This is a genomic window from Pseudomonas sp., assembly GCF_046581935.1.
Classification (GTDB): domain Bacteria; phylum Pseudomonadota; class Gammaproteobacteria; order Pseudomonadales; family Pseudomonadaceae; genus Aquipseudomonas.
In genome coordinates, this window is record NZ_JAYGFK010000012.1 from 57672 (window position 1) to 115342 (window position 57671).

Here is a 57671-nt window from a genome sequence, read left to right on the forward strand (position 1 = left end):
GCCGGCCGGACAATGTCCGGGGCCGGACTCTGTGCTGGCAAGTCGCGCCAAGTCAGACGCTCGCCATCCAACCAGGGTTCGCGGGTATAGGCATGCAAGCCATGTCCGGCAGCGGTGGCCACATTGTCATGCAGCAAGCCAGCACCAAGCAGCTCACGTAATAGCCAGGCCGGCCCGCCGGCAGCCTGGAACTGATTCACATCCGCCGCGCCATTGGGGTATACCCGCGCCAGTAGCGGTACCACCCGGGACAGCGCGGCAAAATCATCCCAGTTCAGCTCATAGCCCGCCGCTCGGGCAATTGCGGGTAGGTGTAGGGTGTGATTAGTCGAACCACCACTGGCGAGCAAGGCCACCACGGCGTTGATCAACGCCCGCGCATCAATCTGCTGACCAACTGGCAGATAGCGCTCACCCTGACGACTGTTGTGCGCCACCAGACGCGCCGCCTCATCGGTCAGCGCATCACGCAGCGGTGTATAGGGATGAATAAAAGCACTGCCCGGCACATGCAAACCCATGGCCTCCATTAGCAGCTGGTTGGTATTGGCCGTGCCGTAAAAAGTGCAGGTACCAGCCTGATGATAAGCCGCCAGCTCGGCAGCCAGCAGCTCATCACGGCTGGCTTCGCCACGGGCATAACGTTGACGCACGGCGGCTTTTTCTTTATTCGGCAAGCCTGATTGCATGGGACCGGCGGGCACGAACACAGCCGGAAGATGGCCAAAATGCAGCGCGCCGATCAAGAGCCCAGGGACAATCTTGTCGCACACCCCAAGGTACAGCGCACCGTCGAAAATCCCATGGGTCAGGCCAATGCCGGCGGCCTGGGCAATCAAATCGCGCGAGAACAGCGACAACTGCATACCGCCCTCGCCCTGGGTGATGCCATCGCACATGGCCGGTACCCCGGCAGCAAACTGCGAAGTCGCGCCGGCCTTGGCCAGCGCCACCTTGAGGCGCTCGGGATAATCCCTGAGCGGGGCATGGGCCGAGAGCAGGTCGTTATAGCTGGAGATAATCGCAACATGCGGCGAGCCGCCCTGCTTCATGATCAATCGTGCATCAGCGGGTTGCGCGGCCAATGCGTGAGCCAGATTGGAACAGCCCAGCGCGCGGTGTGGATCACGGGCAGCAGCTTGCGCCAAACGCTGTAAATAACGCTCGCGGCGCTTAGTCGAACGCTGCTCAAGGGCGGCGGTAACCTGCTCAACAACCGGATGCAACATAACGGTTCCCTTTATCTGCGAGGTACAGACTCGCAGTGTAACGGCTTAGTGCCTATGCAAGGGCTTGTGAGCGAGATGCATGCAGACAAAACAGGTGAGAAGCATTGCGCGGCGTGTCAGCAGCGTTAACGACTAGTAAATGAGGATTTTGATAGACCGCGTTACCGCCTGTTTAACACAGCAAACCTTAGCAGCCTCTCAAGGTGCCCAGTAAATACGTACCGGCAAGGGGCTGCGCTGTAACCAAGCGTACAAGGGCAAGTCATGCACAGAGGGTTGGTCAGCTAACACAGCATCGATCAACTCGCGCTTACGCGCACCGAATGCCAGCAACCCCAGCCATTGCCCTCGCTGCAACATGGCCAGATTCAACGACAGCCGTTCACGAGGCTCTTGGGGGGCCTGCGCGGCAAGCGCGCCCGGCACTGCGTGCGGGTCCAATGCCGCCGTCAATCCAGGCATATGCGGAAATAGTGAGGCGATGTGCCCGTCTTCTCCCATCCCCAGCAACACAGCACTGAATGGCAACCAACCACGTAGCTGCTCAGCCCAGGCCGCTGCGGCTTGCTCGCGGCTTGCGCCCTGGCGCGGGTCTAGACAGTTGGCGCGCGGCAGCCCCTGACGTAACAACTGCCAATTGCTCTCAGCTGCCTGCGCCGGCACCCAGCGCTCATCACTTGGGCTAAGGTCGACACAATTGCCATCCAGTTGCTGAGCCAGCAACGGCAACAAGGCCTGCGGGCTGCTACCACCGGGCAGTAACAGCCCTGCGCGGGCTTGCTGCGTCAACGTGAGCTGAATTTGTGCCAACAAATCAGCGGCCAACACCTGCAGGCATTCATCGCGACGGGCATGGCAGTGCAGCAAATTTTGGTTCATAGCAACCCTGGTTAAGCTATCGGTATGTCATAAGGCCGCGCAATAATGCACCCTTGCGGCACCCGCCAACACCCTCGTCATGAGAAACCCGTTTTGACTGTACTGCTGCGCGTCCTTCTATTGCTGTTGCTACCCGCACTGGGACAAGCCGCCAGCCTGCCTCTGACGGAGCGAGACTCAGCCATATTGCCAGGCCCGGACATGCAGTTTTGGGCGGACCCGACAGGCCTGGCGGATATAAACAGCGTTCGCCAGCTACCAGAATCAGCCTGGCAAGCAGTAGCTCGCCGTGACGCCAGCTTCGGCTACAGCAAGCAGGCTTACTGGCTTCGAGTTACCCTGCACAACCCCACTGACAGAACCATCAACTGGGTGCTACTGATCGGCAACCCACTCCTAGACTCACTGGATGCCTACGGCCTGGAGGGTGACCGGGTGTATCAGGCAGGTGATCAGCGGCCCTTTCATCAGCGCTGGATTGACCACCGGCAACTGGTTTTGCCGTTCAGCCTGGCAGCCAACGAAGAGCGCGAACTGATCCTGCGCATGCAGACCGATGGCTCAGCCAACCTCAGCGCCAGCCTGATGAGCGCCCAAGCATTCAACCATCACGAGCAGCGCATGCTACTGCTGCAGGGGCTGTTCTTCGGCGCACTGCTGGTGATGATGATTTATAACCTGTCGATTTTCCTCATCACCCGCGACCGTAACTACCTGTGGTACAGCCTATTTGTCGCCAGCTTTAGCCTCTACCAATTTATCCAATTGGGTTTTGCTCTGCAGTGGCTGTGGCCTAACTCACTGACATGGCAGCAAATGAGCTTCCCATTCAGCTCGGCACTGGCGACCCTATTCGGCACACTCTTCGCCTATGGCGTACTGGACCTCAAGACCCGGCACCCCGCCTACACGTGGATTACTCGAATATTGCTTGGCTGCAGCCTACTGGTAATGGCCGCAGCGTTGACAGCGCCTTACACGCTAGCGCTGATCGGTAGCTTTATTTTGTTGATTGCCTGCGCAATCGTTGGCGTCTTCTTCACCGCCCTGCGCTGGCGTGATGGTTATCCTCCGGCCAAGTTGTTTGCCCTGGGCTGGTCCGCCTTGATAACCGCCAGCCTGTTCAGCGTACTCAGCGGCACCGGTCTGATTGCCAATTCGCTCCTGACCCTACACGCCCAGCAGATCGGTAGCCTTATTGAGCTGGTGATTTTCTCGATAGCCCTCGGTTCGCGCATCCGCTTAGCACAAAGCGCACAGCAACTGGCTCAGGCTCAGTTACTTGCCAACGAACAGCAGCTGCGCGTGGAACAGGCAAAAAGACTGGAGCTACAACGCCAGATCAACGAGGGACTGGAAACCCGCGTAGAAGAGCGCACCGCCTCACTGCAACAGACCCTGCAGGAGCTTTCCACAGCCAACCAGCAACTGGCCGAACTGAGCCGTCGGGACAACCTGACCGGTCTATTCAACCGCCAGGTACTAAACGATGAGTTGGAACGCATGCTGGCGCAAGCCAAACGCAGCCAGCGGCCTATTGCCGTGTTGATGATGGACCTCGACCATTTCAAGAAGGTCAACGACGAACACGGCCACCTAATCGGTGACGCATGCTTGCAGCACGCCGCCCGACGCATGCAACAACGCATGCGCCGCAATGATCTACTAGTGCGCTTTGGTGGCGAAGAGTTCGCTGCCGTGCTCTGTGATACCGACCTATATGGCGCACTGGATCTGGCTGAGCAAGTACGTGAAGACCTGGCCAATCATCCCTGCGTACAGCAAAACACAAGCATCAGATTAAGCCTGAGCATTGGCGTCTACGCGCTGATTCCCGATACAAGTAGCGACCGCGAGCAATTGCTGCGCCATGCCGACCAGGCGCTCTATCAGGCCAAAGCGGCCGGACGTAACAGGGTGGCCAGTTATGAAGTCAGCACCTTGGACGACGCCTGACTTATTGATGCCAGCAGCACTAGCGTCTCTTTCTAGCTGCCGGACAAGGCGTCTGCGCCCTGCCCGCACCGCGCACATACGCAACGGCAGCGCCCATAAAAAATCAACCAAACGACAGCGGCAGTCTTGGTTCAATATTTTTGGGGAGGTAGAAAAACAAAAGGGCCATTCAATAAAGAATGACCCTTCAAAATCCCGCAAGGCGGGCAAAAATGGCGTCCCCTAGGGGACTCGAACCCCTGTTACCGCCGTGAAAGGGCGGTGTCCTAGGCCACTAGACGAAGGGGACGAAACCTTCGAAAAACAAGGCCAGCTTACGCTGGCCCGTGGCAGTTACTACTGCAAAATTGGTGGAGATAAACGGGATCGAACCGTTGACCTCTTGCATGCCATGCAAGCGCTCTCCCAGCTGAGCTATACCCCCATCGCAAGGACGGGGCGCATGTTAAGAGCGTGCCCCGCAGCTGTCAACATTATTTTTACCTTGAAGCCTATTTTTTATGCTGACAGAACAACCACTTACCCAACTCCGGCAGGCCGCCACAAGGCGACCAGCGGTCGCCCCAGGGATCAGGCGATGTTGGCTAGCAGTTTTTCCCACTCTTTGTTTTCTTTCTTCGACACACCACCGAGCAGCTCAAGGGCCTGACGCAGACGGAAGCGGGTGAGGTCCGGACCGAGGATTTCCATGGCATCCAGCACCGACACGGAGCTGGCCTGGCCGGTAATCGCTGCAAACATCAGCGGCATGGCATCACGTAGCTTCAGCTCCAGGTGTTCAACCACAGCCTGGATGCTGGCGGTAATCTGGTCTTTTTCCCACTGCCGCAGCGCTTCAAGCTTCCACAGAATCAGCTGCATGACCTGGCGCACCTGATTAGCCGACAGCTTCTTATGTTCAAACAGCTTGGCATCCAGGGTCAGTCCGCCAGCAAAGAAGAAGCTGGCCAGCGGTGCAATCTGACTGAACGTCTCCACCCTACCCTGCACGTGCGGCGCAATTTGCATCAGGTAATTGCTGTTGAAAGCCCACTTCTGCGCACCGGCAGCAAACTCTTCGACACTCAGATCACGCATCCACTGCCCATTGAGCCAGGACAGTTTCTCCAGATCAAAGATAGGTCCACCCAAGGAGACCCGATTGATATCAAAGTGCTCAACCATCTCATCGAGGCTGAACTTCTCGCGCTCATCAGGCATCGACCAGCCCATTCGGCCGAGGTAGTTGAGCATTGCCTGCGGTAGAAAGCCCATACGCTCGTAGAAGGTGATTGAGGTCGGGTTCTTGCGCTTCGATAGCTTGCTCTTATCTGGGTTACGCAGCAGCGGCATGTAACACAGCTGCGGCTGCTCCCAGCCGAAGTATTCGTAGAGCAGGATCAGTTTCGGCGCAGACGGTAGCCACTCTTCGCCGCGCAGCACGTGGGTAATGCCCATCAAATGATCGTCGACCACGTTGGCCAGAAAGTAGGTCGGCAGGCCATCGGTCTTCATCAACACCTGCATGTCCATGCGATCCCACGGGATCTCCACTTCGCCACGCAGCATATCCGGCACAACACAAACACCCTCGGTCGGCACCTTCATGCGCACTACGTTCGGCTCACCCGCCGCCAGGCGCTGACTTACTTCATCAGCAGCAAGGTGCATGCAGTGGCCGTCGTAACGCGGCGTCTGCTTGGCTTCCATTTGTTCAGCACGCACTTTATCCAAGCGCTCTGGGCTGCAAAAACAGTGGAAGGCATGGCCTTTCTCGACCAATTCAGCACTGTACTTCTGGTAGATATGGCCGCGCTCGCTCTGCCGATACGGGCCATGCGGACCGCCAACATCCGGCCCCTCGCTCCACTCGATGCCCAGCCAGCGCAGCGCGTCATAAATTTGCTGCTCCGACTCACGCGTGGAGCGCAGTTGGTCAGTGTCTTCGATACGCAGGATGAACTCGCCACCGTGCTGACGGGCAAAGCACAGGTTGAACAGAGCAATATAGGCAGTACCTACGTGCGGATCGCCGGTAGGAGATGGCGCGATACGGGTGCGAACGGGGGTCATGGTGAGTCTCGAAGAAGTGAAACGAAGACAATTAAGGCGGCAATATTACCAGCCCAGACGCGGCAGTCTCCAGCAAACGACCATCTGACAGCGGCAAACGGCTCATCAGGAAGTCCAGAAAGGTTTTCACCTTCATCGCCTGAAAGCGCCGCGACGGGTAGACCGCATACAACTCGCCGACCGGCAAAGAAGCCTCTGGCAACAGCTCAACCAGTCGCCCTTCAGCCACTGCCAGGGTACTGATCATTATCGGCAAACCTGCAATTCCCGCACCCGCTAATACAGCCTCACGGGCAAAGGTGATGTTGTTGCACGACAACACGCGCTGGCAAATGATGCTTTCGCCAAGTAACGGCCAATAACGTGAAGAGTCACTGGGCAGCAAAACCGCCCGATGCGCCAGCAACTCGCCAACCGTTTGCGGTGTGCCATGCAAAGCCAGGTAATCGGGGCTTGCATACAGCCGCCGGCTGGTCTCAAACATCTTGCGTGCAATCAGCGTGGAGTCCTGTGGCTGCCCGACCAAAATGGCAATATCCACCCCTTCCTCAACCGGATCAACGTGCCGCGACGTCAGCTCAACTTCAGCATTAATCTGCGGATACAAACGCATAAAGTCGCCGAGCACACGACCAAGAAATAGCTGACCGAACTCAATTGGCGCGGTAATTCGCAATAAACCTGACGGCTCTTGCTGCAGCTGCATTACCGCCTGCTCGGCCTCAGCAAAATCAAGCATGATTTGCCGACAACGCTCGTAATAAGCCTGCCCCACCTCGGTCAAGCGCAGCTTGCGCGTGGTGCGATTGAGCAAGCGCACACCCAAGCGCTCTTCAAGCAATGCAATACGCCGGCTAACCGTCGATTTCTGCATGCCCAACCCCTGCGCTGCCAGGGTAAAACTGTGGCACTCGACCACCCGAGTAAAGATCAGCGCATCATCCAGCCCCATCATTGTTCCCTATAAGCAACAAAGTTTATGAAGTCTAACGACTACTGACACATAAGGAACACTGTTAAATTTACTGACATTTTTTGCCCGAACTTCGAGCTACAGCCATGCCCGCCCAACTGAAACGCCGTCTTTTTGTCTTCCTGATCATCCTCGCCCTTATTGCCGCAAGCCTGTTTGGCCATTGGCTGCTAATCGGCCGCCACCTCGAAAGTACTGACAACGCCTACGTGCAAGGTGAAATCACTCGAGTATCAAGCCAGCTTGGCGCACGCGTTGAGCAGGTATTGGTACAGGACAACCAACACGTCGAAAAAGGCGAGCTGCTTCTGGTACTCGAGCGTGCCGACTTTGAGCTAGCCAAGCAACGTGCCGAGGCCGCCCTGGCCACCCGTGAGGCCGAGTTAAGCCAGGCACGTAGCACGCTGGAACAACAAGCCAGCTTGATCGCCGCCAGCCAGGCGGATGTCGCCGCTAGCGAAGCCACCCTCGGGCGGACGAAAATTGACCTGTCGCGCGCACAAACCCTGCGCAAGCCCGGTTTCGTTTCCGAAGAACGCGTCACCACGCTGGCAGCCGATAGCCGCATTGCTCGCTCACAAGTCAACAAAGCCCAGGCCGACCTGCAATCACAACGCCAACAAGTCAACACCCTCAATGCTGATATCAAGCGCCTGGAAGCACAGATCTCCAGCGCGCGTAGCGACCTGGCACAAGCCGAGTTGAACCTCACGCGTACCGAAATCCACGCACCGATCAGCGGCTTTGTAGGACAGCGCTCTGCGCGTAATGGACAAATCGTGCAGACCGGCACCTACCTGCTATCACTAGTACCAGACCAGGAAATCTGGATTCAGGCCAACTTCAAGGAAACCCAGATCAGCCACATGCGCCCCGGGCAAAAAGCCGAGCTAATCTTCGACAGCTTCCCTGACACGCCAATTGAAGGCCGTGTTGACAGCCTGTTCGCAGCATCTGGCGCGCAGTTCAGCTTGCTACCGCCAGACAACGCTACCGGCAACTTCACCAAGGTGGTGCAGCGCATCCCAGTGAAACTGACCTTTGCTACGGATAATCCGCTCAAGGGCCTGATTCGCCCGGGCATGTCGGTCGAGGTCAAGGTCGACCTGCAGTCCGAGCCACAACATGACCGGTGATTCGCTGATCCGCCCGACGGGTGAACCGAGCCGACGTGACTGGATCGCGGTGATGAGCGCCATGCTCGGTGCCTTTATGGCGGTGCTGGATATCCAGATCACCAACTCCTCACTCAAGGACATCCAGGGCGCGCTATCGGCCACCCTAGAGGAAGGCTCGTGGATTTCCACCTCCTATCTGGTCGCGGAGATCATCATGATCCCGCTCACCGCCTGGCTGGTGCAGCTGCTCTCGGCCCGACGTTTGGCCGTGTGGGTATCCATCGGCTTTCTGTTCTCCTCACTGCTCTGCTCACTGGCCTGGAGCCTGGAGAGTATGATCGTGTTCCGCGCCATGCAGGGCTTTACCGGCGGCGCGCTGATCCCACTGGCGTTCACCCTGACGCTGATCAAACTACCGGAGCATCACCGCGCCAAAGGCATGGCGCTATTCGCCTTGACAGCGACCTTCGCACCGTCAATCGGCCCTACGCTCGGCGGCTGGCTGACCGAAAACTTCGGCTGGGAATACATCTTCTACATCAACGTGCCACCAGGCCTGCTGATGATTGCCGGGCTGCTCTATGGCCTAGAAAAGAAAGCGCCGAATTGGGACATGCTGAAAAGCACTGACTACGCCGGCATTCTCACCCTCGGCCTAGGGCTCGGCTGCCTGCAGGTATTTCTAGAGGAAGGCCATCGCAAGGACTGGCTGGAGTCGAACCTGATCAGCGGCCTGGGCAGCATTGCCGCCATCAGTCTGGTGCTATTTGTCATTCTGCAGGTGTCTCGCCCCAATCCCTTGATCAATCTCGGCGTGTTGCGCGAGCGCAACTTTGGGCTGTCGAGTATTTCCAGCGTCGGCCTGGGCATGGGCTTATATGGCTCGATCTATGTTTTGCCGCTGTATCTGGCACAAATTCAGGGCTACAACGCACTGCAGATCGGCGAAGTGATTATGTGGATGGGCGTACCGCAACTATTCCTCATCCCTTTCGTACCGTTAATGATGAAAAAGATTTCCCCGAAGTGGCTCTGCGCCATTGGTTTTGGCCTGTTCGGTGGAGCCAGCTTCCTCTCTGGTGTACTCAATCCGGACTTTGCCGGCGAGCAGTTCAACCATATCCAGATCATCCGCGCGCTCGGACAACCCTTGGTGATGGTGACCATTTCGCTGATCGCCACCGCCTACGTGATGCCGCAAGACGCTGGCTCAGCCTCCAGCCTGTTCAATATTCTGCGTAACCTCGGCGGCGCCATCGGCATTGCCCTGCTCGCCACCCTGCTCGACAGCCGGGCCAAAGTGTATTTCGACTACCTGCGTGAATCTCTGGTACCAAGCAATCCACAGGTTGCCGAACGCCTGACATTGCTGACGGAAAAACTCGGCAGTGAGACGGCCGCCCTGGCCAAGCTCAGCGAGATCACCCATCAGCAAGCGGCGATCATGGCCTACAATGACGCCTTCCACTGCATCGGCATCGCCCTTGGCGTCAGCATGATTGCGGTGCTGCTGACCCGTAAACTGCCAGCCGGCGCAACGGGTGGCGCAGCTCACTAATCCACACCCTGCGCCGGTTCTCGGTGCAGGTTTGTTTCAGGTTCCCCATGTCTGACTCCGCTGCACGTGCTCGCACGTTATTGCTGCTCGGCGCTTTCGCCACTATTTACATCGGCTGGGGCACCACCTACCTGGCCAACCACTTTCTGCTACAGGAAATTCCGCCGTTCGTAATTGGCTGCCTGCGCTTCTCACTGGCCGGCAGCCTGGCACTGGTTTGGGTTGTACTCAGCGGCCAGTTACGCATCCAGCGCAGTGACTGGACGGGGGTTCTGCTCGGCGGCCTGAGTCTGATCGCAGTTGGCCAAGGGGCGCTGATCTACGCCAACCAGTTCTTGCCGACCGGCATGCTGGCAATGCTGTACACAACGTTGCCTTTATGGAGTGTGGCGCTGGAATGGTTGCTCGGGGAACGTCCGCCGCTCTGGGTCATTTGCGGGCTAGCGCTGGCATGCAGCGGCATCGTGCTCCTGATGAATAACGGTCTAGGCCAGGCGGCATCAAGCGAACAATGGTTCGCCGGCCTATTGGTGGTTTTTGCCACCCTGCTTTGGGCATGCGGTGCTTGGCTGTTACGTCAACGCCCGCCATTTCGCTCCAGCTGGCTCGGGCTGAGCCTGCAAATGCTGATCGGCGCGCTGCTGCTGGGCATATTCGGCCTCTGGCACGGTGACTGGCAAAACCTCGATCTGCGCGGCGTAAGTACTAACGCCTGGCTCTGGCTGGCTTATCTGGTGCTGCCAGTGAGCCTTGGCGTATACCCGGCGTATTTCTGGTTACTGCGCGAAGTGCGCCCCAGCCTGGTATCAACCTTTGCCTTTGTGAACCCTGTAGTCGCCCTGCTGCTCGGCTACGTGCTATTGGACGAACACCTTAGTCTTTTAGCCATGCTCGCCTGCGGCATCACCCTGGGCGGCGTGATGCTGATTATCTTTGGGCGACGCTAACTAGCGCTGATTTATGGGAGAGGCTTTAGCTGCGACAACACGATCAACCTGTCGCGGCTAAAGCCCCTCCCACAACTCTCATTCCTACCCGTATAGCTAGACCTGCAATAAGCGGTCGCGCAGTTTCTGGATCTCGTCACGCATCTGCGCCGCCGCTTCAAACTCCAGATCGCGAGCCAACGCATACATCTTCTCTTCGAGCTGACGAATGCGCTTGGTGATTTCACTGGGTGAGCGCAGCTCGTTCTCGTAGCGCGCGCTTTCTTCAGCGGCCTGGGCCATACCCTTGCGCTTCTTGCTGCGCGAACCCGGCACAACTGCGCCTTCGAGAATATCCTGAACGTCCTTGAACACACCCTTGGGGGTGATGCCATTGGCTTCGTTGAAGGCAATTTGTTTGTCACGCCGCCGCTCGGTCTCACCGATAGCGCGCTCCATCGAGCCAGTCATGCGGTCGGCATAAAGAATCGCCCGGCCATTGAGGTTACGTGCGGCGCGGCCAATGGTCTGGATCAACGAACGCTCGGAGCGCAGGAAGCCCTCTTTATCAGCATCGAGAATCGCCACCAGCGACACTTCCGGCATATCCAGGCCTTCGCGCAGCAGGTTGATCCCCACCAATACATCGAAGGCACCAATGCGCAGGTCACGGATGATCTCAACCCGCTCCACGGTATCGATATCGGAGTGCAGGTAGCGCACTTTCACGCCGTGATCAGCCAGATAGTCAGTCAAATCCTCAGCCATGCGCTTGGTCAGGGTGGTGACCAGCACGCGCTCCTCAATCGCGACGCGCTTATGGATTTCCGAAAGCAGGTCGTCGACCTGGGTCAGTGCCGGGCGCACTTCGATCTGCGGATCAACCAGCCCGGTTGGCCGCACCACCTGCTCGATCACTCGCCCTGCATGTTCCGCTTCGTAGTTACCCGGTGTCGCCGAGACGAAAATGGTCTGCGGGCTGGCCGCCTCCCACTCATCAAACTTCATCGGCCGATTGTCCAGTGCCGAAGGCAGGCGGAAGCCATATTCCACCAGGGTTTCCTTGCGTGAGCGGTCGCCCTTGTACATCGCGCCGACCTGCGGCACCGACACGTGTGACTCGTCGATCACCAGCAGTGCTTCGTCCGGCAGGTAGTCATACAAGGTGGGCGGCGGCTGGCCGGAGTCGCGCCCGGATAGGTAGCGCGAGTAGTTTTCGATGCCATTGCAGTAACCCAGCTCAACGATCATTTCCAGATCGAAACGGGTGCGCTGCTCCAGGCGCTGGGCTTCCACCAGCTTGTTGTTACTGCGCAAGTACTCCAGGCGCTCGACCAACTCGACCTTGATCTTCTCCACCGCTTCCAACAACACGTCACGCGGGGTGACGTAGTGACTCTTAGGATAGAAGGTGAAGCGCGGCAGCTTGCGGATCACCTCGCCGGTCAATGGATCAAACGACGAGATGCTCTCCACCTCATCATCGAACAGTTCGATGCGCACGGCCTCCAGGTCCGACTCAGCCGGGAAGATATCGATCACATCGCCGCGTACACGAAACGTCGAACGGGCGAAGTCCATGTCGTTACGGGTGTATTGCAGATCGGCCAAGCGGCGTAGCAAGGCGCGCTGGTCCATCTTGTCGCCACGATCGACGTGCAGCACCATTTTCAGGTACGACTCAGGGCTACCCAAGCCGTAGATGCACGACACAGTGGTGACGATGATTGCGTCCGGTCGCTCCAGCAGCGCCTTGGTCGCCGACAGGCGCATCTGCTCGATATGGTCGTTGATCGAGGCGTCCTTCTCGATAAAGGTATCGGAGGACGGTACGTAGGCTTCAGGCTGGTAATAGTCGTAATAGGAAACGAAATACTCCACCGCGTTGTTCGGGAAGAAACTCTTGAACTCGCCATACAACTGCGCGGCCAGGGTCTTGTTCGGCGCCAACACCAGGGTCGGCCGCTGAATTTGCGCAATCACATTAGCGATCGAAAAGGTCTTACCGGAGCCTGTCACACCCAGCAAAGTCTGGTGCGACAAGCCCGCCTCCAGCCCCTCAACCATCAGCCGAATGGCCTCGGGCTGATCGCCAGCAGGCTGAAAACGGGTGACTAATTGAAACTCGGACATGACTGACCTCAACGAACGACTGTGACGCGATCTAAAAGCCTACGTCATAACAGTTGAAATGCGTGTGCGCGCTGTCGCGACACGCGTTATGGACCGGTATACTACCGGCCGACTTGCGCAACCCCTAGCCCCAGTCGTGCAGGGTGTTGCTTGATACTTACCTTCCTCTTCGAGTTGCCGCACCCATGAGCCTGTTCTCTGCCGTCGAAATGGCACCGCGCGACCCAATCCTGGGCCTCAACGAAGCATTCAACGCCGACCCGCGCACCACCAAAGTGAACCTGGGCGTCGGGGTTTACACCAACGAAGAGGGCCGCATCCCACTGCTGCGCGCAGTAGCCGAAGCGGAAAGCATCCTGACCGCAGCACATGCACCGCGCGGTTACCTGCCGATCGAAGGCATCGCCGCCTATGACCAGGCCGTGCAATCGATGCTGTTCGGTCAAGGCTCAGCGCTGATTCAACAAGGCCGCGTGATCACCACGCAGGCGCTAGGCGGCACCGGTGCGCTGAAAATCGGCGCGGACTTCCTCAAACGCTTGCTACCGGATGCAACCGTCGCGATTAGCGACCCGAGCTGGGAAAACCATCGCGCCCTGTTCGAGTCTGCCGGGTTTCCGGTACGCAACTACCGCTACTACGACGCCTTCAGCAATGGCGTTAACCGTGGCGGCCTGCTCGAAGACCTGAAAAACCTGCCTACTCGCTCCATTGTGGTCCTGCATGCGTGCTGCCATAACCCGACCGGCGTCGATCTGACCCTGGACGACTGGAAAGCTGTGCTGGAGATCCTTCGTGAGCGCGAGCACGTGCCGTTCCTCGATATCGCCTACCAAGGCTTTGGCGATGGCATTGAACAAGACGCTGAAGCCGTGCGCCTGTTTGCTGAGTCCGATCTGACCTTCTTCGTCTCCAGTTCGTTCTCCAAGTCGTTCTCCCTGTACGGCGAACGTGTTGGCGCCCTGTCGATTGTCACCGGCTCGCAAGAAGAAACCGGTCGAGTACTGTCGCAGGTCAAGCGGGTAATCCGCACCAACTACTCCAACCCGCCGACCCACGGTGCCAGCGTGGTCGCCACCGTGCTCAACAGCCCAGAACTGCGCAGCATGTGGGAAGCCGAATTGGGCGAAATGCGCCTGCGCATTCGCAGCATGCGCCTGGCCATGGTCGAACAACTGGCGGCCTTGGGTGCAAAACGTGACTTCAGCTTCGTGGCTGAGCAACGTGGCATGTTCTCCTACTCCGGCCTGACCACCGAGCAAGTTGAGCGCCTGCGCAGCGAGTATGGCATTTATGCAGTCGGCACTGGCCGCATCTGCGTGGCAGCACTTAACCAGCGCAACCTGCCAGTCGTCACGCAGGCGATTGCAGCCGTCCTCTGAATTACTGGGGAAGTCGATCAGGTGTTGACTTTCTCTTTCTAATCAGTAAGATGCGCGCCATCGTTCCGCGATAGCTCAGTTGGTAGAGCAAATGACTGTTAATCATTGGGTCCCTGGTTCGAGTCCAGGTCGTGGAGCCAGTAGTTCATCGGGGTATAGCGCAGTCCGGTAGCGCGCCTGCTTTGGGAGCAGGATGTCGGGAGTTCGAATCCCCCTACCCCGACCATTTTTGGGTCGTGATCTAAGTTGGAAGAGCAGTTGGCTTTAACCAATTACTTGAAGGCTTAAATCCAAGAACTCATCGTTTCAAGTACGCTTGAAAACAAAAACCCGCCTAGTGCGGGTTTTTTGTTGGCTATTTATCCGCCAACTGCTGCGCAATGCAGCCAACCGAATCAATTACAAAAAGCTATTAAATCCATTCAATCACAACATTTCTCTAATAAAGCTTAAGCAACTAGGCTGCACCTCAATAAAGAACGATTCTCAATAGAGGTGCAACATGCTCAAGACTCTGACTTTCACCCTGATGCACTTCTGCATCGCCTTCGCCGTCACTTACGCCCTGACCGGCAGCATCGCTGCCAGCGGCCTGGTTGCCGCTATTGAGCCGCTGTGCAACTCGGTTGGTTTCTACTTCCACGAGAAGCTCTGGCAACGCATAGAAAAATCCCCCAAGCACGCACCAGTAACACCTAAACATGCCTGGCTGCACCACCAGGCATAATTGCGCCAAGTAAGCACAGAGGCGCTTTAGCAGAAGCCTAAAACAGCCAGCCGAGAAGGTGTGCAATCCGCTACTATGCGCGCTTCAGTCACCATACGCGCACGATCATGCCCGCCACTTCTCGCTTCCCTACTGCTCCTTACGTACTGACTTTTTTACTGGGCCTGCTCGCGCTCTGTGGTCTCTGGTTCGGCATCGGCCAACCAGTTGAACTGGCGGATGCCGCTACCCCAACGCATAAATTGCAGTGCGCGTCCTACACCCCATTCGACAAAGATCAGTCGCCGTTCGACCAGCCTATGCAGTTGCGCCCTGAGCGCATCGAGGCTGATGTGGCTTTGCTGGCCGAGCGCTTTAACTGCCTACGCACCTACTCGGTGACGGGCCTGGAAGAGTTGCCAAACATAGCCCGCAAGCATGGCCTGAAGCTGATCGCCGGCGCCTGGGTCAGTCGTAGCCCGGACGATACCGCCGTGGAGATTGCCAGCCTGGTAAAGATGGCCAATGCCCATCCCGATGTTATCCAGTCAGTGATCGTTGGCAACGAAGCCCTACTGCGCAAGGAAGTCACCGCCGAGCAACTGGTGGCGCTGATCAAGCAGGTCAAATCGCAGATCAAGCAACCCGTGACCTACGCCGATGTCTGGGAGTTCTGGCTCAAGCATCCAGAAATCGCACCCGCCGTGGACTTCATCACCATCCACTTGCTGCCCTATTGGGAAGATAACCCTGCGGGCATCGACAACGCATTGCATCAAGTCGCCCAAGTACGACAGACGTTCGGCAATGCCTATGCACCCAAAGACATTCTGATCGGTGAAACTGGCTGGCCCAGCGAAGGCCGCCAGCGCGAAACAGCCCTACCCAGCCGAGTCAACCAAGCCAAGTTCATCCGCGGCTTCGTCGCCATGGCCGAACAAAATGGCTGGCATTACAACCTGATTGAAGCCTTTGACCAACCCTGGAAGCGTGTCAGTGAGGGCGCAGTGGGTGGTTACTGGGGGCTGTACGACGCCGACCGTCAGGACAAGTCGATTCTTGCCGGCCCGGTATCCAATCTGCCGCATTGGCCGGTATGGCTGGCAGTGAGCCTTGCTTTATTTGCAGCCACCCTACTGCTTGCCGGACGCCCACAATCAACCCGAGCAGCCCTGCTGCTGCCGCTTCTGGCGGCGCTGGGGGCAGCCTGTATCAGCGTTTTCGCGGAGTTAACCCTGATCACCAGCCGGTATCTTGGCGAGTGGTTATGGGCCGGCGCACTGATCTTACTGAATCTGCTGATCCTGGCCCACGCGGCACTGCTGCTCAGTCAGCCGATGGGCTGGCGCGCGCAAGCCAATAACTGGTTACGCAGTAAAAGCGCGCTATGGCTGGCCTTGAGTGGGTTTGCTGGGGCGGTGATGATGCTCGCACTGGTGATGGACGCCCGCTACCGTAGCTTCCCTAGCGCCGCACTGCTGCTGCCGGCCCTGGTCTACCTATGCCGGCCGGTGAGCGGCTACCGCCGCGAGATGGCTCTACTGGCCCTGTTGATCGGCGCGGGGATTGCCCCGCAACTGTACCTGGAGACCCTCAGCAACCTGCAGGCTCTGGGCTGGGCCCTGACCAGCAGCTTACTGGTCGCCGCGCTCTGGCGCAGCCTGCGGGCCAAGCCGCAAACGGCCTGATCAAGCTGTTTGCGGTGCACGCACCAAACGCAACAACGCCAGCACCACGGCAAATACCGCAAGGCTGGCGCTGTACAACACCAAAGCCGGCAGACCAACTAGCAATGCCGGCACAGATAGACGCCGCCCCCACGCGCCTGGCAGCAAAAAAGCCAGCACAGCACAACCCAGAGCACCTAACGACAGCACCTTAAAGTGAATCAGCCAGCCCAGTAACGCGCGCACCTCACAGCTCACACGCTCGGGCTCTGCTGCACACAGGCCGACCCAGCGTTCGTTCTCCATCAGTTGGTAGCGCAGAACCAAGCCGACCGCCAGACTCAGGGCAGCAGCTATTAACACGAGGAGCAAAGGCATGTAACGCGGCATAAAAGGCTCGATGCAAGTAAATGGCTGCTTAGAATAAGCCGCCGAGCGGTGGATAACACCCCTGATGATTGCTGAAATTCAACATGCCTAACCGTCGCGCACTCATAACACGACCCGCCATGGACTGGCCTGACCTGACCTAACCTATATGTCCCGCTACGCAATGCAGCATGCCTATGGTGAGCGCGCAGAAAAACGCCAACACAAAAACCAAGGCATGCGCTTATCTGCACGAGCAGTGAGCGACCGACACCTAATGCAGGTCTTTTTCAACATTGCTCTTTCGCCTGAAAACTTGCACAGCTATAACTAAACGGCACTTAACCGAGCTTATGTGGTCAAATCGAACCGCAGCAAATCCCAGCCTCAGCCCCAACCCTAGCGCTCAAGAGATTTAGCCATGTCGCCGATCCCTCGCCTGCTTGCAATCATCAGTTGCCTGGCCCTGATTGCCCCTGTCAGCGCGGCCGATGTAGACGCCAGTAGCTATGGCTTTCCACTCAGCAACCCGTTCGAAGCAACCTTGGCCACCACGCCACCAGAACTGCGTCCTGCCTTGCCGGACGACGCCGACATCAATCAGAGCGACTATCAGATCAAGCTGCGCCCTGAGCGAGAGTTCGAGGTACCAGAAAATTTCTGGCCAGTGACCAAAATGCGTTATCGCCTCGCCAAACAACCTGGCGAAGCACCGTTGATCTTTATCATTGCTGGCACCGGCGCGCATTACGCCAGCGGCACGCCGGAATACCTGAAGAAACTGTTCTACGGCGCGGGTTATCACGTCGTCCAGCTTTCTTCACCAACCAGCTATGACTTCATGACCGCCGTCTCGCGCTTTGCCACACCTGGCATTTCCCGCGATGATGCCGACGACTTATACCGTGCCATGCAGGCCGTACGAGCACAGCATCCACGCCTGAAAGTCAGTGATTTCTACCTCACTGGCTATAGCCTCGGTGCGCTGCATGCGGCCTTTGTCAGCGAACTGGACGAAACCCGGCGCAGCTTTAACTTCAAGCGTGTGCTGCTGCTCAACCCGCCAGTCAACCTCTATACCTCGATCAGCAACCTCGACCGCATGGTGCAGACCAAGGTAAAGGGTATCGACAATACAACCACCTTCTACGAACTGGTGCTGGGCAAGCTGACCCGTTATTTCCAGAATAAAGGCTATGTCGACCTCAACGACGCCCTACTGTACGACTTCCAAAATTCCAAGGAAAAGCTCAGCGACGAGCAAATGGCCATGATGATTGGCGCGGCCTTTCGCTTCTCCTCTGCCGATATTGCCTTTACCTCAGATCTGATCAATCGTCGCGGCCTCATAACCCCCATCAACTACCCGATCACTGAAAGCACTAGCCTTACACCGTTCTTCAAACGCGCCCTGCAATGCGACTTCGACTGCTACCTGACTGAGCAAGTCATCCCCATGTGGCGTGCACGCTATGACGGCGGCAGCCTGGCGCAGCTAATCGACCAGGTCAGCCTGTATGCCTTGACCGACTACCTGAAAAACAGCAGCAAGATTGCCGTCATGCACAACGCCGACGATGTGATTCTTGGCCCTGGCGATCTCGGCTATCTGCGCAGCACCTTTGGTGAACGCCTGACGGTCTACCCACTAGGCGGCCATTGCGGCAACCTCAACTACCGCGTCAATAGCGACGCCATGCTGGAGTTCTTCCGTGGCTAAGCCTATTTCCTTTGCTGTTTTCTTCAGTCTGCTGCTGGGCAGTAACTTGGCCTGCGCAGAGCATGCGACCGATCCAGACGGTTTCAAAGAACCGCTACAGCACCTGCAATTCAATCCAGGATTGGATCAGCGCGAATTCGAGCGCTCCACCCTTGATGCGCTGAATGTCTATGACCCGCTGGAGTCGTGGAATCGCCGCGTATACCACTTCAACTATCGTTTCGATGAATGGGTATTCCTGCCGATTGTCGATGGCTACCGCTATGTCACGCCCACCTTGGTGCAAAGCGGTGTCAGTAACTTCTTTAGCAATCTGGGCGATGTGCCCAACCTGCTCAACAGCGCCCTGCAGCTCAAAGGTAAGCGGGCAATGCAGACCACCGCCCGCTTACTGCTCAACACCACCCTGGGCGTAGCCGGCCTGTGGGACCCAGCCACACGCATGGGCCTGCCAAAGATGAAGGAAGACTTTGGCCAGACCCTCGGCTACTACGGCACACCTGCTGGGCCGTACTTAGTCCTACCGCTACTGGGCCCGTCAAACCTGCGTGACACCGGCGGGCTGGTGGTCGATTTTATGGCGGAAAGCCAAGCAAACTGGCTGAACGTATCCGAAACCAGCACCAGCCACCCAGAGATATACCTTCTGAATGTGGTCGACCAGCGCTCCACAGTGAACTTCCGCTACGGCCAACTCAACTCGCCATTTGAGTACGAGAAGATTCGTTTCTTCTACCACGAGTCACGCAAGCTGCAGATCGCTGAGTAGTTACTGGCTGGCTAACGTAAAAAACCGCCTGCAGTGCTAACTGCGGCGGTTTTACTGATAACGCGAAGCATCTGATAGGCAGCATTACTGCGCATAACGACGATACAGCCCCGGTGGCACGCCACTGCTGTCAGTCGGTAACCAGGGCCCTTGCGGATTGCTGGCCCAACTCCAGCCAGAATTCCAGCGGTAATAAGTGCGCTCACGGTAATACAGGTCAGAAGCACCGCCAACCACATACACACCCAGCGCTGCATCCCACTGACTTTGCACACCAGGCGGCGGAGCAAAGCGCGGGTGGTTGCTGCTGCCGCTCGGGTTTGTCACAGGAGCCGTACTAAGCGGCCGCTGCACGCAGGCTGTCAGCCCGAGTAACAGGCTGACCAGCACCGCTACACGCAGCAGCGAACTCATGGAGCTTTGCCGTCTGCACGATCAATCAACAACTGCTGGGTCTCAGTGGTCTTGCTCGCTAGCGGCTGGCTACTGCCAATCCACTCACCCGCGGTGGCATTACCGCCACGCGAGATGCGCGCCACCAACTGCACGTTCTCGAACCCGGATATTTTCAGTTGCGGCATCATCGCATCGCTGTCCGACAGGCTGACCTCAGCCGGCAAGTCAGCCACAGTGAGGCGCTTGACCGCTAACGGCATTGGCGGGCCAGAGACAGCACGCGCAAAGATGAATACGGCATCGCTCGGCTGCACTTTGTCCTGCAGATCTGCGGCCAGGGTCACTCGCACCGTCAAACTCGCACTGGCAACAGCAGCGGGATCGTTTGCCGGCACGCCCAGTTGCTCGCGGGCACGGTCAATGCCGCCTTGAATCGCCTGGCGTGAAGGATCTTCAGCCGGCAGGACCGCCACCAATTGCTGCCAGTGACCAATCGCCTGCTGAAACTGGCCATTTTCATACGCAGCAATACCCAACAGCCCTAGACTGGTAACTTCTGCGGGATCCGCTTTCAACGCCTCATCGGTCAGCGTTTGCAGCTGCGGCGTCCACTGCTTGTTATTGGCGAAATACAGCGCCTGAGCCCACTGCCCGAGCAGTTCAGGCTCACGCCCGGCAACGTCAATGGCACGCTCAAATGCCCCAGCGGCTTCACTGGCGCGCTCTTGAGCCATGTAGGTACGCCCCAGGAAGTACCAGCTCTCGGCAGATTTTGGGTCATTCTTCACCGCAGCCTCCAAGCGTGCGGTCATTTCCTCGATAGTCTTCGGCTGTTCAGCAAATGTCTGCGCACGCTCAATATCATCAATAGCGCCCCAATGCAGATACAGCCCCACAGCTAACAACGGCATCAGCAAAGCAGCGATCAGCGGTATCTTGCCGCCCAAGGCGCGTTGTGTAGGCACAGCCTGCACACCTTCCGTATCTGCCAAAAGCTCCCGCGCCGCCTCATCACGCCCAGCAACCAGCTGCTGCTCATTTAGCGCCCCTGCGGCATGCTGCGCCTGCAGGTCGAGCAGACGCTCCTGATAGAGGGTCACATTAAGTGCCGTGCGGTCTTCTTCGGCCTGCATCTTGCGGCCACGCACCACGGGAATCAGCAAAAATGCCAGGGCTGTTAACAACAGCAACCCAGCGCACAACCAAAATTCAATCATCAGTCTTTGTTATCCACAGGCGGTTGATTAGCTGACCCTTGATCAGCAGGCTGTTGGCTGAGCAAAGCATCCAGACGTTGCTGTTCATCCGCAGACAGGCCACTGGCGACGCTGCCCGCCTTGTTGCGGCGGCGTAATAGGATGACGCCGAGCAGCACGAAACCGCCGACCAGTAAGCCAGCTGGGCCATACCACAACAAAACAGTGCGCGCGGTTACCGGCGGTTTGTAGAGCACGAAATCGCCATAGCGACTGACCAAATAATCGATAACCTGCTGGTCACTCTTGCCTTGCTCCAACATGCGGTAAATCTGCGCTCGCAGATCCATGGCTATCGGTGCATCCGAGTCGGCAATATTCTGGTTCTGGCACTTGGGGCAACGCAGCTCCTCCACCAGATGGCGGTAGCGAGCGCGCTCGGCCTCAGTCGCAAACTCGTAGGTATCGATGGCAGCCTGCGCAGTGCCCAGTACCGCCAGCGCTAAGACGGCAATGCTAAGAAAGCGTTTCATTGCGCGCCCTCATCGACCAGCGCCTGATACTTCGCAGCCAGCTGTTCGCGCCATACACGCTCGTCAATCACTCCGACAAACTTATCGCGAATAATGCCTTTAGCGTCGATCAAAAAGGTTTCTGGCGCGCCGTATACGCCCAGATCCAAGCCCAAGGTGCCGCGCGCATCATTGATATTCAGCTGATACGGATCATGAAACTCCACCAGCCATTTCTGCGCAGCGGCGTTGTCATCTTTGTAGTTGACCCCGTAGATGGTCACGCCCATCTCTTTCAGCTTGTTCAGCACCGGATGCTCAACGCGACATGACACACACCAGGTCGCCCAAACATTGACCAACGCCGGCTTACCCTTGAGGTCGGCTTCGCTGAGCAGCTTGGCGTCCTGTACCGCCGGCAGGGAGAACGCCGGGAACGGCTTATCAATCAACGCCGACGGCAGCTCAGAGGGATCCAGGAACAACCCGCGGTAGAGGAATACCGCCACCCCCAGAAACAGCACCAGCGGTAACAGCAACACGAGACGCTTCATGCTTGCGCCCCCGCCATGCCCAAGGCGTCGCGCACGCGCGTGCGGACCTTCATGCGGTAGCGCTTATCACTGGCAGCCAACAAGCCGCTAAAGCCCATTAACAATGCACCAAACCAGATCCAACGGACAAACGGCTTGATGTGCACCCGCACCGCCCACGCACCATTCTCTAATGGCTCACCCAGGGCGACGAACAGGTCGCGAGTAATCCCGGCATCAATGCCCGCCTCGGTCATCATCGACTGCTGCACGGTATATAAACGTTTTTCCGGGTGCAGCACGGCAATCTGTTTGCCTTCTTCAAGGATGCGCACAGTGCCTTTGTCCGAGGTGAAGTTCGGTCCTTCAAAGTGCTCGGCACCTTCAAAGATAAACTGGTAGCCACCAATATCTACCGACTCACCCGGCGCCATGCGCATATCGCGCTCGAAGCTGCCCATGCTGGTCAATACAACCCCAAGGGCGCAGACAGCCATGCCCAAGTGGGCGGTCTGCATGCCCCAGTAACTGCGAGTCAGGCTCGGCAACCCCTTGAGCAACCCTTTGTGCCGGGTTTTTTCGAGGATATCGCGCACGCCAGCAAGCACTACCCAGGCAGACAACAAGCAGACACCCAGCACCGCCCAGCTGAAGTCGCCAACCAGGAAGGTTGCGATCAAGGCCAGCACCACGCTGCCGACCAGCACAGGAGCCAGCATGCTCAGCAACCACTGCATAGGTGTGTCTTTCCAGCGCACCAGTACGCCGACCGCAATCATCGCCATCAGCAGGCCCATCAGCGGCACAAACAAGGCATTGAAGTACGGTGGCCCCACCGACAGCTTGGCACCCGTCATGGCGTCCAGCACCAGTGGGTAGAGGGTGCCCAGCAGGATCATTGCCGCCGCCACCACCAGGATGATGTTGTTCACCAGCAGCAGCGTTTCCCGTGACCACAAGGCAAAACCGACCTGACTTTTGACCACCGGCGCACGCAGAGCAAACAGCGCCAACGAGCTGCCCACGACAATCAACAGGAAGGCCAAAACAAACACGCCGCGCTCAGGGTCGCTGGCAAAGGCATGCACCGACGTCAGCACCCCGGAGCGAACCAAGAAGGTGCCCAACAGGCTAAGGGAGAAAGCGGCGATAGCCAGCAGCACAGTCCAGCTTTTGAACACACCGCGTTTTTCTGTCACCGCCAGGGAGTGGATCAGCGCTGTACCCACCAGCCAAGGCATAAAGGAGGCATTCTCGACCGGGTCCCAGAACCACCAACCACCCCAGCCCAGCTCGTAATAGGCCCACCAGGAGCCCAGCGCAATACCGATGCCGAGAAAAGCCCAAGCGACAATGGTCCACGGACGCGACCAGCGCGCCCAGGCGGCATCCAGCTTGCCGCCGAGCAAGGCCGCAATGGCAAAAGAAAAGGCCACGGAGAAACCGACATAGCCCATGTAGAGCATTGGCGGGTGTACGATCAGGCCGAAGTCCTGCAGCAGCGGATTAAGGTCACGACCATCGGTAGGCGTATTGAACAGCAGTCGCGCGAACGGGTTCGAGGTGACGATCAAAAACAGCAAGAATCCGACGCTGATGATGCCCATCACCGCCAGCACGCGGGCGAGCATTTCCTCCGGCAATTGCCGCGAGAAGATCGATACAGCAAAGGTCCAACCCGCAAGGATCAATCCCCAGAGCAGCAGCGACCCTTCGTGAGCGCCCCAAACAGCACTGAATTTGTAGTACCAGGGCAAAGCGCTGTTGGAGTTACTGGCCACGTAGGCGACGCTGAAGTCGTCGACCATAAAGGAGTAAGTCAGACAAATAAAAGCGAACAACATAAAGGCAAACTGGCCCCAGGCTGCAGGTGCCGCAAGGCTCATCCATTGGCGGTCACCACGCCAGGCACCGATCAGCGGCAGCGTCGCCTGCACCAGCGCCATGCACAGCGCCAGAATCATCGCCAAGTGGCCGAGTTCAGGGATCATCGTGCGCTCTCCAACTGGGCCGCCTGCTTGGCCGCCTGGGCCTCGTCATGCTTCTTTTTCATTCCACTTTTTTCCAGCGCCTGCATGACTTCTGGCGGCATGTAATTCTCATCGTGTTTAGCCAGCACTTCATCAGCCACCAGCATGCCACTGGCGTCGAGCTTGCCCATGGCGACAATGCCCTGCCCCTCGCGAAACAGGTCCGGCAGTATGCCGCTGTAGCGAATGGTCACGTTTTTCACACCGTCGGTGACGACAAAGTCGGTTTCCAGCGAGTCACTCGACCGCACCACAGAACCCTCAACCACCAGGCCGCCAGCGCGGATGCGGGTGTCTTGCGGGGCTTCGCCACCGGCAATTTGTGTCGGGGTATAGAACAGATTGATGTTCTGTTGCAGTGCGCTCAGCGCGAGGGCCACGGCAATGCCGACGCCGGCGACAATCGCCAACACTATGAACAGGCGTTTCTTGCGCAGCGGGTTCACTTCGACTCCTCCCGACGCAAACGACGCGCCTCGTCTTGCAGGTAACGGCGACGCGCCAGGATTGGCAACGCCACATTCAGCCCCAGCACAACCAGGCTGATGGCATAACAGGACCAGACATAAGCGCCATGGGTGCCCATGGCGATAAATTCGCTAAAGCTGGAAAAACTCATAACCCCTTCCCCACCTGCGCTTTGACTTCTGCCTTGACCCAACTGCTGCGCGCTTCGCGCTTGAGCACCTCAAGACGCATACGCATAAGCAGCACCACGGCAAAGAAGCAGTAGAAGCCCAACACCATAATCAGCAGAGGCATCCACATTTCAAACGGCATAGCTGGCTTTTCTACCAGGCTAAAGCTCGCGGGTTGGTGCAGGGTATTCCACCACTCCACCGAGTATTTGATGATTGGGATATTCACCACGCCGACAATCGACAGCACCGCACAGGCTTTGGCAGCGCTGTCACGGTTGGTGATGGCATTGCCGAGGGCGATCACGCCGAAGTAGAGAAACAACAGAATCAGCATCGAGGTCAGGCGAGCATCCCAGACCCAATAAGTACCCCAAGTGGGCTTGCCCCATACCGCCCCTGTCACCAGGGCAATTACGGTCATCCAGGCACCGATAGGCGCGGCTTGCTGTAGCGCCACATCAGCCAACTTCATTTTCCACACCAGGCCAACGGTGCCGGCTACGGCCAACATCACATAGATCGACTGGGCGAGAAACGCGGCGGGCACGTGGATGTAAATAATCCGAAAACTATTGCCCTGCTGGTAATCCGGCGGCGCAAACGCCAGCCCCCAGACAATCCCAACCATCAGCAACAGCAATGCAGCCAGCGCTAACCAAGGTAGCCAGCGTGCGCTGATTTCATAAAACCATTTGGGCGAGCCCAGCTTGTGAAACCACGTCCAGTTCATCAGGTTACTCATCAGTGCTAGGGCTGATCACGGCGCACTCAAGCACCAGGGTCAGCCGGCCATTTAGGCTTATTGTCTACTCAGCGACACTGATCGTCAGACCAGCGGCGATGGCAAAAGGTGTCAAGGTCACCGCCAATGCGGTGAGGCTGGCCAGCCATAACAGGTGACCGGCCACCGGCAATCCTTGCAGGCTGGCTTGTAACGCACCGCTGCCGAGAATCAGCACCGGGATGTACAACGGCAAAATCAGTAACGCGAGCAACAGTCCGCCGCGCTTGAGACCCACGGTCAGCGCCGCACCAACGGCGCCTAACAAGCTCAGCACCGGCGTGCCCAGCAACAGCGAAATCAGCAGTACAGGCAGGCAACGCCCAGGCAAACCGAGCATCAACGCCAGCAGCGGAGCCAACAGCACCAACGCCAAACCGGAAAACAGCCAGTGTGCCAGTACCTTGGCCAGAACCAGAAGAGCCAGGGGGTGCGGCGAAAGGACCCACTGCTCTAACGAGCCGTCTTCAAAATCACTGCGAAACAGCCCGTCCAACGAGAGCAGCACGGCCAATAGTGCCGCCACCCACACCAGCCCCGGCGAAAGGCTTTGTAACAACTGAGTTTGCGGCCCTACCGCCAGCGGGAACAAGGCAATCACGATGGCGAAGAACACCAGCGGGTTGGCTAACTCGGCCGGACGGCGGAACAACAGGCGCGCTTCACGAGCCAGTAGCAGGGTAAAAACATTGCTCATGACGTGCGTTGCCCTAAATCAAGCTCGCGATAGCCGGTCGGCTTGATCGTCAGTTCATGGTGCGTAGTCAGCACCACCATGCCGCCTTGCTGACAATGCGCAGCCAGATGTTTTTCCAGCTGCGTCACTGCGGCCTTATCCAGTGCGGTGAAGGGCTCATCCAGCACCCACAACGGCGGCCCTGGTAGATACAAGCGTGCCAACGCAACACGACGCTGCTGCCCAGCCGACAAGGTATGGCAAGGCACATCTTCAAAACCGCGCAAGCCTACGGCCGCTAGCGCCTGCCAAATAGCCTCGCGGTCTGCGGGCTGATGCAGGGCACAAAGCCAAGTGAGATTTTCCTCGGCGCTGAGCAGGCCCTTGATGCCTGCCGCATGACCGATCCACAACAGGTTGCGTGCAAGCTCAGCCCGCTGCGCGGCTAACGGACGACCATTCAGGCGGATTTCACCGGCAGTAGGCTGCATCAACCCGGCCAGCAAGCGCAGCAGGCTGGTCTTACCACTACCGTTGGGACCGGCAACCTGCAACATTTCACCGGGAACCAGACGCAGCTCCAAGCGCTCGAAAAGCATGCGCCAATCTCGCTCACAGGCGAGTGCAACGGCTTCGAGAAGAGTACTGGTCAAGGCATCGGCACCTAAGATGGATGGCAAAAGCTGTTCAAGTCGGCAGAGTCTTGGCCGCTATACTGACGCAAACTGAGCGCGCAGCCGAGCCAGCGGGGCGCGATTATACATGCCAGGCCCCGCCTACCGCAGTGGGCATTTTCGACAGGGTGTAACCCGCCAATGAGCGAAATCAGCAGCCCCCGTCCACTACCGCCGACGCCGTCTAGCAGCCGCCCTAACGCAGTAGCGGCCGACATGGCGGTGAAACTGCTGCAACCTATGGAAGGACTGCTGGCCAGCGGAGAAAGCGCCAAGGCAGAAGTCATCGCGCTGAAGGAAGTGGCACAAAGCTTTCAGATGCTGCTCAAACTGACGCTAGGCAATGGCCGCCAGACAACCCTTGAAGCCAGTAGCCCACGGTCTATCGCCCAAGGCACATCCGTTGCGGTAACCGCACTGTCGGAAACGCGTCTGAGCCTCTCCTTACTGGCGGGCGGCGATAAACCTTTGACCAGCCTGGATCTTGAACAACTGCCCATTGGCACGCTGCTGCAAGGCAAGGTAGTGGCGAGCGAGCAGCAAGTGCAAAGCCGCTCGCAACAGGTGGTCTACAAAGTACTGATCAACCTGCTAACCCCCCCCCTAGCTGGTAGCAAGCTATCTCTGGAAACACCGCTGGCCCTACCTGTTGGCAGCCTTCTCAGCGCCCAAGTACAAGGCAGCCAAGCCTTAAACTTCTTGCCGCTGAGCGGCCGACTGGATCAACTTGCGCTGAGCCAACAATTGTCGACGCAAAGTAACCGTCAAGGCTCGCTGGAGGGATTGTTCAGCGCCTTACAAGGGCTGCGCGGCCAGGCAGATATGAGTGATGGTCTGCGTAGCAGTATCGACAAACTTTTCGGCGCGCTACCCGACGCAGCCCAACTGAGTACAGCTAAGGGCTTGGCCTCAGCACTGGAAAACAGTGGCATCCTGCTAGAAAGCAAATTGCTAGGCGGCCATAGCCAGGCACTGCCGACCGACCTCAAAGCCAACCTACTGCGCATGCTCACCCAGCTGCTGCCTAATTTGTCTAGCAGCACCCCACTGACAGCCGCCAGCGCCACATCAGCCATGGCTCAAGCCATGCCAGCCCTAGCGCGAGATCTACTTGGCAGCATTGGCAAGGCCAGTAGCCGTCAACAAGCTCTGAACTTCCCCCTGCCCTCGCGCCTGCTCCAGGCCATGGAAGGTGAAGCCGATCTAGAGACACTACTGAAACTCGCGGCAGCAGCTATCTCACGCCTACAGACCCATCAACTCTCCAGTTTGGCACAGAGCCAAGTTGGCCCTGATGGCAACCTGCTCACCACCTGGCAGCTTGAACTGCCCATGCGAAATCAGCAGGAACTGGTGCCGTTGCAGGTAAAAATCCAACGCGACGAGAGCAACCAGCAGGGCAAGCAGGAGAAAAAAGAAACCCTCTGGAAAGTCGAACTGGCTTTTGACCTGGACCCTCTAGGCCCACTGCAAGTGCAGGCGCAATTGGCCCATGATCGCTTATCGAGCCAGCTCTGGGCCGAGCGCAGCAGCACTGTTAGCCTGATCGATGCGGAGCTAGACAACCTACGTCAACGCTTAAACGCCGCTGGCGTCCAGGTTGGTGAACTTGATTGCTGGCAAGGCACACCACCACGCGGCCCACGCACAACCCTGGAACAACGTTGGGTGGATGAAACCGCATGAAAAAAACCGCGCCCCGCCAGGCTATCGCACTGACATACGACGGCCAAAGCGCCCCCGTACTTACCGCCAAAGGCGACGATGAGCTGGCCGAAGCCATTCTCGCCATCGCCCGCGAATACGAAGTACCTATTTACGAGAATGCCGAACTTGTACGCCTATTGGCACGCTTAGAACTCGGCGATGCGATTCCAGAACAACTGTATCGCTGCATTGCAGAAATCATCGCATTTGCCTGGTATCTCAAGGGCAAGTGTCCTGCAGGCAGCGAACGCAACAACGACATCACACCGCCGCTACGCTTATTAGACGGCCCGACAGATTGAATGCTATTAGGGCGCTGAAGGGAATCAGGAACGTTGCAGCTTGGCCTGCTGCATTTTGCTGATCAGCTCCGCCTCAGCCTTGCTCAGACCACAGGACTGGGTCAGATCATCGACGCTCGCACCCATGCCAGCCAATCGCGCAGCCTGGGTGAATGACAGGCTGCTAGGGTCACGCTGCTCAATCTGGCTGAGTTTATCCGGTAACGGCGCAACCACCCGGCGCAGCTCATGCAACTCCTCGCCCATCTGCACGCTACCGGTCAGGTAGGCATCCAGACGCCGACTAAGCTCCTTGAGCCGCCGATCACGCACTGCATCTCGCTCGCCTTGTAACTTTATGGCATCGCGCAGCTGCCTGGTCAGCCAGACGCACGCGCCTACCAACCCCAGACAGACCAGCGCTAACGCGATCAACAGCGCGTCGAACATTAGTTAAATGCTCTCCAGCTCGGACCACTCTTCTTCGCTCATCATCTTGTCCAGTTCAACCAGAATCAGCAGCTCGCCGTTCTTGTTGCAAACGCCCTGGATAAACTTAGCCGACTCGTCATTACCGACGTTAGGTGCAGTTTCTACTTCCGACTGGCGCAGATAAACCACTTCCGCCACGCTGTCGACCAAGATGCCGACCACCTGCTTGTCAGCCTCGATGATCACGATACGGGTGTTATCGGTCACCTCAGTTGAGTCCAAGCCAAAACGCTGACGCGTGTCGATAACGGTAACCACATTGCCGCGCAGATTGATGATGCCCAACACGTAGCTCGGAGCACCCGGCACTGGCGCAATTTCTGTATAGCGCAAGACTTCCTGAACCTGCATCACATTGATGCCATAGGTTTCGTTGTCCAAGCGGAAAGTTACCCACTGCAGAATCGGATCTTCAGAACCTTGTGCAGAACTTTTTTTCATGTCCCTAGCCTCGTCATGAACCGCTCGCTGCGGCAATTGCGGGTTTATCTCCCGCTTTCATTACTATAGTTGCAAAGCGGCGCTCATCGCACCGCCTAGCGTTATTCAATGCACGCGGTTGGCAGCCAAGCGCTTGGCCGCACCACTTGCAATCAGCTCAGCCAAAGAAGCGATATCCAGCAAGGCACACATATGTTCAATCACCGTACCAGCCAACCATGGCCGTTGAGTCCGTTGGCTACGCCATTTCACCTCATTGGGGTCAAGACGAATCGAGCGACTGACTTGATGCACAGCCAGCCCCCACTCGTAACCCTGCACTGAAATCACATACTGCAGACCCTCGCGAAAGTCATCGCGGTAACGGTCTGGCATGACCCAGCGTGCAGTATCCAGAACCTTCAAGTTACCGCTCTGGCTTGGCAGTATGCCGAGAAACCAGTCCGGCTGGCCAAATAGTGGCGTGAGTTCTTGGCCATCCAAGGGATATATAGAACCCAGGCACACCAGCGGAACGGCCAACGTCAGGCCAGCAACATCAAACAGCAGACACTCAAAAGGCTCTTGTGCCCACTCAGGCCGTCCTTGTAAGGCCGGTGCAGGAGCTGCCAGCTCTTCGGGCCGTGCAACTTGGATGACCACGGGAGGCTCAACAGTCGCTACTGGAGTGACAATGCTCACCGCGACCTTTGGTAATGGCATTTCGATGGTTGGCAAAACCAAGGGCCGCGGCACCAGCTCAACCACAGGTGCGGCTACGGCCATCTGAGGAGCTGTCCGAGCATCACGCACCTGCTCCTCAAGCACTGCAGCCTCGAATTCATCTAGCTCAATGCTATCGGCCAACTCAATCGAAGCTTCCTGCAACAAGCCATCCAAATAAGACTGCAAGGCCAGTTGCGGACGTGTTGCTGTAGCAAGGGGACGACTCATGGATACAACCCGTAATAACGATCTATACAGGCTATCGGCCGCGCCAGCGTCAGACTTGAGCCTATATCTTCAGCATAGCCATTCATGTCAGGCCACCTGTGCTGCGATCTGCTGTGACAATAGGTGCTTGAGCAACACACGGTAAGCAATCACACCGCGGCTGTTGTTATCAAACTGCGAGGGAGTGAGCCCGGCCCGACTAGCATCACGTAGTCGCGTATCTACTGGAATATACGCCGGCCACAGACCATCAGGATAATTGTTGCGCAACATGCGCAATGTCCCCATTGATGCCTGAGTACGACGGTCAAAGAGCGTTGGCACGATGGTGTAAGGCAAAGCCTGCTGACGCGAACGGTTAATCATGGCCAGAGTATTGACCATACGCTCCAGCCCCTTAACTGCGAGAAACTCAGTCTGTACCGGAATCACTAGCTGCTGGCTAGCTGCTAGTGCATTGACCATCAGCACGCCCAACAAGGGCGGACTGTCGATAATTGCATGATCGAAATCCTGCCAGAGTTGCGCCAGGCTCTTGGCAATCACTAGCCCAAGGCCGCTCTGCCCCGGCGACTGGCGCTCCAAGGTGGCCAATGCCGTGCTAGATGGTAGCAACGAAATACGCTCATGGCTGGTAGGCAACAACAGTTGCTGTGGTAGACCACGCGGAACACTGCCTTTATGCTGAAACAGGTCAAAACTACTGTGCTCTAGGCTATCGGGGTCGTGTCCAAAATAGCTGGTCATTGACCCATGCGGGTCAAGGTCGACCACAATCACGCGCTTGCCAGCATCAGCCAAAAGGCCTGCCAGTGCGATTGATGTGGTGGTCTTACCAACCCCACCTTTTTGATTAGCTACTGCCCAGACTCTCATCGTTATCATCCTCCCGGTGCAGCTGCAGCCTGACCGAGAACAGGGCCACCCTCATTGGAGCGGCGACGGGGTATTGACGGCACTCGCTTGCGGGGCCGGCGCTGCTGGTACCGCTGCAGGTTGCGTGCCAGCCCGCATCAAGGCAGCATCGGGCTTGGCGTTAGCACTGCCTACACCGCTTACACTGCGGCGTACATCAAGGTTACGCGATATCACCAGGACCACCCGACGATTACGACCACGTCCTTCTGCAGTGTTATTGTCGGCAACAGGCTGAAATTCGCCATATCCAACAGCAGCTAGGCGACCTGGATTCACTCCATCCATTGCCAGCATACGTACGATACTGGCAGCGCGCGCCGTAGACAGCTCCCAATTACTCGGGAACAGTGCCGTCTGAATCGGCAAATTATCGGTAAAGCCTTCTACGTGAACTGGATTTTCATAAGGCGCCAAAATTTTGGCTACCTTTTCTATAATGTCGAACGCCGCATTATTGGGAATGGCATCACCGCTGGTGAACAACAAACTAGAACTGAGCTCTATTTCGATCCACAACTCATTGCCGCTCACCTTGAGTTGCTCAGACTGAATAAGATCACCAAAGGCCTCGCGCACGCTGTTCGCGATACTCTCTAGCGAATCAGCAGCGGACAGCGTGGTTTCCTCATCAACCAGCGAGCGATCCGGCTGCGTCGTGCGCGGACGCTCCTCGCCAACTGGAATTGGCTTAATAGCCCGATCAGGCTGATTGAACACACCGGTCAAACTATCCGAAAGGATCTTGTACTTACCTTCATTGATCGAGGAAATCGAATACATGACCACAAAGAACGCAAACAGCAGGGTGATGAAGTCGGCATAGGAGACCAGCCAACGCTCGTGGTTTTCATGTTCTTCCTGGTGACGCCTGCGGGCCATGTTATGTCCCCATCAATCCATAAAGCCTTGCAGCTTCAACTCGATGGAGCGTGGGTTCTCACCCTCCGCAATCGACAGAATACCCTCAAGCAGCATTTCACGATAACGCGACTGGCGCAGGGCAATAGCCTTGAGTTTGTTGCCCACTGGCAACAGCAATAGATTGGCAAAGGCAACCCCATATATAGTTGCCACAAAAGCCACGGCAATACCGCTACCCAGCATGCTTGGATCAGCCAGGTTGCCCATAACGTGAATCAGACCCATCACAGCACCAATGATGCCGATGGTCGGTGCGTACCCCCCCATGCTCTCGAACACCTTGGCAGCTTGAATATCTCGCCCCTCCTGAGTGTACAAGTCAACTTCGAGGATGCTGCGAATGGCCTCGGGCTCAGCGCCATCAACCAATAGCTGTAATCCTTTGCGCGCATAAGGATCAACCTCGGCATCAGCCACCGCCTCAAGCCCCAAGAGGCCTTCTTTGCGCGCCGTCATACTCCAGCCAACCACCCGATTGATCCCGCCCACCAGGTCAACTCGCGGAGGAAAGAAAATCCAGCTGACAATCGCCAGAGCACGCTTAAAAACGTTAACAGGAGCCTGAAGAAACGCCGCACCTAGCGTCCCACCCACCACAATCAGAGCAGCTGGCCCGTTAAGCAAAGCCGCCGCATGACCACCCTCTAGATAATTGCCACCCAAAATAGCGACAAGTGACAGAATGACCCCGATAAGGCTCAGTACATCCATTAAGCACAGGCCTCTGCCAAGTGCCTGCCAATATCATCCAACGGGTAAATAGCGTCAGCCAGATTGGCCTTTACGATGGCCATCGGCATACCGTAAATCACGCAACTGGCTTCATCTTGCGCCCAAACCTGACTACCAACCTGTTTGAGCAGCCGCGCACCTTCACGACCGTCAGCCCCCATACCGGTCATTACCACCGCGAGAACCTTGTCACCATAGGACTTGGCTACCGAACCAAAGGTGATATCAACACAGGGCTTGTAATTCAGGCGCTCATCGCCTGGAAGAATTCTCACCACACCACGGGCATCGACCATCATCTGCTTCCCCCCAGGCGCTAACAGCGCGAGTCCGGGACGCAAGACATCGCCATCCTCGGCCTCTTTGACACTGATGCGGCACAACTTATCGAGGCGCTCGGCAAAGGCCTTGGTGAAAGCTGCCGGCATATGCTGGATCAGCACAATTGGCGCAGGGAAGTTAGCCGGTAGCTGAGTCAACACGCGCTGTAGCGCCACAGGCCCTCCCGTCGAGGTGCCAATCGCTACAAGCTTATAGGGTTTGCGCTTTGGCGCGGCGCTGCTTGAAGCAGGCGCGGCAAGAGAACGCGCCACAGGCGTAGCCGTTACAGTAGGACGTACAGCAGGCTTGGCCTGGCTAGCTGCGGGCGTTACCGGCATTGCTGGCGCAGAACTCAGACTGCGACGGTTACTGCGAGCAATTGTATGGATCTTTTCACAGAGAAGCTGTTTAACCCGTTCAGGGTTGCGCGAAATGTCTTCGAAATTCTTCGGTAGAAAGTCAACCGCCCCCGCTTCTAGCGCATCCAGAGTAACCCGCGCGCCTTCGTGAGTCAGTGAGGAAAACATCAACACAGGAGTAGGACAGCGCTGCATGATGTTACGAACGGCCGTGATGCCATCCATCATTGGCATTTCGTAATCCATGGTGATCACGTCAGGCTTCAGCGCTTGCGCCTGCTCAATGGCCTCGCGGCCATTGGTGGCTGTACCGATCACCTGGATATTCGGATCGGCCGAAAGAATTTCAGATACACGCCGACGAAAAAAACCGGAGTCATCAACCACCAACACCTTAACAGCCATAAACACTCCTAAACGATGCGACAGGCATCTGCATCGCTAACAATCACAGACGTCGGGCGTAACGTTTGAGCATGCTCGGCACATCGAGAATCAGTGCGATGCGCCCATCCCCCGTAATAGTCGCGCCAGACATTCCGGGAGTGCCCTGCAGCATCTTACCCAACGGTTTGATTACCACTTCCTCCTGGCCAACCAACTGATCGACCACGAAGCCGATACGCTGGCTACCAACCGTCAGAATCACCACATGCCCCTCCCCTTGCTCTACATGAGCGGCACTGCCGATCAGCCAGCGCTTGAGGTAGAAAAGTGGCAGGGCTTTATCCCGCACAATGACCACTTCCTGGCCATCGACAACATTGGTGCGTGATAGGTCGAGGTGGAAAATCTCGTTGACGTTAACCAATGGGAAAGCGAATGCCTGATTGGCCAGCATAACCATCAGCGTCGGCATGATGGCAAGCGTCAACGGCACCTTAATGACGATCTTCGAGCCTTGTCCCTTGACCGAGAATACGTTGACCGTACCGTTGAGCTGGGAAATTTTGGTTTTCACCACATCCATGCCAACACCACGGCCAGACACATCAGAAATCTCGGTTTTGGTAGAAAAGCCTGGAGCAAAAATCAGGTTGTAGCATTCAAACTCATTGAGGCGTTCGGCTGCATCTTTATCCAGCAAACCCTTTTCAACGGCCTTGGCACGCAGTACATCCGCGTCCATGCCTTTTCCGTCATCAGAAATCGACAAGAGGATGTGATCGCCCTCCTGCTCAGCGGACAGTACAACCTTACCGCCACGGGGCTTGCCCGAAGCCTCGCGTTCTTCTGGCGTTTCAATGCCATGATCGACCGCATTACGCACCAAGTGGACCAACGGATCTGCTAGTGCCTCGACCAAGTTTTTGTCGAGGTCGGTTTCTTCACCAACCAGCTCTAGGTTGATCTCTTTTTTCAGGCTACGCGCCAAGTCACGGACGAGGCGTGGGAAACGCCCGAAGACCTTCTTGATCGGCTGCATACGGGTTTTCATGACCGCGGTTTGCAGATCCGCTGTCACTACGTCCAGATTGGATACCGCCTTGGACATGGCCTCGTCACCGCTGCTGGAGCCTAATCGCACCAAGCGGTTACGCACCAGTACCAACTCGCCAACCATATTCATGATTTCATCAAGTCGCGCGGTGTCGACCCGCACGGTGGTTTCTGCCTCACTGGGCGGAGCGGCCTTCTCTGCCACAGGTGCAGCAACCGGCGCTGCAGGAGCCTTAGCCGGCTCTACTTTGGCGGCAGGCTTTGCTGCAGGCTTAGCTGCAACTTTGGCGGGCTCTACAGGTTTGGCAGCAGGTGTTACGGCAGCAGGCTTAATCGCTTCAGGCTCGACAAACTTACCTTTGCCATGGAGCTGATCAAGCAATGCTTCGAACTCATCGTCAGTGATATCACCACTCGGGGCGTCTGCAGACTCAACCTTGGCTACAGGAGCGGCAGGTGTTGACACCGGTGGGGGTACAAATTGGCCCTTGCCATGCAACTGATCGAGCAACGACTCGAATTCATCATCGGTAATTTCATCACCGGCACCAGCAGCTACAGGTACTGAAGCAGTAGGTATTACAGGTGCAGAGGTGGCTTCAGGGGCTACGAATTGACCTTTGCCGTGCAACTGATCAAGCAACGACTCAAACTCATCATCAGTTATTTCATCACTGCTGGCAGCGCTCGGCGCGTGCACCGGCGACTCATCCAAGACACCCAACAACTGCTCGAACTCACTGTCGGTAATATCACCAGACGCCTGTTCAACCTCAGGCTCTGGCTCGACCTCTGCAGGCAGCTCGACCGGCGCAGGCTCATTAGCACCAGCTGGTTCTGCTAGACGCGCCAAAGCTGCGAGCAACTCAGGGGTTGCGGGGGTAAGAGCGGTACGTTCACGGACCTCGGTAAACATGCTGTTAACAGCATCCAGTGCTTCTAGCACCACATCCATCAGTGCGGAGTCTACGCGTCGCTCACCCTTACGCAGGATGTCGAAGACGTTTTCCGCAATATGGCAACATTCCACCAACTCATTGAGCTGGAGAAAACCGGCACCACCTTTGACGGTATGAAACCCGCGAAAAATAGCGTTGAGCAGATTCATGTCGTCCGGGCGGCTTTCAAGCTCCACCAGCTGCTCGGACAGTAGTTCAAGAATCTCGCCGGCCTCTACCAGGAAGTCCTGGAGAATTTCTTCATCGGCGCCGAAGCTCATATAGACGTGCTCCTAAAATCCTAGGCTGGAAAGCAAATCGTCGACATCATCCTGATTCGATGCCACATCCTCACGCTTATCGGCATGTATCTGCGGACCTTCACCGCGCGAAGGTTCTTTTTGTTTTTCTTGTTCAGCACGGAGCAACTCGTGGTTGTGCTCAATGCCTGCAAACTGATCCACTTGACTGGCCATCAGCACCAGCTTCAGCAAATTGGCCTCGACCTCAGTCACCAACTGGGTGACCCGTTTGATTACTTGACCAGTCAGGTCCTGAAAATCCTGAGCGAGCAAGATGTCGTTGAGGTGTGCGGACAGCTTGGCACCATCACGGTCACTGCGGCCCAAAAATAGCTCAACCCGTTTGGCCAGTTCGCGAAAGCCATCAGCGCTCATCTCACGCCGCATAAAACGCCCCCAGTCGGCGCTCAAACTTTGCGCCTCATCGCGAAGATCGTTGACTAGGGGCGCGCTCTGCTCAACCAGGTCCATGGTGCGATTGGCCGCGTTCTCGGTCATCGTCACCACATAGTTGAGCCGCTCGGTCGCATCAGTAATTTGCGACACTTCAGTGGCATGGGGTACACGCGGGTCAAGCTGAAAATTGACAATAGCGTTGTGCAACTCACGGGTCAGCTTGCCAACCTCGTGATAGAGCCCACGGTCACGAGCTTTATTGAGCTCATGTATCAGCTGTACAGCTTCACCAAAATTGCCCTGCTCCAGGCTTTCTACCAGTTGGCGAGCGTTGTATTTCAGGGACGACTCAAGGTCACCTTGAACGGAATCTTTATGTTCCATAGCACCCTCGTGGCAGACATCAGCCGTTGACCCGCTCGAAGATCTTTTCAATCTTCTCTTTCAGAACCTGGGCAGTGAACGGCTTGACCACATAACCGTTAACCCCAGCCTGAGCTGCCTCGATAATCTGATCGCGCTTGGCTTCAGCCGTGACCATCAAAACCGGAAGCGTTTTTAAACGATCATCAGCACGAACCGCACGCAGCAGATCGATCCCGGTCATTCCTGGCATATTCCAGTCCGTCACCAGAAAATCAAAACTGCCGCTCTGTAGCATAGGCAGCGCGGTGACGCCATCATCGGCTTCCGCTGTGTTGGTGAACCCCAAGTCACGCAGGAGGTTCTTGATGATCCGTCGCATTGTTGAAAAGTCATCAACAATGAGGATTTTCATGTTCTTGTCCAAGTCGACCTCCGTACAGTCCCAAACGCACCCAGCAACCTGTGTACGCCTTTAATCGTGAAACCGGCCTAGGCCGTCAACGAATGCAGCACCTGCACTCAATGTGCACGCCACTCAACCAAACGAGCGCGTAAACGAGCAGCACACTGACTGTGTAGTTGGCTTACGCGTGATTCGCTAACCCCCAGTACTTCGCCGATCTCCTTAAGATTTAATTCTTCATCGTAATATAGCGCTAACACCAGACGCTCGCGCTCCGGCAGGTTAGCAATGGCATCAGCCAAGGCCGCCTGAAAGCGTTCATCTTCTAAATCACGAGAAGGTTCGAGGTGGTTGCTGCCAGCGTCTTCACTCAGCCCACTGTGCTCACCGTCCTGCAAGAGGTCGTCAAAGCTAAACAGTCGGCTGCCTAAAGTGTCGCCAAGAATGCCGTAGTAATCCTCAAGACTCAATTGGAGTTCGGCCGCAACCTCTTGATCTTTAGCGTCTCGCCCTGTTCTGGCCTCAATTTTTCTAATTGCATCACTGACCATACGACTATTGCGATGCACCGAACGCGGGGCCCAGTCACCTTTACGTACTTCATCAAGCATAGAACCGCGAATACGAATGCCCGCAAATGTCTCGAAACTGGCACCTTTACTGGAATCGTATTTCTTTGACGCCTCAAGCAGACCGATCATCCCAGCTTGAATAAGGTCATCGACCTGGACATTAGCAGGCAGGCGCGCCAACAGATGATAGGCAATGCGTTTGACTAAGGGCGCGTAGCGCTCAATCAACTGATGCTGGGAGTCCTGCGCCTGCGCCTTGCTATACATACGAAGTCCAGAGGCTGATGTCATATAACCGTGTCCGCGGTCGGTTGTTGCACCAGACGCTCAACGAAAAACTCCAAGTGGCCACGTGGATTGGCCGGCAAAGGCCAAGCATCGACTTTCTGGGCTATCGCTTTGAACGCCAGCGCGCACTTAGAACGCGGGAAGGCTTCATAGACCGCACGTTGCTTCTGTACGGCCTTGCGCACTGACTCGTCATAAGGAACTGCGCCTACATACTGCAGGGCAACGTCGAGAAAACGGTCAGTCACTTTAGTCAGCTTAGCAAAGAGATTGCGACCTTCCTGCGGGCTGTGAGCCATATTGGCTAATACACGAAAACGGTTCATACCATGGTCGCGATTGAGCAACTTGATCAGTGCATAAGCATCCGTGATCGAAGTCGGCTCATCGCATACCACCACCAGTACCTCCTGGGCGGCGCGCACAAAGCTAACCACGCCATCACCAATACCCGCTGCAGTATCAATAATCAGCACATCAAGATTGTCGCTGATATCACTGAAAGCCTGGATCAATCCGGCATGCTGCATCGGGGATAGCTGTACCATGCTCTGAATACCAGAAGCCGCCGGCACGATACGAATGCCGCCAGGGCCTTGCAGCAGTACCTCGCGCAGTTCGCACTCGCCACTAATAACGTCTTCCAAGGTGCGCTTGGCAGTGAGGCCAAGCAGCACATCGACGTTCGCTAAGCCCAGGTCGGCGTCCATCAACATTACACGGCGACCAAGGTCAGCCAATGCCAATGCTAGGTTCACCGAGACATTAGTCTTACCAACGCCACCTTTGCCGCCGGTCACCGCAATCACCTGTACGGGATGCATACCCATTTTCTACACACCTTGTCTAACTTCGACTGGAGCCACTTGGCCGGCTAAATACGGTTTATTCCGTCAACCTAACGCTCAACTAACACGTTGTGTGGGTTGCTGGTAAAGGCCGGCAAACATCGCCGCCATCGTATCCTCGCTTGGATCTTGCGTTGCCTGCAGCCCCACGGCTCGACTGACCAACTGATGACTGCGCGGAACGTGCAGATCATCGGGAATCCGTGGCCCATCAGCCAGATAGGCTACCGGTAGACGCTGACCAATAGCCAGCCCTAAAACCTCACCAAGGCTGGTGGCTTCATCCGCCTTAGTCACAATACAGCCTGCCAAGCCGCAGCGCTTATAACTATGGTAGGCGGCTTTCAGCACTTGGCCCTGACTGGTAGCTGCCATTACTAAATAATTTTTTGCATTGACGCCACGACTAGCAAGGGCTTCTAGCTGCATATGCAGCGCCGGGTCGTTGGCCGGCAAGCCAGCAGTATCAATCAGCACCACACGCTTACGCGCCAGCGGGGACAAGGCTTGGACTAGCGACTGGCCGGGATCAACCAGAGTTACTGGAACATTGAGGATGCGCCCCAATGTCTTGAGCTGCTCCTGGGCACCGATACGATAGCTGTCCAAGCTGACCAGAGCGATATGCTGCGCGCCATACTTCAATACATACCGCGCTGCCAATTTTGCCAGCGTTGTAGTTTTGCCCATACCGGCCGGGCCGACCAAGGCAATCACCCCACCCTGATCCATCGGCTCTTGCTTAGGCGTCGAGATTGCATGGGCTAAATGCGCTAGCAGCATACGCCAAGCCTGGCGCGGCTCACTGACAGTAGCAACACGTTCGAGGAGGACTTTCGACAATTCGGCTGGCAGGCCCATGCGCTGCAGGCGACGCCACAAATTGGCCTGCTGTGGGCGACGGTTCTGCAATTGCCCCCAGGCAATCGAGCCAAGCTGCACCTCAATCAACTCACGCAAACCATGCAGCTCGAAACGCATGGCATCCAGAGCACGTTGATCCGTAGCCACAGCTGGGGCGACCTGGGACTTGCGCATTACGGCCGCGAGGCTGTCAGCGGGCAAACTCGCTGCTGCGCCAAACAGCTGACGGTCCTTGCCAGCCTCGACTTGGGTGCGCGTACTCAGCTCAGCATGGGCTGTGGCGATCTTGGCTTGCGTTTTACGCAGCTCGGCTTCCAGCGCAGGGTTGGCCTGGCGCGCTGGCGCGGCAGGTACCTGATAATCCAGCGCAGCGGTCAGCTCGACACCACCGGCTACCCGGCGATTGCCAATGATCGAGGCATCGGCACCCAGCTCATCACGCACCAACTTCATGGCGGTTCGCATATCGGCGGCGAAAAAGCGTTTGACCTGCATGGCCTATAACCTCGGTTAGTTCTGCCCCACCGTCGCAACGATGGTGACCTGCTTGTTATCCGGAATTTCCTGGTATGCCAGTACATGGATACTTGGAACCGCCAGCCGCGCGAAGCGCGAGAGCATCGCCCGAACCGGACCGGCTACCAGCAGAATCACTGGTTTGCCGAGCATCTCCTGGCGCTGCGCTGCGTCCACTAGGGAGCGCTGCAGCTTCTCGGCCATTCCCGGCTCCAAGAGGATGCCCTCTTCAGAGCCTTGACCGGCCTTCTGGATACTGTTGAGCAATATCTGTTCCAACCTGGGTTCCAAGGTGATCACAGGTAGCTCAAGCTCTAGTCCCACAATGCTTTGCACGATTGCCCGGGCCAAGGCGACGCGCACAGCCGAGACCATCGCGGCGGGATCTTGACTCTTCACCGCCACATTGGCGATGGCTTCGGCGATGGTGCGGATGTCGCGCACCGGCACCTGCTCTTGGAGCAATGCTTGCAATACCTTGAGCAGGGTCGACAGGGAAATCATCCCCGGCACCAGCTCCTCGGCCAGTTTTGGCGAGGTTTTCGCCAGTAACTGCATCAACTGCTGCACCTCTTCGTGCCCCAGTAACTCATGGGCATGTTTGTGCAGCACCTGATTGAGGTGAGTGGCAACCACCGTACTGGCATCCACCACGGTATAGCCTAAGGATTGCGCCTGATCACGCTGACCGGGATCGATCCATACGGCCTCCAAACCAAACGCGGGGTCCTTGGAAGCAATACCATTGAGCGGTCCGAAAACCTGGCCAGGGTTGATCGCCAGCTCTCGATCCGGATACACCTCGGCCTCAGCCACGCTGACCCCCATCAGAGTAAGGCGATAAGCATTAGGCTGCAGATCAAGGTTGTCGCGTATATGCACCGAGGGCATGAGAAAGCCCATTTCCTGCGAGAGCTTCTTGCGGACGCCCTTGATCCGCGCCAACAACTGCCCGCCCTGATTGCGATCAACCAGGGGGATCAAGCGGTAGCCGACCTCCAGACCGACCATATCCACGGGCGTAACGTCATCCCAGCCCAGCTCCTTGACCTCTTGCGCCTTCTGCGCGGGCAACAACTCTTGTTGACGCTGTACTTCCTTAATCTCGCTCTCTTTCGTCGTACGCTGTTTATTGGCGATCCAATACGCCGCACCAGCGGCCACAAGACCCAAGCTGATAAAAGAGAAATGCGGCATGCCGGGCACCAGCCCCATGGCGATCATGATCGCTGCAGTAACCGCCAAAACTCGCGGCGAAGCGAACATCTGCCGGTTGACCTGAGCGCCCATGTCTTCTGAGCTAGATACCCGCGTAACCATGATGGCAGCGGCGGTGGACAGCAGCAGCGAGGGGATCTGCGCTACCAGGCCGTCACCAATGGTCAGCAGGGTGTAAATGCGCCCTGCGTCAGCGAAGCTCAAGGAGTGCTGAAAGATACCGATGGCCACGCCACCGATCAGGTTGATAAACAGAATCAGCAGGCCGGCAATCGCATCGCCACGCACGAACTTGCTAGCACCGTCCATGGAGCCGTAAAAGTCAGCTTCCTGAGACACTTCCGAGCGACGCTTCTTGGCTTCCACCTGATCGATCAAACCGGCATTCAGATCGGCGTCGATAGCCATCTGCTTACCGGGCATGGCGTCCAAGGTGAAGCGCGCGCTAACTTCAGAGATACGTCCGGCACCTTTGGTGACCACCACGAAGTTGATAATCATCAGGATGGCAAACACCACGATACCGACCACGTAGTTGCCGCCGATCACTACCTCACCGAAGGCTTGGATCACCTTACCCGCAGCGTCATTGCCATCCTGCCCATTGAGCAGTACTACCCGGGTGGAGGCGACGTTAAGGGCCAAGCGCAACAACGTCGCAGCCAGCAGAATGGTCGGGAATACCGCGAAGTCCAGCGGACGCAACGCATAGATCGCCACCAACAACACAACAATCGACAAGGCAATACTGAAGGTAAACAGCACATCGAGGAGAAACGGTGGAATCGGCAGCATGACCATGCCGAGCATGACCAGCAGCATCAGTGGAATACCCAGATTGCCCTGCTTCAACCCCGACAGGTTGCTGCGCACATCACCGATCATCTGTGAGCGATCTATTGCCACACCACTACCCCAGCCAATTCAATTTTTTGACGTTAATCGCGTCTTTGGGGAGGGTTTTGCAAGAAGCTGTCCAACTTTCACGGGCAAGCGTAAAAGCTGCTCAGTCGGCTGACGGAGTGGTTTAAATCAGTCGTCGCGGCGTAAATCTGAAGGGATTGGCAAGTCCGACAATGGCCCCGGCCGCTTACCCTTACCTGCTTGGTACTGGCGCAGCTGGTAGACATAAGCCAAGACCTGCGCGATAGCCAGGTAAAGACCAGCAGGGATTTCCTGATCCAGCTCGGTTGAATAGAACACCGCACGCGCCAACGCTGGAGATTCCAGCACCATAACCTTGTGCTCATTGGCAATTTCACGAATCTTCAACGCTGTGAAATCGCCGCCTTTAGCCAGCAATACCGGGGCGCCACCCTTAATCGGGTCGTATTTCAGGGCCACCGCGAAGTGCGTCGGGTTTGTGATAACCACATCCGCATCGGGCACCGACTGCATCATGCGACGCTCGGCCATTTCACGCTGCAACTGCCGAATACGCTGCTTGACCTCAGGCTTACCCTCACTGTCCTTGTACTCATCACGCACTTCCTGCTTGGTCATCATCAGCTTCTGCTTGTTACTCCAGAGCTGGAATGGCACATCCACGGCAGCAATCAAGATCAGTCCGCAGGACATCCACAGCGCACTCCATCCCACCACGGTGATCGAATGCAAAATCGCCGACTCAAGCGGCTCATGAACAATCGCCAGGAGGTCTTCTTTCCAAGCCGATAGCACCACAATACCGACCAACAGAATCAGCACAAACTTGGCCAGAGCCTTAAGCAACTCGACCAGCGCACTGGTGGAAAACATGCGTTTAAGCCCGGAAAGCGGGTTCATACGGCTGAACTTAGGCGCCATCGCCCCAGCCGAGAATAACCAGCCACCCAAAGATATCGGACCAACAATCGATACGATCAGCAGCAGAACAAACAGTGGTAACAGCGCCTCCATGGCGACTTGCCCGGAAGCGCCCAGCCACAGCCCCATGCTGCGTTCATCCATAATCACCTCGCGCGTCAGTGAGAAGTTGCCGCGCATGATGTCCAGCATGGCTTGGCCAATACTGCCACCGAAGGACAACAGGCCACCGAAGCCGCCCAGTGTCACCGCCAACGTATTGAGCTCTTTAGAACGCGCGATTTGACCCTTCTCGCGGGATTCGCGCACACGTTTGCCAGTGGGTTCCTCGCTTTTATCGGCACCGCTCTCGGATTCGGCCACTAGCTCGCCCCCGCCATTTCCCGCAGGAACTGCAAGGCCTCAGTGGCAAATACCTGATATTGCGCGAGGATATCGGCCATACCGATCCAGACGATCACCAACCCCAGTACCAGGGTCAGCGGAAAACCAATAGAAAAGATATTCAGTTGCGGCGCCGCGCGGGTCATGACCCCGAACGCCAGGTTAACCACCAACAACGCAGTAATCGCAGGTAATACCATCAGCAGGGCCGCGCCCATCACCCAACCCAGCTTATTGGCGATTACCCAATAGTTGTCGACCAGAAAACCACCGCCAACCGGCAGAGTAAAGAAGCTCTCGGCAAGCACCTCAAAGACCACCAGATGGGCATTCATAGCAAGAAACAGCAAGGTCACCAAAATCGTAAATACCTGGCCGATCACCGGCACCGAAATGCCATTGGCCGGATCAATCATGGAGGCAAAACCGAGCCCCATTTGCATGGCCACAATCTGACCGGCAATCACAAATATCTGGAAGAACAACTGCAGCACAAAGCCCAGCATCGCACCAATCAGAATTTCCTGGGCAATCCAGATAAAAGCCTGCAGGTTGATCGTGTCAATCACCGGCATCGGCGGCAGGGTCGGCATGATCACCAGGCAAATAGCCAGACCAAGGTAAAGACGCACCCGTGCCGAGACCAATTGAGTACCGATAAGCGGCATAAACATCAATAACGCAGAGATGCGAAACAATGGCAGTAGAAAGCTGCCCACCCACGCACCAATCTGCGCATTGCTTAACTCAAGCATGTCAGCCGATCAACAGCGGAATATTCATGATCAGGTTCTCGGTGTATTCCATGAGCACACGCACCAGCCATGGGCCGGCAACTATCAGCACCAGCAGGATCACCAATAATCGGGGCAAGAAGCTTAGCGTCTGTTCGTTGATCTGGGTCGCCGCCTGAAACATCGCCACCAGCAACCCGACGATAAGGCTAGGAACAACCATGACAGCGACAATCATCGCGGTCAGCCACAAAGCGCCGCGCACCAGATCAACCGCGACTTCCGGGGTCATGGTTAAAAGCCTCCAAAGCTGGTGGCTAGCGTACCCATGATCAGCGCCCAACCATCAATCAACACAAACAACATGATTTTGAACGGCAGAGAAATGATCAGCGGCGACAGCATCATCATGCCCATCGCCATGAGGATACTGGCGACAACCATGTCGATAATCAGGAACGGGATAAAGATCATAAAGCCGATCTGGAAGGCGGTTTTCAGCTCGGAAGTAACAAAGGCTGGCACCAGAATGGTCAACGGCGTTGCTTCCGGGCTGGCGATGTCAGTGCGCTTGGAGAGACGAACAAACAACTCCAGATCACTCTCGCGGGTCTGCGCGAGCATGAAGTTCTTGATCGGCCCCTCGGCTTTAAGAATCGCATCCTGAGCCGTCATTTGCTCGCTCAGATAAGGCTGCAAAGCCTCGCGATTAATCTGATCAAATACCGGAGCCATGATGAACATGGTCAAAAACAGCGCCAGGCCAACGAGAATCTGATTCGACGGTGTCTGCTGTAGCCCTAATGCCTGCCGCAGAATCGAGAACACGATAATGATCCGCGTGAAGCTGGTCATCAGCATGAGGAAGGCTGGGATAAAACTCAGCGCGGTCATGATCAGCAGAATCTGCAGACTGACCGAGTACTCCTGTTGCCCGGCGGTATCGGTACTCAGGGTAATTGCGGGGATCGACAGAGGGTTATCCGCAGCAAGCGTTAATGGCGCGACAAGGGTTAATGCCAGCAGCACCAGCAGGCGCAATACGCTCATCAAGGCTTATCCTTCTGATCCTTACCCAGCAGCTCCATCAAACGCTGGGCAAACTCGGTAGACACTGGCTCCGCATCCGGCAAATGCACGGGTTCCTTCAGCACATGCAAAGAAGTAATGGTGCCGGGGGTCAAGCCCAGCAATACCTGCTCGCCCCCAACCTGCACCAGCACCAGGCGATCACGCGGACCTAGGGCCTGGGTCGCCACGACTTTAATCACTTGCCCGCCACGCGGCACGATTTGCTGCACCCGGCGCACCAGCCAGGCCAACAAAAAAATCAAACCGATAACCAGCAGCAAACCCAGCAGCAACTGAACCACCTGCCCACCCACACCATCGCTGGCAAGTGGCGCCACCGCCTCTTGGGCAGCTGGTTCAGCGGCAAGAGCAGCAAAAGGTAACGCCAAGCCCAGCAATAGGAATTTATGCATGACTAGCGCAGCTTCTTGATGCGTTCGCTGGGGCTGATAACGTCAGTCAGACGAATGCCAAACTTCTCGTTTACTACCACTACTTCGCCATGGGCGATCAATGTTCCGTTTACCAGCACATCCAGCGGCTCACCAGCCAGACGATCCAGCTCGATCACTGACCCCTGATTGAGCTGCAACAGGTTGCGAATGGTGATGTCGGTATTGCCTACCTCCATGGAAATCGACACTGGGATATCCAGAATCACATCCAGGTTTGGCCCATCCATATTGACCGGCAGATTGACCTTTGGCGCACTATTGAACTCCTCCATCGGCGCACGCGGGACAGATGGCGCGGAATCGCTCGCGGCCAGCATGGCGTCGATATCGTCCTGATCAGCATCACCTGCCTCGGACAATGCAGCTGCCCACTCATCGGCAAGTGCTTGCTCCTCAGGGCTGGAGGCTTCGTTCTCGTTTTCGTCTGCCATCGTTTTTCCTCGGCTGGCGTTGAATAGGGGTTAGCGCAAGCGCTCGATGGGGCCGAGCACCTGCAAAGCCAGATTGCCCTTATGTGCACCCAGCTTGACCTTGAACGAAGGCACGCCATTGGCACAAAGGACTACGCTTTCCGGCAGGTCTACCGGAATCACGTCACCTGGCTGCATATGCAGAATGTCACGTAGTTTGAGCTGACGACGAGCCACCGTCGCCCCCAAAGGCACACTGACGCCGAGAATGTCCTCACGCAGTGCTTTGATCCAGCGCTCATCTTGGTCGTCAACATCGGACTGAAAGCCGGCATCCAACATCTCGCGGATCGGCTCAATCATCGAATAAGGCATGGTCACGTGCAGATCGCCGCCACCACCATCCAGCTCAATGTGGAAGGTCGAGACGACGATCACCTCACTTGGGCTGACGATGTTCGCCAGTGCCGGATTCACCTCTGAGTTGACGTACTCGAAGTTGATATCCATCACCGCCTGCCAAGCCTCCTTGAGATCAATAAAGGCCTGGTCCAGCACCATGCGCACAACACGCAATTCGGTTGGAGTGAATTCGCGGCCCTCAATCTTGGCGTGCCGGCCGTCGCCACCGAAGAAGTTATCTACCAGCTTGAAAACCAGTTTGGCATCAAGGATGAACAAGCCGGTACCGCGCAACGGCTTCATCTTCACCAAGTTGAGGCTGGTAGGCACGTACAGTGAGTGCACGTACTCACCAAACTTCATCACCTGCACCCCGCCAACCGCCACATCTGCTGAACGACGTAGCAGGTTGAACATACTGATACGGGTATAGCGGGCAAAACGCTCGTTAATCATTTCAAGCGTTGGCATGCGCCCACGGACAATACGGTCCTGACTGGTCAGGTCATATTGTTTAACGCTTCCCGGTTCGGCTTCGTCCTCGGTTTCAACCAAGCCGTCATCGACGCCATGCAACAGGGCATCGATTTCATCCTGGGAAAGCAGGTCTTGCACAGCCATATACGGCTCCTGATTACTGCAACACGAGGTTGGTGAACAACACTTGCTCGACCGTGACTTTGCCGGTCTCTTTCTGCGCCAACTCCTGCACGCTGGCAGTTGCCTGCTGGCGCAGCATTTCCTTACCGACCGGGGTAATCAGCGAGGCAAAGTCCTGGCTGGAAAACAGCATAACCAGACGGTTGCGCAACACCGGCATATGCACCTTCAGCGCATCCAGCGCCGCCTGGTCACGGGTCATCAAGGCAACACTAACCTGCATATAGCGGGCACGGCCTTGATAATTGAAATTCACCACAAAGGCCGGCGCAAGCTCTTCATAGATCGCGGCTTGCTTGACCGGCTCAGCATGTTCTGCAGCTGCCTCAGCCTTCGCCTCATCAGCTGCACCATCCTTTTTGCTCAGGAAGAACCAGGTTCCTCCCACGGACAGACCCACAGCCAACAGCACAGCGATGACAATGATGATGATCAGCTTCATTTTTCCGGCTGGTTTCGCCTCGCCATCAGCTGGCGCTTGTGCTGCTTCTTTCTTAGCCATGCCAATAATCCGTCATTATTCGGAGTTTTATCCGTTTTCAAAGGGTTAAGAGCAAGTGTTATGCCAGTCCGTTAACAAGCCTGCTCAATCTGAATAGCGCACCCGTAAGGGTGATGCGGCCAGACGCACTAGAAGCGCGCGCAAAAAAAATCGCCCGGCTCCCAGATAATGGGAGCCGGGCGAGGTGCAGTTTAGATCAGTGAGCCTGGCAACTACAGCAGCAAGCACCTTAGGCGTAATAATCGACCAAACCACGAGCGCTGCCAGAGGTCGTGCGCGCTGACTCGACAGCGCTTGGATGCAGCGCCTCATCACCACCCAGCAACTCGTCAGAGCCACCACTGCGCCCTCTTCCGCCGCTGCCTTCCTGCCCTTGCCAACCGCGATTAAGCGACTGATCCGAGACACTCACGTCAAGCTGGTTCATACCCTGCTGAGAAAACAGCTCACGCAAGCGGTGCATCTGCGAATCCAGCGCCTCACGCACCCCGGCATGCGGGCTGGCAAAGGTCACCTGGCTTTGCTCCTGGTTTACGCTAATACGCACTTCCAGGCGCCCCAAATCAGCAGGATCGAGTTGAATTTCGGCGCTTTTAAGGTTCTGGCTGGACATCACCATCACCCGGTCCACCACCGCTTCACTCCAGCCACCCTGATGCATTGGCACAGACTGACCAACCACCACCGGCGCACGCGCCGACAATGGACTCTGCTGACCAATCGCCTGGCTCAGCGCATTAAGCTTGCTGACAAAGTTCTCAGGCGTGTTGTTCGCCGTGCCTTCCTTCAACGCCTCAAGCCCCTTGCCTGTCAGCGCTTCCAGCTCCAGTTCTGGCAACTCCAAGGCATCGCCTTCTACCGGCATCTCGTCCTGCACAACCTGACTGGCGAGCAAACTCTGGCTAACACTCTGCCCCTGTACTTGCGCCTGCGCAGATGGCGCTGCAGCCTGGTCAGCCTGCATCTTGTCTTTCGCACCCATTTCAAGCGCCATGCGCACAGCCGGTAACTGGTTGAGCGCATCGAGCTCAGGGTCAAAACTGGCTTCGGTCATACTCGCAGGCCCAGAACCGGTCAGGCTGCTCGTTACAGCCGGTAGCATATCAACACCCGGCGTCAGCTCTTCGGTTTCTTCTGGCGGCAGTTCACCCGTAAGCCCCAAAAGCAACAATGGATCAATCACAGCGCCATCAACTGCCGGATCGTCCGGCAAAGTCTTGCCGCTATCGGCAAGCTCGCCTTGACCGGCGACAGCAGCAGCCTGCGGGTCGTCCTCTTTCTTTTCTACCGGTTTGCTCTCACGCTCTGACTTAGCACTGGCCTCACTACGCTCAGCGGTCTTGGCCTGACGCTCTTTGGCGTACACCTGAGAGAAGCTGGAGGCCTCGTTCTTATTGGCCTGCGCGGGTTTTTCCGGCGGCTTTGATGGAGCAGCCCTGGGCTTAATTTCAGGTGCTGACTTAAGCAGCAGATCGGGGGCAACGGACATGGATACTCTCCGCTCGGGGTTGGTCGTGCAGAGGGATTTGCAAGGGGCGGGCCAACTTACTGGTAACTGGCAAAGAGAGGAAGGAATGCAGCAGATATGTACTCAGCACACTAAAACTTAGTGCCGATAACGCTGACGCTCAGACTTGAGCAGGATGCGCACAATGGCGAACTCACGCTCGACCTGCTCAACCAACTCAGGGGCCAGCTCCAGCTGCTCGCGCCGACCGGCCTCTTCCAATTGCTTACACAACCCGGCCAGCATCAGTGCACCCATATTGCTGCAGCTACCCTTGAAGCTGTGCGCTGCCAGCCGCAAGCCCTGTGCATCCGCTGCCTGCTCGGCATGACGCAACACCAGCAAGCGCTCTTCGGAGTCGATCAGAAAAGTATCCAGCAATACCGGATACTCATCCTCCATAACATCCTGCAACGCAGCCAACACGGCACTATCAAGGTGAATATCGGACAACGGCTCGCTCTCCCCGCTTAATTCGCGGATTATGCCCCACCCCGCCAAGAAAACTCTACGCAAACCCCTGGCTCACTGTCACTCCAGTGACAACGCTCGCTCAGCTGCCGGATTAACGCCAGGCCACGCCCACTAAGACGCGAGGTGTCGTGCGACTGCTGGTGCAACAATTGCGGATCAAAACCAGCCCCACTGTCTTCCACGCGCACAATCAAGCGCCCGCCACCTGCTTCAGGCAATAACTGCAGGTGAAAGCGAACAAAGCCATCATTCAAAACTGCAAGACGCGCACTGCGCTGGCGATAATACTCGGCAAAACCATCAGCATCGGCCTTAAGAACCGAGTCCAGCCCTAACACACCATGCTCAAGGGCATTCGAGTAGAGCTCGGCCAGCACACTAAACAGCGCCCCACCTTGCGGACGAAGACCTTGCACCTCAAGCAGCAGCTGTAGCAAAAAAGGCAACGGGTTAAAATGCCGCAACGTTTCACCACGAAACTCAAAACTGGCCGACCAATCCAGCGAATGGCTCTGACCATTATCAGAAAAGGACAAAGGGGGACGACTCAACAAGCCATCCTCAACCAGACTGACCTCTAACAAACTTACGTCGTCCTGCTGCTCACCACTAAACCGCAGTAGCGCCTGCTGAATCTCGTCAAACAGCATCTGCGGCTGGCGGTTATCAGCAAAAACGCGCAGCAAGCGCTCTTCACCAAAAAGCTCGCCCTGCTGATTACAGGCTTCCAACACCCCGTCGGTGAGCAAAACAATCCGATCACCCAGTGCCAGCGGGTAAACCTCGTACTTATCGTTGAAGGTAGCGGGCTCCAGAACACCTAACGGCAAATGGCGGGAAACCAGTGGCACAGGCTCACCATCACCACGGACTAAGTATCCATCAGGCAGACCGCCGTTCCACACCTCGACCACTTGGCGCTGGAAACTGACATTCAGCACCGTCGCGCAGCAGAAAACCCCAACCGGCAGTATTCGCTTGAGCTTGGCATTGATTTCACGCAGCACCTCGGGCAGTGAATAGCCCTTGGAAGTCATGCCATAGAACACCTCAGCCAGTGGCATCGCACCAATAGCCGCTGGCAAACCATGCCCAGTGAAATCCCCCACTAAAACGTGCATGCCACCGGATGGCTTGAACGCGGCCAGCAGTAAATCACCGTTGAATACCGCATAGGGCGATTGCAGGTAGCGAATATTCTGGGCATTTAAACAGCCGGAATGTGCCACTTTGTCAAAAACTGCCTTAGCCACACGCTGCTCATTGAGCAGGTGCTCATGGTGCTGGGAAATCAGGTCACGCTGCTGCAGAACGGTATCTTGAAGGCGACGCAGGCGATCCATTGCCTTGATCTTGGCTTCAAGGATTACCCGGTTATAGGGCTTGGCAAGAAAGTCGTCACCACCAGCCTCCAAGCAACGCACCAAGGCTTCGCTTTCGGTCAGAGAGGTAAGAAAGATGATCGGAACCAGCGACTCGCCAGCCATCTGCTTGATCCGCCGGGCTGCATCGAAGCCATCCATGATCGGCATCAAGGCGTCCATCAAAACTAATTGCGGACGCTCCTGCTCGAACAGCGCCACAGCCTCTAGGCCATTGCTGGCAGTCAGAACGCTATGCCCCTGGCGACTGACAATGGTCGACAGCAGCATGCGGTCAGCTGCGCTGTCCTCAGCGATCAGGATAGACAAACGCTCGGGCATAACACGCGCCCCCGCGTCAGGCTATTTTGAACAGCTGTTCAAAATTCGAGATAGCTAGAATTTTGCGTACGTCTGGGTTGCAGTTAAGCAGGCAAATTTGCGCGCTTTCACCACCCGCATGGTCACGCAGCAGCAGAAGCATGCCGAGCGCCGAGCTATCAAGGTAAGTGGTCTCTTTGAGGTCTACAACGTAGCGTTGAGGAGTGCTGTTGATACGCTCATAGGCATTACGAAACTCCTGGTGTGCACCAAAATCAAAGCGTCCCTGAATCAAAATGGTCAGCTCTTGCCCGTCAGAAGACGACTGCGAGGTGATGGCCATGAATTACTCCTATCCAAGAAAAAACTAACCCACAGATTCATATGGCCTGGACTGTAGGCTCTGCATTATCAAGATGTAGCATCGCTGCGCCAAGGCGGCAACTGTTTAGGCTGTATTGATATATCACTATAGGCAGCCGCTGGCGAAAACGCGTTTAGTACTGCGTATTTCTCGCCACCAAACGCTGTGACAACTCATCAAGAAGTTTTTGCTCGCGCTTGTCTTCAGCCATACGAGCCTCGTCCTGATAGCGCTTGACGAGCTTGCGCAACCCCTCCATGCGGGCATAACGCTGCTGCCAAATATCACGCTGCTTATCCATATTGGCGCGATGCCAATCAACACTGCTGCGCTGCTGGCCGATGGCCGTTTCCAGCTGCGAGAGAAAGCGCTGATAATTCATCAGCCACTGCCCAGAGACCCCCCGCTGGCCCTCAGTAATCCATTGCTGCTGGTAATCACCGCGATAGCGCTCTAGATCGCCGAGCTGGACTTGCGCCTGGCGCAGCAAGCCCTGGCAATGACCTAGCTGCATGGCTGCTTCACGCTCAGCACGCTCGGCCATCTCAACCACAGGGGCCAGCCGTGCAGCGCGGCTTTGCGCCATGGTTTAAGCGCTCGCTACAGAAGGATTAAAGGTCGCTGCTAGCTGCGCACGACTGTTTTCCAGACTCTCGTTGTCCTGCAGACTCTGACGCAAGAACTTGGCCATGGCTGGGTGACGAGCAATGGCCAGATCGGTGTCCGCATCGCCACCGGCGACGTAGGCACCCACACTAATCAGGTCACGACTCTGCTGGTAGCGCGACCAAAGTTGCTTGAAGCGCTGCGACAGACGCAAATGCTCTTCACTGACCACTTGCGGCATAACTCGGCTAATCGACGCCTCAATATCAATGGCCGGGTAATGACCCTCTTCAGCCAGCCGGCGTGACAGCACGATATGGCCGTCGAGTACGCCGCGCGCCGCGTCGGCAATCGGGTCTTGCTGATCATCGCCTTCGCTGAGTACGGTGTAGAACGCGGTAATCGAACCGCCCCCTTCTTCCGCATTACCGGCGCGCTCCACCAATTTTGGCAAACGAGCAAATACCGATGGCGGATAACCCTTGGTCGCTGGCGGCTCACCAATGGCCAAAGCAATTTCACGTTGCGCCTGGGCAAAGCGCGTGAGCGAATCCATCAGCAACAAGACGTTCTTGCCCTTGTCACGAAAATACTCGGCGATACGCGTGCAATACATGGCGGCGCGCAAACGCATCAACGGCGCATCATCGGCCGGCGAGGCAACGACCACAGAGCGCTTGAGACCCTCGTGACCCAGAATCTCGTCGATAAATTCTTTTACCTCACGACCCCGCTCACCGATGAGTCCAACCACGATGATGTCGGCCTCGGTAAAGCGCGTCATCATGCCCAGCAGCACCGACTTTCCGACACCGGTACCGGCGAAAAGCCCCAGGCGCTGGCCACGGCCGACCGTTAACAAACCGTTGATGGAACGGATGCCAACATCCAGCGGCTCGCTGATCGGGTGACGATTGAGCGGATTGATTGCCGGGCCATCCATCGGCACCCAGTCTTCGGCTTTCATCCCACCTTTGCCATCGAGGGCACGGCCAGTGCCATCAAGCACCCGGCCGAGCATCGACATCCCCATGGGCAAGCGCCCGGTATCCGGCAATGGCACAACCCGCGCGCCTGGCGCTATACCAGACAGACTACCGACCGGCATCAGAAAAATTTTACCGCTGGAAAAGCCCATCACCTCGGCTTCGACCTGCACGGGGTGGTAGCTGTCGTCATTGATCACCAGGCAGCGACTGCCCAACGCGGCCCGCAGCCCTTCGGCCTCCAAGGTCAGCCCTACCATACGCAACAGGCGGCCCTCTACCAGCGGCTGAGTAGGCAGCTGTATCGCATCGGCGTAACCCGCCAAGCGTTTGGCAAAACTCACCCGATCAAGGCGCATCAGGAATTGCCTCGGGCGCATCCAGATCAACATGCAGGTCAGCTTCCAGCGGGTGTGAAACTTGCTCACGCTGCTGTTCAAATAACTGCTTGATCGCTTGATTCAGGCGAGTTTCAACCGTGGCGTCAATACGGCTAAGCTCGCTCTCGACCCGGCAACCGCCAGGCAACAGCGAAGCATCCTCAAGAATTCGCCAGCTCTCCTCATGCCGCTCGCGCAGAGCCTTGATCATTTCGAAGTCTTGAGGATTAACGTGAATGCGGATATTGCCAGTCCCCATTGGCAGCAACTTGAGTGCCTCACTCAACACCTGACGGATTTGGCTGGAGTCACTGACGAGCTCGCGCTGGATTACCTGACGAACAATCTGCTCGACCAGGCCAACCATTGCCTCTTCTACCTGCTGGTCCTGAGCGCCAATGGGCTCGAACAGCTGGGTCATCAGTTGTTCCAGCACTGCCATTCTAGCTGCCAGGGCCAGATCAGCTTCCTGCTTAGCCTTGAGCTGACCCGCATGGAAACCGTCTTTCTCACCGGCGGAAAAACCTTCGTTGTAGGCATCCTGGCGAATGGCTTCCAACTCATCCAACGTCAATGGCTTGACGTCTTCTAGCGCAACCTCCTCACTTTCTGCTGAGGCCTGCTCTTGGGCTTCAGCCTGCTGTTCGGCAGTCGGCTCCGCGTCGACAGGTTCAGGGGCCTCCACGTGTGGGTCGAAACTGGGCAACGCCCATACGTCAACGCCCTTGAGATCCTTGGCGCGAATCAGCTCGCTGGACGGCTCTTTACTGGACATTCGTTAAACCATTTCCTCGCCACCCTTGCCACCCAGGACGATTTCCCCGGCTTCGGCCATGCGGCGGGCGATGGTAAGAATTTCCTTCTGCGCGGTTTCCACATCGCTGACGCGCACCGGCCCTTTTGCTTCTAGGTCGTCACGCAACAGCTCAGCGGCACGCTTGGACATATTCTTGAAGACTTTTTCCTTGATCGCTTCGTCGGCACCCTTGAGTGCCAGCACCAGCACATCGGAAGACACTTCACGCATCAGCGCCTGGATACCACGGTCATCAACATCGGCCAGGTTATCGAAGACAAACATCAGGTCCTCGATCTGGCTGGACAGGTCTTCGTCGACTTCGCGGATCGAATCCATCAGCTGGCCTTCTACCGAGCTGTCGAGGAAGTTCATGATGTCTGCCGCGCGCTTAACACCACCCAGCGCGGCACGCGTACTACTGGCACTACCAGAGAACTGCTTCTCAAGGATCTGATTGAGCTCTTTCAGCGCGGCAGGTTGCACGGTGTTCAGCGAAGACACGCGCAGGACGATATCCAGGCGCACCTTGTGATCGAAATGGCCGAGCACTTCACCAGCCTGATCTGGGTCGAGGTAGGCCACCACAATGGCCTGGATCTGCGGGTGCTCGTAGCGAATCACATCCGCCACCGCACGCGGCTCCATCCACTTCAAACTGTCCAGACCGCTGGTGTTGCCACCGAGCAGAATACGGTCGATCAGGTTGCCGGCCTTGTCCTCGCCCAGTGCCTGAGTAAGCATCTTGCGGATATAGCCGTCGGCACCAACACCCAGGCTGGTCTGGTCACCAACGATATCGACAAACTCGCCCATGACCTGCTCGACCTGCTCGCGCTGAATATTGCGCATTGCCGCCATAGCCACACCCACCCGTTGCACTTCCTTAGGCCCAAGGTGGCGTAACACCTGGGCGGCATCGGTTTCGCCAAGCGACAAGAGCAGGATCGCCGCCTTGTCGACCTTGTTCAATTTAGCAACGGTGCGGTTATCACTCATCGGCGTTAATCCAATCTTTCACAACCTGAGCTACGCGGCCCGGGTCTTCGGCGACCAGGCTTTTAATAGCGTTTAGCTGTGCATCATACCCCTCACTCGGGCTAGGTAGGAGGATGCTTTGCGGGCCACCCAAACTGACTCGGTCCTCGGCCAGATCACCACCCAACGCACCCATTTCGCCCAGCTCAACATCGCCATCACGGCCATCGCCCTGACCTTTTCCACCATTGGTGATGTTCTTCATCACCGGGCGCAGCACAAACCAGACCAAGATAAAGATCAACAGCGCAGGCATAAGTTGCTTAAGCCCGCTCATGGCCAGCATGAACAGCTCGCTCTGATACCAAGGCAACGCCACAAGGTCTTCGCCGCTAGCATTGCTGAACGGTGTATTTATCACGCTAACACTGTCACCCCGACTGGCATCAAAGCCCACGGAGTCCTGCACCAGGCGGGTAAAGCGCGCCAAATCATCACTACTCCACGGCACACGAGTCGCTTCACCAGTAGCCACATCAACCTTGAGTTGATCATCCACCACCACGGCCACAGACAGGCGACGCAGACGCCCCTGCTGCTGTTTGGTATGGCTGATCGAACGATCAAGTTCGAAATTACGCGTGGACTGCTCACGCTTATCCGCCGGGTAAGGTGCCAACATGGCCAGGCCGGTTGCCGGGTCGATAATTTGCGCGCCATTAGCGTCCAGCAACGGTTGGCCGGCGGCAATCGGGCCTGGCACAGCGGCGGCACCAGCACCCGCTTGCTGCGGCGCTGCAGCGGCACCTGGCGGCTGATTGCTCAGAGCACCGGGAACGCCCTGCGGAGGCTGACTGCTAGTGCGTTGCTCATTAACTTGCTGCTCACTGCGTAGCGCCGGCTGATCCGGATTGAACATTTCCGAGGTGGATTCAACCGCGCTGAAATCGACGTCTGCCGACACTTCAGCTTTATAGCGGCCCGCCCCCAGTACCGGTTGCAGGATGTTGTGTACGCGCTGAGTAAACAGGCTTTCCATGCGTCGGCTGTAGTCAAACTGCTTACCAGCCATGGTCAGCTCAGACATGTCCTGAATATCTGACAGCAGATTGCCCTTCTGGTCGACCACGGTGACCTGCGCCTTGTCCATTTCCGGCACGCTGCTAGCGACCAGATTGACGATGGCCATCACCTGACTTGGCTCCAGGCCACGACCGGAATACAACTCAACCAGCACCGAGGCACTGGGCTTGCGCTCATCGCGCACGAACACCGAACTTTTAGGGATAGCCAAGTGCACCCGAGCAGATTTGACGTTGTTCAGGCTAGAAACAGTGCGCGC

Annotated in this window: 58 protein-coding genes and 4 tRNA genes (2 of these 62 cut by a window edge); 13 read left to right on the forward strand and 49 right to left on the reverse strand. The window is 56.8% G+C overall.

The features are described from left to right. Together edd and VCA57_RS08050 are read right to left on the reverse strand one after the other, a co-directional pair. Positions 1–1226, reverse strand: partial view of a phosphogluconate dehydratase gene (gene edd, locus VCA57_RS08045; protein ID WP_411184934.1) — the 5' portion only. It extends 583 nt beyond the left edge of the window; 1226 of the gene's 1809 nt are visible here — the first part of the coding sequence; it begins with the start codon at positions 1224–1226; the stop codon falls past the left edge of the window. A 201-nt stretch (positions 1227–1427) separates the two neighbouring features. After that, on the reverse strand, positions 1428–2108 hold the full coding sequence (locus VCA57_RS08050) for a 6-phosphogluconolactonase (protein WP_411184457.1): 681 nt from the start codon (positions 2106–2108) through the stop codon (positions 1428–1430). 93 nt (positions 2109–2201) lie between these two features. Here VCA57_RS08050 and VCA57_RS08055 point away from each other — a divergent pair, with 93 nt between their 5' ends. Next, positions 2202–4064 (forward strand): diguanylate cyclase, encoded by a 1863-nt coding sequence (locus VCA57_RS08055; protein ID WP_411184458.1) that lies wholly within the window; start codon positions 2202–2204, stop codon positions 4062–4064. Positions 4065–4277: 213 nt separating this feature from the next. Here VCA57_RS08055 and VCA57_RS08060 read toward each other — a convergent pair. From VCA57_RS08060 to VCA57_RS08075, 4 genes are all read right to left on the reverse strand, one after another. Continuing rightward, a tRNA-Glu gene (locus VCA57_RS08060) sits at positions 4278–4353 on the reverse strand. A gap of 59 nt (positions 4354–4412) precedes the next feature. After that, positions 4413–4488: transfer RNA gene (locus VCA57_RS08065), tRNA-Ala, on the reverse strand. Between the two features lie 146 nt (positions 4489–4634). Further along, the gene (gene gltX, locus VCA57_RS08070; protein WP_411184459.1) at positions 4635–6116 is read right to left on the reverse strand and encodes a glutamate--tRNA ligase; all 1482 of its coding nucleotides are present in this window, start codon (positions 6114–6116) and stop codon (positions 4635–4637) included. A 31-nt stretch (positions 6117–6147) separates the two neighbouring features. Then, a complete protein-coding gene (locus VCA57_RS08075; RefSeq protein WP_411184460.1) occupies positions 6148–7068 on the reverse strand; it encodes a LysR family transcriptional regulator in 921 nt (306 codons plus the stop codon). Positions 7069–7175: 107 nt separating this feature from the next. On the opposite strand from VCA57_RS08075, the gene VCA57_RS08080 reads away from it, so the two are divergent. From VCA57_RS08080 to VCA57_RS08090, 3 genes are read left to right on the forward strand one after another with little or no spacing between them, the layout of a single operon-like run. Next, the gene (locus tag VCA57_RS08080) at positions 7176–8225 is read left to right on the forward strand and encodes an HlyD family secretion protein (RefSeq protein WP_411184461.1); all 1050 of its coding nucleotides are present in this window, start codon (positions 7176–7178) and stop codon (positions 8223–8225) included. 49 nt (positions 8226–8274) lie between these two features. Further along, positions 8275–9765: an MDR family MFS transporter gene (locus VCA57_RS08085; protein ID WP_411184935.1), complete on the forward strand. Its 1491-nt coding sequence runs from the start codon at positions 8275–8277 to the stop codon at positions 9763–9765. 47 nt (positions 9766–9812) lie between these two features. Continuing rightward, positions 9813–10712 (forward strand): EamA family transporter, encoded by a 900-nt coding sequence (locus VCA57_RS08090; protein ID WP_411184462.1) that lies wholly within the window; start codon positions 9813–9815, stop codon positions 10710–10712. Positions 10713–10808: 96 nt separating this feature from the next. On the opposite strand, the gene uvrB is transcribed toward VCA57_RS08090, so the two are convergent. After that, entirely contained in the window at positions 10809–12824 is a 2016-nt protein-coding gene (gene uvrB / locus VCA57_RS08095; RefSeq protein ID WP_411184463.1) for an excinuclease ABC subunit UvrB, read from the reverse strand. 185 nt (positions 12825–13009) lie between these two features. Here uvrB and VCA57_RS08100 point away from each other — a divergent pair, with 185 nt between their 5' ends. The 5 genes from VCA57_RS08100 to VCA57_RS08120 all read left to right on the forward strand — a co-directional run bounded on the left by VCA57_RS08100 (position 13010) and on the right by VCA57_RS08120 (position 16600). Beyond that, positions 13010–14206: an amino acid aminotransferase gene (locus tag VCA57_RS08100; protein ID WP_411184464.1), complete on the forward strand. Its 1197-nt coding sequence runs from the start codon at positions 13010–13012 to the stop codon at positions 14204–14206. A 64-nt stretch (positions 14207–14270) separates the two neighbouring features. Beyond that, positions 14271–14346 (forward strand) — tRNA-Asn (locus VCA57_RS08105). A 9-nt stretch (positions 14347–14355) separates the two neighbouring features. Then, positions 14356–14432 (forward strand) — tRNA-Pro (locus VCA57_RS08110). Between the two features lie 276 nt (positions 14433–14708). Continuing rightward, positions 14709–14933, forward strand: coding sequence for a DUF2061 domain-containing protein (locus VCA57_RS08115; RefSeq protein WP_411184465.1), 225 nt, complete (start codon positions 14709–14711; stop codon positions 14931–14933). Between the two features lie 107 nt (positions 14934–15040). Then, positions 15041–16600, forward strand: a complete 1560-nt coding sequence (locus tag VCA57_RS08120; protein WP_411184466.1) for a beta (1-6) glucans synthase — start codon at positions 15041–15043, stop codon at positions 16598–16600. Here VCA57_RS08120 and VCA57_RS08125 read toward each other — a convergent pair whose 3' ends face one another. Next, positions 16601–16969 carry a hypothetical protein gene (locus VCA57_RS08125; RefSeq protein WP_411184467.1) on the reverse strand — a complete coding sequence of 123 codons (369 nt, stop codon included), beginning with the start codon at positions 16967–16969 and terminating at the stop codon, positions 16601–16603. A 400-nt stretch (positions 16970–17369) separates the two neighbouring features. On the opposite strand from VCA57_RS08125, the gene VCA57_RS08130 reads away from it, so the two are divergent. Together VCA57_RS08130 and VCA57_RS08135 are read left to right on the forward strand one after the other, a co-directional pair. Continuing rightward, complete coding sequence (locus VCA57_RS08130; RefSeq protein WP_411184468.1) at positions 17370–18668, forward strand: serine/threonine protein kinase; 1299 nt, start codon at positions 17370–17372, stop codon at positions 18666–18668. 28 nt (positions 18669–18696) lie between these two features. Next, positions 18697–19437 (forward strand): VacJ family lipoprotein, encoded by a 741-nt coding sequence (locus tag VCA57_RS08135; RefSeq protein WP_411184936.1) that lies wholly within the window; start codon positions 18697–18699, stop codon positions 19435–19437. Positions 19438–19521: 84 nt separating this feature from the next. On the opposite strand, the gene VCA57_RS08140 is transcribed toward VCA57_RS08135, so the two are convergent. The 10 genes from VCA57_RS08140 to ccmA form a co-directional block, all read right to left on the reverse strand. Continuing rightward, entirely contained in the window at positions 19522–19851 is a 330-nt protein-coding gene (locus tag VCA57_RS08140; protein ID WP_411184469.1) for a hypothetical protein, read from the reverse strand. Next, the gene (gene ccmI / locus VCA57_RS08145) at positions 19848–21050 is read right to left on the reverse strand and encodes a c-type cytochrome biogenesis protein CcmI (RefSeq protein ID WP_411184470.1); all 1203 of its coding nucleotides are present in this window, start codon (positions 21048–21050) and stop codon (positions 19848–19850) included. Before ccmI ends, VCA57_RS08140 begins: the two co-directional genes overlap by 4 nt. Next, complete coding sequence (locus tag VCA57_RS08150) at positions 21050–21562, reverse strand: cytochrome c-type biogenesis protein (protein WP_411184472.1); 513 nt, start codon at positions 21560–21562, stop codon at positions 21050–21052. Before VCA57_RS08150 ends, ccmI begins: the two co-directional genes overlap by 1 nt. Continuing rightward, positions 21559–22095 (reverse strand): DsbE family thiol:disulfide interchange protein, encoded by a 537-nt coding sequence (locus tag VCA57_RS08155; protein WP_411184473.1) that lies wholly within the window; start codon positions 22093–22095, stop codon positions 21559–21561. Before VCA57_RS08155 ends, VCA57_RS08150 begins: the two co-directional genes overlap by 4 nt. Continuing rightward, positions 22092–24065: a heme lyase CcmF/NrfE family subunit gene (locus tag VCA57_RS08160; protein ID WP_411184474.1), complete on the reverse strand. Its 1974-nt coding sequence runs from the start codon at positions 24063–24065 to the stop codon at positions 22092–22094. The genes VCA57_RS08155 and VCA57_RS08160 overlap by 4 nt, the downstream gene beginning before the upstream one ends. After that, positions 24062–24550: a cytochrome c maturation protein CcmE gene (gene ccmE / locus VCA57_RS08165; RefSeq protein ID WP_411184475.1), complete on the reverse strand. Its 489-nt coding sequence runs from the start codon at positions 24548–24550 to the stop codon at positions 24062–24064. Before ccmE ends, VCA57_RS08160 begins: the two co-directional genes overlap by 4 nt. Beyond that, complete coding sequence (gene ccmD / locus VCA57_RS08170; RefSeq protein WP_411184476.1) at positions 24547–24723, reverse strand: heme exporter protein CcmD; 177 nt, start codon at positions 24721–24723, stop codon at positions 24547–24549. Before ccmD ends, ccmE begins: the two co-directional genes overlap by 4 nt. Continuing rightward, positions 24720–25478, reverse strand: a complete 759-nt coding sequence (locus VCA57_RS08175; RefSeq protein ID WP_411184937.1) for a heme ABC transporter permease — start codon at positions 25476–25478, stop codon at positions 24720–24722. The genes ccmD and VCA57_RS08175 overlap by 4 nt, the downstream gene beginning before the upstream one ends. Positions 25479–25551: 73 nt before the next feature. Next, positions 25552–26223 carry a heme exporter protein CcmB gene (ccmB, locus tag VCA57_RS08180; protein WP_411184477.1) on the reverse strand — a complete coding sequence of 224 codons (672 nt, stop codon included), beginning with the start codon at positions 26221–26223 and terminating at the stop codon, positions 25552–25554. Then, positions 26220–26855 carry a cytochrome c biogenesis heme-transporting ATPase CcmA gene (ccmA, locus tag VCA57_RS08185; protein WP_411184478.1) on the reverse strand — a complete coding sequence of 212 codons (636 nt, stop codon included), beginning with the start codon at positions 26853–26855 and terminating at the stop codon, positions 26220–26222. Before ccmA ends, ccmB begins: the two co-directional genes overlap by 4 nt. A gap of 162 nt (positions 26856–27017) precedes the next feature. On the opposite strand from ccmA, the gene VCA57_RS08190 reads away from it, so the two are divergent. Together VCA57_RS08190 and VCA57_RS08195 are read left to right on the forward strand one after the other, a co-directional pair. Continuing rightward, entirely contained in the window at positions 27018–28562 is a 1545-nt protein-coding gene (locus tag VCA57_RS08190) for a flagellar hook-length control protein FliK (protein ID WP_411184479.1), read from the forward strand. Continuing rightward, on the forward strand, positions 28559–28885 hold the full coding sequence (locus tag VCA57_RS08195) for an EscU/YscU/HrcU family type III secretion system export apparatus switch protein (RefSeq protein WP_411184480.1): 327 nt from the start codon (positions 28559–28561) through the stop codon (positions 28883–28885). Before VCA57_RS08190 ends, VCA57_RS08195 begins: the two co-directional genes overlap by 4 nt. Before the next feature lie 24 nt (positions 28886–28909). On the opposite strand, the gene VCA57_RS08200 is transcribed toward VCA57_RS08195, so the two are convergent. The 31 genes from VCA57_RS08200 to fliF form a co-directional block, all read right to left on the reverse strand. Further along, positions 28910–29314, reverse strand: a complete 405-nt coding sequence (locus VCA57_RS08200) for a DUF2802 domain-containing protein (RefSeq protein WP_411184481.1) — start codon at positions 29312–29314, stop codon at positions 28910–28912. Between the two features lie 3 nt (positions 29315–29317). Then, positions 29318–29797 carry a chemotaxis protein CheW gene (locus tag VCA57_RS08205; RefSeq protein WP_274087870.1) on the reverse strand — a complete coding sequence of 160 codons (480 nt, stop codon included), beginning with the start codon at positions 29795–29797 and terminating at the stop codon, positions 29318–29320. A 105-nt stretch (positions 29798–29902) separates the two neighbouring features. Next, entirely contained in the window at positions 29903–30730 is an 828-nt protein-coding gene (locus VCA57_RS08210; protein WP_411184482.1) for a CheW domain-containing protein, read from the reverse strand. An 87-nt stretch (positions 30731–30817) separates the two neighbouring features. Beyond that, the gene (locus tag VCA57_RS08215) at positions 30818–31606 is read right to left on the reverse strand and encodes a ParA family protein (protein ID WP_411184483.1); all 789 of its coding nucleotides are present in this window, start codon (positions 31604–31606) and stop codon (positions 30818–30820) included. A gap of 51 nt (positions 31607–31657) precedes the next feature. Next, positions 31658–32527, reverse strand: coding sequence for a flagellar motor protein MotD (motD, locus tag VCA57_RS08220; protein ID WP_411184484.1), 870 nt, complete (start codon positions 32525–32527; stop codon positions 31658–31660). Between the two features lie 12 nt (positions 32528–32539). Next, complete coding sequence (locus VCA57_RS08225; RefSeq protein WP_411184486.1) at positions 32540–33280, reverse strand: flagellar motor protein; 741 nt, start codon at positions 33278–33280, stop codon at positions 32540–32542. Next, positions 33280–34386 carry a protein-glutamate methylesterase/protein-glutamine glutaminase gene (locus VCA57_RS08230; protein WP_411184488.1) on the reverse strand — a complete coding sequence of 369 codons (1107 nt, stop codon included), beginning with the start codon at positions 34384–34386 and terminating at the stop codon, positions 33280–33282. The genes VCA57_RS08225 and VCA57_RS08230 overlap by 1 nt, the downstream gene beginning before the upstream one ends. A gap of 43 nt (positions 34387–34429) precedes the next feature. After that, positions 34430–36640: a chemotaxis protein CheA gene (locus VCA57_RS08235; protein WP_411184489.1), complete on the reverse strand. Its 2211-nt coding sequence runs from the start codon at positions 36638–36640 to the stop codon at positions 34430–34432. Positions 36641–36652: 12 nt separating this feature from the next. Then, complete coding sequence (locus VCA57_RS08240; protein WP_411184490.1) at positions 36653–37441, reverse strand: protein phosphatase CheZ; 789 nt, start codon at positions 37439–37441, stop codon at positions 36653–36655. 19 nt (positions 37442–37460) lie between these two features. Next, positions 37461–37835, reverse strand: coding sequence for a chemotaxis response regulator CheY (locus tag VCA57_RS08245; protein WP_090254048.1), 375 nt, complete (start codon positions 37833–37835; stop codon positions 37461–37463). A gap of 107 nt (positions 37836–37942) precedes the next feature. After that, on the reverse strand, positions 37943–38689 hold the full coding sequence (gene fliA, locus VCA57_RS08250) for an RNA polymerase sigma factor FliA (RefSeq protein WP_411184491.1): 747 nt from the start codon (positions 38687–38689) through the stop codon (positions 37943–37945). Continuing rightward, entirely contained in the window at positions 38686–39516 is an 831-nt protein-coding gene (gene fleN / locus VCA57_RS08255; RefSeq protein WP_411184492.1) for a flagellar synthesis regulator FleN, read from the reverse strand. Before fleN ends, fliA begins: the two co-directional genes overlap by 4 nt. Before the next feature lie 75 nt (positions 39517–39591). Further along, positions 39592–40893, reverse strand: a complete 1302-nt coding sequence (flhF, locus tag VCA57_RS08260) for a flagellar biosynthesis protein FlhF (RefSeq protein WP_411184493.1) — start codon at positions 40891–40893, stop codon at positions 39592–39594. A 15-nt stretch (positions 40894–40908) separates the two neighbouring features. Then, positions 40909–43032, reverse strand: a complete 2124-nt coding sequence (gene flhA, locus VCA57_RS08265; RefSeq protein ID WP_411184938.1) for a flagellar biosynthesis protein FlhA — start codon at positions 43030–43032, stop codon at positions 40909–40911. A 132-nt stretch (positions 43033–43164) separates the two neighbouring features. Further along, positions 43165–44301: a flagellar biosynthesis protein FlhB gene (gene flhB, locus VCA57_RS08270; RefSeq protein WP_411184494.1), complete on the reverse strand. Its 1137-nt coding sequence runs from the start codon at positions 44299–44301 to the stop codon at positions 43165–43167. Next, positions 44301–45077 (reverse strand): flagellar biosynthetic protein FliR, encoded by a 777-nt coding sequence (gene fliR, locus VCA57_RS08275; protein WP_411184495.1) that lies wholly within the window; start codon positions 45075–45077, stop codon positions 44301–44303. The genes flhB and fliR overlap by 1 nt, the downstream gene beginning before the upstream one ends. A 1-nt stretch (position 45078) precedes the next feature. Next, a complete protein-coding gene (gene fliQ / locus VCA57_RS08280) occupies positions 45079–45348 on the reverse strand; it encodes a flagellar biosynthesis protein FliQ (protein WP_411184496.1) in 270 nt (89 codons plus the stop codon). 2 nt (positions 45349–45350) lie between these two features. After that, positions 45351–46106: a flagellar type III secretion system pore protein FliP gene (gene fliP, locus VCA57_RS08285; protein ID WP_411184497.1), complete on the reverse strand. Its 756-nt coding sequence runs from the start codon at positions 46104–46106 to the stop codon at positions 45351–45353. Then, positions 46106–46540, reverse strand: coding sequence for a flagellar biosynthetic protein FliO (gene fliO / locus VCA57_RS08290; RefSeq protein WP_411184498.1), 435 nt, complete (start codon positions 46538–46540; stop codon positions 46106–46108). Before fliO ends, fliP begins: the two co-directional genes overlap by 1 nt. Positions 46541–46542: 2 nt before the next feature. Beyond that, positions 46543–47013, reverse strand: coding sequence for a flagellar motor switch protein FliN (gene fliN, locus VCA57_RS08295; protein ID WP_411184499.1), 471 nt, complete (start codon positions 47011–47013; stop codon positions 46543–46545). Between the two features lie 30 nt (positions 47014–47043). Further along, on the reverse strand, positions 47044–48015 hold the full coding sequence (gene fliM, locus VCA57_RS08300; protein ID WP_411184500.1) for a flagellar motor switch protein FliM: 972 nt from the start codon (positions 48013–48015) through the stop codon (positions 47044–47046). A gap of 13 nt (positions 48016–48028) precedes the next feature. Continuing rightward, on the reverse strand, positions 48029–48556 hold the full coding sequence (gene fliL / locus VCA57_RS08305) for a flagellar basal body-associated protein FliL (RefSeq protein ID WP_411184501.1): 528 nt from the start codon (positions 48554–48556) through the stop codon (positions 48029–48031). A 229-nt stretch (positions 48557–48785) separates the two neighbouring features. Continuing rightward, positions 48786–50045 carry a flagellar hook-length control protein FliK gene (locus VCA57_RS08310; protein ID WP_411184503.1) on the reverse strand — a complete coding sequence of 420 codons (1260 nt, stop codon included), beginning with the start codon at positions 50043–50045 and terminating at the stop codon, positions 48786–48788. 117 nt (positions 50046–50162) lie between these two features. Next, positions 50163–50516 (reverse strand): Hpt domain-containing protein, encoded by a 354-nt coding sequence (locus VCA57_RS08315; RefSeq protein ID WP_411184504.1) that lies wholly within the window; start codon positions 50514–50516, stop codon positions 50163–50165. 29 nt (positions 50517–50545) lie between these two features. Further along, on the reverse strand, positions 50546–52240 hold the full coding sequence (locus VCA57_RS08320; protein ID WP_411184505.1) for a SpoIIE family protein phosphatase: 1695 nt from the start codon (positions 52238–52240) through the stop codon (positions 50546–50548). A gap of 16 nt (positions 52241–52256) precedes the next feature. Then, on the reverse strand, positions 52257–52562 hold the full coding sequence (locus VCA57_RS08325) for an STAS domain-containing protein (protein WP_411184506.1): 306 nt from the start codon (positions 52560–52562) through the stop codon (positions 52257–52259). Positions 52563–52716: 154 nt separating this feature from the next. Next, positions 52717–53169, reverse strand: a complete 453-nt coding sequence (gene fliJ, locus VCA57_RS08330) for a flagellar export protein FliJ (protein ID WP_411184507.1) — start codon at positions 53167–53169, stop codon at positions 52717–52719. 3 nt (positions 53170–53172) lie between these two features. Further along, positions 53173–54534, reverse strand: coding sequence for a flagellar protein export ATPase FliI (gene fliI / locus VCA57_RS08335; protein WP_411184939.1), 1362 nt, complete (start codon positions 54532–54534; stop codon positions 53173–53175). Then, the gene (gene fliH / locus VCA57_RS08340) at positions 54524–55330 is read right to left on the reverse strand and encodes a flagellar assembly protein FliH (RefSeq protein ID WP_411184508.1); all 807 of its coding nucleotides are present in this window, start codon (positions 55328–55330) and stop codon (positions 54524–54526) included. Before fliH ends, fliI begins: the two co-directional genes overlap by 11 nt. 3 nt (positions 55331–55333) lie before the next feature. Continuing rightward, positions 55334–56350: a flagellar motor switch protein FliG gene (fliG, locus tag VCA57_RS08345; RefSeq protein WP_411184509.1), complete on the reverse strand. Its 1017-nt coding sequence runs from the start codon at positions 56348–56350 to the stop codon at positions 55334–55336. Then, positions 56343–57671: the 3' portion of a flagellar basal-body MS-ring/collar protein FliF gene (gene fliF / locus VCA57_RS08350; RefSeq protein ID WP_411184510.1), read on the reverse strand. Its footprint extends 465 nt past the window's final position; the window shows 1329 of its 1794 coding nt (coding positions 466–1794); its start codon lies off the right edge, out of view; the stop codon is at positions 56343–56345. Before fliF ends, fliG begins: the two co-directional genes overlap by 8 nt.

Bases quoted from the DNA above. Each gene is read 5' to 3' on its own strand.
- VCA57_RS08200 (WP_411184481.1), bottom strand. From the start codon at position 29,314: ATGTTCGACGCGCTGTTGATCGCGTTAGCGCTGGTCTGTCTGGGGTTG.
- VCA57_RS08210 (WP_411184482.1), bottom strand. From the start codon at position 30,730: ATGAGTCGTCCCCTTGCTACAGCAACACGTCCGCAACTGGCCTTGCAG.
- VCA57_RS08320 (WP_411184505.1), bottom strand. From the start codon at position 52,240: ATGCCCGAGCGTTTGTCTATCCTGATCGCTGAGGACAGCGCAGCTGAC.
- VCA57_RS08225 (WP_411184486.1), bottom strand. From the start codon at position 33,280: ATGGATGTACTGAGCCTTATCGGGGTCATTCTGTCACTTGTCGCTATT.
- VCA57_RS08130 (WP_411184468.1), top strand. From the start codon at position 17,370: ATGTCGCCGATCCCTCGCCTGCTTGCAATCATCAGTTGCCTGGCCCTG.
- VCA57_RS08090 (WP_411184462.1), top strand. From the start codon at position 9,813: ATGTCTGACTCCGCTGCACGTGCTCGCACGTTATTGCTGCTCGGCGCT.
- VCA57_RS08100 (WP_411184464.1), top strand. From the start codon at position 13,010: ATGAGCCTGTTCTCTGCCGTCGAAATGGCACCGCGCGACCCAATCCTG.
- VCA57_RS08195 (WP_411184480.1), top strand. From the start codon at position 28,559: ATGAAAAAAACCGCGCCCCGCCAGGCTATCGCACTGACATACGACGGC.
- fliM (WP_411184500.1), bottom strand. From the start codon at position 48,015: ATGGCTGTGCAAGACCTGCTTTCCCAGGATGAAATCGATGCCCTGTTG.
- VCA57_RS08325 (WP_411184506.1), bottom strand. From the start codon at position 52,562: ATGGCCATCACCTCGCAGTCGTCTTCTGACGGGCAAGAGCTGACCATT.
- VCA57_RS08310 (WP_411184503.1), bottom strand. From the start codon at position 50,045: ATGTCCGTTGCCCCCGATCTGCTGCTTAAGTCAGCACCTGAAATTAAG.
- VCA57_RS08125 (WP_411184467.1), bottom strand. From the start codon at position 16,969: ATGCCGCGTTACATGCCTTTGCTCCTCGTGTTAATAGCTGCTGCCCTG.
- fliP (WP_411184497.1), bottom strand. From the start codon at position 46,106: ATGAGCGTATTGCGCCTGCTGGTGCTGCTGGCATTAACCCTTGTCGCG.
- fliQ (WP_411184496.1), bottom strand. From the start codon at position 45,348: ATGACCCCGGAAGTCGCGGTTGATCTGGTGCGCGGCGCTTTGTGGCTG.
- VCA57_RS08205 (WP_274087870.1), bottom strand. From the start codon at position 29,797: ATGAAAAAAAGTTCTGCACAAGGTTCTGAAGATCCGATTCTGCAGTGG.
- VCA57_RS08050 (WP_411184457.1), bottom strand. From the start codon at position 2,108: ATGAACCAAAATTTGCTGCACTGCCATGCCCGTCGCGATGAATGCCTG.
- fliA (WP_411184491.1), bottom strand. From the start codon at position 38,689: ATGACATCAGCCTCTGGACTTCGTATGTATAGCAAGGCGCAGGCGCAG.
- VCA57_RS08115 (WP_411184465.1), top strand. From the start codon at position 14,709: ATGCTCAAGACTCTGACTTTCACCCTGATGCACTTCTGCATCGCCTTC.
- ccmI (WP_411184470.1), bottom strand. From the start codon at position 21,050: ATGATTGAATTTTGGTTGTGCGCTGGGTTGCTGTTGTTAACAGCCCTG.
- VCA57_RS08235 (WP_411184489.1), bottom strand. From the start codon at position 36,640: ATGAGCTTCGGCGCCGATGAAGAAATTCTCCAGGACTTCCTGGTAGAG.
- fliH (WP_411184508.1), bottom strand. From the start codon at position 55,330: ATGTCCAGTAAAGAGCCGTCCAGCGAGCTGATTCGCGCCAAGGATCTC.
- gltX (WP_411184459.1), bottom strand. From the start codon at position 6,116: ATGACCCCCGTTCGCACCCGTATCGCGCCATCTCCTACCGGCGATCCG.
- fliR (WP_411184495.1), bottom strand. From the start codon at position 45,077: ATGCTTGAGTTAAGCAATGCGCAGATTGGTGCGTGGGTGGGCAGCTTT.
- fliN (WP_411184499.1), bottom strand. From the start codon at position 47,013: ATGGCAGACGAAAACGAGAACGAAGCCTCCAGCCCTGAGGAGCAAGCA.
- VCA57_RS08245 (WP_090254048.1), bottom strand. From the start codon at position 37,835: ATGAAAATCCTCATTGTTGATGACTTTTCAACAATGCGACGGATCATC.
- VCA57_RS08190 (WP_411184479.1), top strand. From the start codon at position 27,018: ATGAGCGAAATCAGCAGCCCCCGTCCACTACCGCCGACGCCGTCTAGC.
- VCA57_RS08215 (WP_411184483.1), bottom strand. From the start codon at position 31,606: ATGAGAGTCTGGGCAGTAGCTAATCAAAAAGGTGGGGTTGGTAAGACC.
- fliL (WP_411184501.1), bottom strand. From the start codon at position 48,556: ATGGCTAAGAAAGAAGCAGCACAAGCGCCAGCTGATGGCGAGGCGAAA.
- VCA57_RS08160 (WP_411184474.1), bottom strand. From the start codon at position 24,065: ATGATCCCTGAACTCGGCCACTTGGCGATGATTCTGGCGCTGTGCATG.
- VCA57_RS08230 (WP_411184488.1), bottom strand. From the start codon at position 34,386: ATGGCTGTTAAGGTGTTGGTGGTTGATGACTCCGGTTTTTTTCGTCGG.
- VCA57_RS08140 (WP_411184469.1), bottom strand. From the start codon at position 19,851: ATGAGTTCGCTGCTGCGTGTAGCGGTGCTGGTCAGCCTGTTACTCGGG.
- VCA57_RS08150 (WP_411184472.1), bottom strand. From the start codon at position 21,562: ATGAAACGCTTTCTTAGCATTGCCGTCTTAGCGCTGGCGGTACTGGGC.
- VCA57_RS08080 (WP_411184461.1), top strand. From the start codon at position 7,176: ATGCCCGCCCAACTGAAACGCCGTCTTTTTGTCTTCCTGATCATCCTC.
- fleN (WP_411184492.1), bottom strand. From the start codon at position 39,516: ATGGGTATGCATCCCGTACAGGTGATTGCGGTGACCGGCGGCAAAGGT.
- ccmD (WP_411184476.1), bottom strand. From the start codon at position 24,723: ATGAGTTTTTCCAGCTTTAGCGAATTTATCGCCATGGGCACCCATGGC.
- VCA57_RS08240 (WP_411184490.1), bottom strand. From the start codon at position 37,441: ATGGAACATAAAGATTCCGTTCAAGGTGACCTTGAGTCGTCCCTGAAA.
- uvrB (WP_411184463.1), bottom strand. From the start codon at position 12,824: ATGTCCGAGTTTCAATTAGTCACCCGTTTTCAGCCTGCTGGCGATCAG.
- fliJ (WP_411184507.1), bottom strand. From the start codon at position 53,169: ATGGCGCAAAGCCGCGCTGCACGGCTGGCCCCTGTGGTTGAGATGGCC.
- flhF (WP_411184493.1), bottom strand. From the start codon at position 40,893: ATGCAGGTCAAACGCTTTTTCGCCGCCGATATGCGAACCGCCATGAAG.
- fliG (WP_411184509.1), bottom strand. From the start codon at position 56,350: ATGAGTGATAACCGCACCGTTGCTAAATTGAACAAGGTCGACAAGGCG.
- ccmB (WP_411184477.1), bottom strand. From the start codon at position 26,223: ATGAGCAATGTTTTTACCCTGCTACTGGCTCGTGAAGCGCGCCTGTTG.
- fliI (WP_411184939.1), bottom strand. From the start codon at position 54,534: ATGCGCCTTGATCGGGTGAGTTTTGCCAAACGCTTGGCGGGTTACGCC.
- VCA57_RS08155 (WP_411184473.1), bottom strand. From the start codon at position 22,095: ATGAAGCGTCTCGTGTTGCTGTTACCGCTGGTGCTGTTTCTGGGGGTG.
- VCA57_RS08075 (WP_411184460.1), bottom strand. From the start codon at position 7,068: ATGGGGCTGGATGATGCGCTGATCTTTACTCGGGTGGTCGAGTGCCAC.
- fliO (WP_411184498.1), bottom strand. From the start codon at position 46,540: ATGCATAAATTCCTATTGCTGGGCTTGGCGTTACCTTTTGCTGCTCTT.
- VCA57_RS08120 (WP_411184466.1), top strand. From the start codon at position 15,041: ATGCCCGCCACTTCTCGCTTCCCTACTGCTCCTTACGTACTGACTTTT.
- motD (WP_411184484.1), bottom strand. From the start codon at position 32,527: ATGGCCCGCAGGCGTCACCAGGAAGAACATGAAAACCACGAGCGTTGG.